The organism is Ligilactobacillus murinus DSM 20452 = NBRC 14221 (assembly GCF_001591685.1).
GTDB classification, from domain to species: Bacteria; Bacillota; Bacilli; order Lactobacillales; family Lactobacillaceae; genus Ligilactobacillus; species Ligilactobacillus murinus.
In genome coordinates this window covers 1-41,747 of sequence record NZ_BCVJ01000013.1, presented here as the reverse complement: position 1 = coordinate 41,747, position 41,747 = coordinate 1, and the positions used below count along the sequence as shown (strand labels likewise).

General features: G+C 41.4%; 42 protein-coding genes, 1 pseudogene and 1 other annotated feature. Of the genes and pseudogenes, 35 read left to right on the top strand and 8 right to left on the bottom strand.

What is annotated here, in order from left to right; translation table 11 throughout:
• Positions 1 to 59 precede the first annotated feature (59 nt).
• The 5 genes from LMU01S_RS04115 to LMU01S_RS04095 all read left to right on the top strand — a co-directional run bounded on the left by LMU01S_RS04115 (position 60) and on the right by LMU01S_RS04095 (position 5,724).
• Positions 60 to 479 carry a helix-turn-helix domain-containing protein gene (locus LMU01S_RS04115; RefSeq protein WP_056958372.1) on the top strand — a complete coding sequence of 140 codons (420 nt, stop codon included), beginning with the start codon at positions 60 to 62 and terminating at the stop codon, positions 477 to 479.
• 171 nt (positions 480 to 650) lie between these two features.
• The gene (gene add / locus LMU01S_RS04110; RefSeq protein ID WP_056958370.1) at positions 651 to 1,664 is read left to right on the top strand and encodes an adenosine deaminase; all 1,014 of its coding nucleotides are present in this window, start codon (positions 651 to 653) and stop codon (positions 1,662 to 1,664) included.
• Between the two features lie 192 nt (positions 1,665 to 1,856).
• Positions 1,857 to 3,248 (top strand): tRNA uridine-5-carboxymethylaminomethyl(34) synthesis GTPase MnmE, encoded by a 1,392-nt coding sequence (gene mnmE / locus LMU01S_RS04105; RefSeq protein ID WP_056958368.1) that lies wholly within the window; start codon positions 1,857 to 1,859, stop codon positions 3,246 to 3,248.
• A gap of 10 nt (positions 3,249 to 3,258) precedes the next feature.
• Complete coding sequence (gene mnmG, locus LMU01S_RS04100; RefSeq protein WP_056958366.1) at positions 3,259 to 5,172, top strand: tRNA uridine-5-carboxymethylaminomethyl(34) synthesis enzyme MnmG; 1,914 nt, start codon at positions 3,259 to 3,261, stop codon at positions 5,170 to 5,172.
• Positions 5,173 to 5,262: 90 nt separating this feature from the next.
• Positions 5,263 to 5,724, top strand: coding sequence for a DUF441 domain-containing protein (locus LMU01S_RS04095; protein ID WP_056958365.1), 462 nt, complete (start codon positions 5,263 to 5,265; stop codon positions 5,722 to 5,724).
• 75 nt (positions 5,725 to 5,799) lie between these two features.
• Here LMU01S_RS04095 and brnQ read toward each other — a convergent pair whose 3' ends face one another.
• Positions 5,800 to 7,173 (bottom strand): branched-chain amino acid transport system II carrier protein, encoded by a 1,374-nt coding sequence (brnQ, locus tag LMU01S_RS04090; RefSeq protein ID WP_156470379.1) that lies wholly within the window; start codon positions 7,171 to 7,173, stop codon positions 5,800 to 5,802.
• A 75-nt stretch (positions 7,174 to 7,248) separates the two neighbouring features.
• Positions 7,249 to 7,509, bottom strand: a binding site (T-box leader).
• A gap of 314 nt (positions 7,510 to 7,823) precedes the next feature.
• On the opposite strand from brnQ, the gene LMU01S_RS04085 reads away from it, so the two are divergent.
• From LMU01S_RS04085 to LMU01S_RS04045, 10 genes and pseudogenes are all read left to right on the top strand, one after another.
• On the top strand, positions 7,824 to 8,846 hold the full coding sequence (locus tag LMU01S_RS04085; protein WP_056958364.1) for an ABC transporter ATP-binding protein: 1,023 nt from the start codon (positions 7,824 to 7,826) through the stop codon (positions 8,844 to 8,846).
• A complete protein-coding gene (locus LMU01S_RS04080) occupies positions 8,839 to 9,774 on the top strand; it encodes an ATP-binding cassette domain-containing protein (RefSeq protein WP_056958362.1) in 936 nt (311 codons plus the stop codon). Before LMU01S_RS04085 ends, LMU01S_RS04080 begins: the two co-directional genes overlap by 8 nt.
• 22 nt (positions 9,775 to 9,796) lie before the next feature.
• Complete coding sequence (gene opp4B, locus LMU01S_RS04075) at positions 9,797 to 10,756, top strand: oligopeptide ABC transporter permease (RefSeq protein WP_056958360.1); 960 nt, start codon at positions 9,797 to 9,799, stop codon at positions 10,754 to 10,756.
• 13 nt (positions 10,757 to 10,769) lie between these two features.
• Positions 10,770 to 11,645 (top strand): ABC transporter permease, encoded by an 876-nt coding sequence (locus tag LMU01S_RS04070; protein WP_056958358.1) that lies wholly within the window; start codon positions 10,770 to 10,772, stop codon positions 11,643 to 11,645.
• Positions 11,646 to 11,663: 18 nt separating this feature from the next.
• The gene (locus tag LMU01S_RS04065; protein WP_225354599.1) at positions 11,664 to 13,406 is read left to right on the top strand and encodes an ABC transporter substrate-binding protein; all 1,743 of its coding nucleotides are present in this window, start codon (positions 11,664 to 11,666) and stop codon (positions 13,404 to 13,406) included.
• Positions 13,407 to 13,510: 104 nt separating this feature from the next.
• A complete protein-coding gene (gene yaaA / locus LMU01S_RS04060; RefSeq protein WP_056958356.1) occupies positions 13,511 to 14,260 on the top strand; it encodes a peroxide stress protein YaaA in 750 nt (249 codons plus the stop codon).
• A 37-nt stretch (positions 14,261 to 14,297) separates the two neighbouring features.
• Complete coding sequence (locus LMU01S_RS04055; protein WP_056958355.1) at positions 14,298 to 16,040, top strand: ABC transporter substrate-binding protein; 1,743 nt, start codon at positions 14,298 to 14,300, stop codon at positions 16,038 to 16,040.
• A gap of 78 nt (positions 16,041 to 16,118) precedes the next feature.
• Positions 16,119 to 16,463, top strand: coding sequence for a hypothetical protein (locus tag LMU01S_RS10665; RefSeq protein ID WP_225354598.1), 345 nt, complete (start codon positions 16,119 to 16,121; stop codon positions 16,461 to 16,463).
• Between the two features lie 15 nt (positions 16,464 to 16,478).
• Positions 16,479 to 17,861: pseudogene (locus LMU01S_RS04050) on the top strand (ABC transporter substrate-binding protein); the annotation flags it as partial.
• Between the two features lie 82 nt (positions 17,862 to 17,943).
• Positions 17,944 to 19,683, top strand: a complete 1,740-nt coding sequence (locus tag LMU01S_RS04045) for an ABC transporter substrate-binding protein (RefSeq protein WP_056958353.1) — start codon at positions 17,944 to 17,946, stop codon at positions 19,681 to 19,683.
• A 37-nt stretch (positions 19,684 to 19,720) separates the two neighbouring features.
• Here LMU01S_RS04045 and LMU01S_RS04040 read toward each other — a convergent pair whose 3' ends face one another.
• Positions 19,721 to 20,392, bottom strand: coding sequence for a DUF554 domain-containing protein (locus tag LMU01S_RS04040; RefSeq protein WP_056958351.1), 672 nt, complete (start codon positions 20,390 to 20,392; stop codon positions 19,721 to 19,723).
• A 64-nt stretch (positions 20,393 to 20,456) separates the two neighbouring features.
• A complete protein-coding gene (locus LMU01S_RS04035) occupies positions 20,457 to 21,242 on the bottom strand; it encodes a (S)-acetoin forming diacetyl reductase (RefSeq protein WP_056958349.1) in 786 nt (261 codons plus the stop codon).
• A gap of 157 nt (positions 21,243 to 21,399) precedes the next feature.
• Between LMU01S_RS04035 and LMU01S_RS04030 the strand changes: the two genes are divergently transcribed.
• Genes LMU01S_RS04030 through LMU01S_RS04020 form a run of 3 tightly spaced genes read left to right on the top strand, consistent with a single transcriptional unit; the run spans position 21,400 to position 24,328 of the window.
• On the top strand, positions 21,400 to 22,236 hold the full coding sequence (locus LMU01S_RS04030; protein WP_056958347.1) for a PfkB family carbohydrate kinase: 837 nt from the start codon (positions 21,400 to 21,402) through the stop codon (positions 22,234 to 22,236).
• Positions 22,226 to 22,708, top strand: a complete 483-nt coding sequence (locus LMU01S_RS04025; protein ID WP_056958346.1) for an ECF transporter S component — start codon at positions 22,226 to 22,228, stop codon at positions 22,706 to 22,708. The genes LMU01S_RS04030 and LMU01S_RS04025 overlap by 11 nt, the downstream gene beginning before the upstream one ends.
• Before the next feature lie 48 nt (positions 22,709 to 22,756).
• Positions 22,757 to 24,328 carry a cation:proton antiporter gene (locus tag LMU01S_RS04020; protein ID WP_056958344.1) on the top strand — a complete coding sequence of 524 codons (1,572 nt, stop codon included), beginning with the start codon at positions 22,757 to 22,759 and terminating at the stop codon, positions 24,326 to 24,328.
• A gap of 117 nt (positions 24,329 to 24,445) precedes the next feature.
• Here the strand turns inward: LMU01S_RS04020 and LMU01S_RS04015 are convergent, their stop codons facing one another.
• Positions 24,446 to 26,362, bottom strand: a complete 1,917-nt coding sequence (locus LMU01S_RS04015) for a M13 family metallopeptidase (RefSeq protein WP_056958342.1) — start codon at positions 26,360 to 26,362, stop codon at positions 24,446 to 24,448.
• A gap of 20 nt (positions 26,363 to 26,382) precedes the next feature.
• Positions 26,383 to 27,234, bottom strand: coding sequence for an aldo/keto reductase (locus LMU01S_RS04010; protein WP_056958340.1), 852 nt, complete (start codon positions 27,232 to 27,234; stop codon positions 26,383 to 26,385).
• 266 nt (positions 27,235 to 27,500) lie between these two features.
• Between LMU01S_RS04010 and jag the strand changes: the two genes are divergently transcribed.
• The 7 genes from jag to LMU01S_RS03980 all read left to right on the top strand — a co-directional run bounded on the left by jag (position 27,501) and on the right by LMU01S_RS03980 (position 33,410).
• Positions 27,501 to 28,208: an RNA-binding cell elongation regulator Jag/EloR gene (gene jag / locus LMU01S_RS04005; protein WP_056958338.1), complete on the top strand. Its 708-nt coding sequence runs from the start codon at positions 27,501 to 27,503 to the stop codon at positions 28,206 to 28,208.
• 15 nt (positions 28,209 to 28,223) lie between these two features.
• Positions 28,224 to 28,694, top strand: a complete 471-nt coding sequence (locus LMU01S_RS04000; protein ID WP_056958336.1) for a MarR family winged helix-turn-helix transcriptional regulator — start codon at positions 28,224 to 28,226, stop codon at positions 28,692 to 28,694.
• Positions 28,695 to 28,773: 79 nt separating this feature from the next.
• Entirely contained in the window at positions 28,774 to 28,899 is a 126-nt protein-coding gene (locus tag LMU01S_RS10750) for a hypothetical protein (protein WP_263850208.1), read from the top strand.
• 284 nt (positions 28,900 to 29,183) lie between these two features.
• A complete protein-coding gene (locus LMU01S_RS03995; RefSeq protein WP_056958334.1) occupies positions 29,184 to 30,779 on the top strand; it encodes an alpha-glucoside-specific PTS transporter subunit IIBC in 1,596 nt (531 codons plus the stop codon).
• A 14-nt stretch (positions 30,780 to 30,793) separates the two neighbouring features.
• Complete coding sequence (locus LMU01S_RS03990; RefSeq protein WP_056958332.1) at positions 30,794 to 32,134, top strand: 6-phospho-alpha-glucosidase; 1,341 nt, start codon at positions 30,794 to 30,796, stop codon at positions 32,132 to 32,134.
• A 71-nt stretch (positions 32,135 to 32,205) separates the two neighbouring features.
• The gene (locus tag LMU01S_RS03985) at positions 32,206 to 32,961 is read left to right on the top strand and encodes a MurR/RpiR family transcriptional regulator (protein ID WP_056958330.1); all 756 of its coding nucleotides are present in this window, start codon (positions 32,206 to 32,208) and stop codon (positions 32,959 to 32,961) included.
• A gap of 5 nt (positions 32,962 to 32,966) precedes the next feature.
• On the top strand, positions 32,967 to 33,410 hold the full coding sequence (locus LMU01S_RS03980) for a hypothetical protein (protein WP_056958328.1): 444 nt from the start codon (positions 32,967 to 32,969) through the stop codon (positions 33,408 to 33,410).
• 270 nt (positions 33,411 to 33,680) lie between these two features.
• On the opposite strand, the gene LMU01S_RS03975 is transcribed toward LMU01S_RS03980, so the two are convergent.
• The 3 genes from LMU01S_RS03975 to LMU01S_RS03965 form a co-directional block, all read right to left on the bottom strand.
• Positions 33,681 to 33,929 carry a hypothetical protein gene (locus tag LMU01S_RS03975; protein WP_004049845.1) on the bottom strand — a complete coding sequence of 83 codons (249 nt, stop codon included), beginning with the start codon at positions 33,927 to 33,929 and terminating at the stop codon, positions 33,681 to 33,683.
• Positions 33,930 to 34,025: 96 nt separating this feature from the next.
• Positions 34,026 to 34,739: a DUF4811 domain-containing protein gene (locus LMU01S_RS03970; RefSeq protein ID WP_056958326.1), complete on the bottom strand. Its 714-nt coding sequence runs from the start codon at positions 34,737 to 34,739 to the stop codon at positions 34,026 to 34,028.
• A complete protein-coding gene (locus LMU01S_RS03965; RefSeq protein WP_056958323.1) occupies positions 34,740 to 36,227 on the bottom strand; it encodes an MDR family MFS transporter in 1,488 nt (495 codons plus the stop codon).
• A 153-nt stretch (positions 36,228 to 36,380) separates the two neighbouring features.
• On the opposite strand from LMU01S_RS03965, the gene LMU01S_RS03960 reads away from it, so the two are divergent.
• The 10 genes from LMU01S_RS03960 (at position 36,381) to LMU01S_RS03915 (ending at position 41,738) form a co-directional block, all read left to right on the top strand.
• Entirely contained in the window at positions 36,381 to 36,815 is a 435-nt protein-coding gene (locus tag LMU01S_RS03960; protein WP_056958321.1) for a MerR family transcriptional regulator, read from the top strand.
• Positions 36,815 to 37,192, top strand: a complete 378-nt coding sequence (gene gloA2 / locus LMU01S_RS03955; protein WP_056958317.1) for an SMU1112c/YaeR family gloxylase I-like metalloprotein — start codon at positions 36,815 to 36,817, stop codon at positions 37,190 to 37,192. Before LMU01S_RS03960 ends, gloA2 begins: the two co-directional genes overlap by 1 nt.
• Before the next feature lie 11 nt (positions 37,193 to 37,203).
• A complete protein-coding gene (locus tag LMU01S_RS03950; RefSeq protein ID WP_056958316.1) occupies positions 37,204 to 37,467 on the top strand; it encodes a hypothetical protein in 264 nt (87 codons plus the stop codon).
• A 342-nt stretch (positions 37,468 to 37,809) separates the two neighbouring features.
• Positions 37,810 to 38,241 carry a LytTR family DNA-binding domain-containing protein gene (locus LMU01S_RS03945; RefSeq protein WP_056958314.1) on the top strand — a complete coding sequence of 144 codons (432 nt, stop codon included), beginning with the start codon at positions 37,810 to 37,812 and terminating at the stop codon, positions 38,239 to 38,241.
• A 1-nt stretch (position 38,242) separates the two neighbouring features.
• Complete coding sequence (locus tag LMU01S_RS03940) at positions 38,243 to 38,683, top strand: DUF3021 domain-containing protein (RefSeq protein ID WP_056958312.1); 441 nt, start codon at positions 38,243 to 38,245, stop codon at positions 38,681 to 38,683.
• Positions 38,684 to 38,838: 155 nt separating this feature from the next.
• Positions 38,839 to 39,192 carry a PadR family transcriptional regulator gene (locus LMU01S_RS03935; protein WP_056958310.1) on the top strand — a complete coding sequence of 118 codons (354 nt, stop codon included), beginning with the start codon at positions 38,839 to 38,841 and terminating at the stop codon, positions 39,190 to 39,192.
• Positions 39,185 to 39,823 (top strand): DUF1700 domain-containing protein, encoded by a 639-nt coding sequence (locus LMU01S_RS03930; protein WP_056958308.1) that lies wholly within the window; start codon positions 39,185 to 39,187, stop codon positions 39,821 to 39,823. The genes LMU01S_RS03935 and LMU01S_RS03930 overlap by 8 nt, the downstream gene beginning before the upstream one ends.
• A complete protein-coding gene (locus LMU01S_RS03925; RefSeq protein WP_056958307.1) occupies positions 39,807 to 40,856 on the top strand; it encodes a DUF4097 family beta strand repeat-containing protein in 1,050 nt (349 codons plus the stop codon). Before LMU01S_RS03930 ends, LMU01S_RS03925 begins: the two co-directional genes overlap by 17 nt.
• Before the next feature lie 29 nt (positions 40,857 to 40,885).
• Positions 40,886 to 41,155, top strand: a complete 270-nt coding sequence (locus tag LMU01S_RS03920; RefSeq protein ID WP_056958305.1) for a PspC domain-containing protein — start codon at positions 40,886 to 40,888, stop codon at positions 41,153 to 41,155.
• Between the two features lie 142 nt (positions 41,156 to 41,297).
• Entirely contained in the window at positions 41,298 to 41,738 is a 441-nt protein-coding gene (locus tag LMU01S_RS03915) for a DUF3290 domain-containing protein (protein ID WP_056958303.1), read from the top strand.
• The last annotated feature ends 9 nt before the right edge of the window (positions 41,739 to 41,747 follow it).

The window sequence follows — 41,747 nt, the reverse complement described above, 5'->3', positions numbered from 1 at the left end:
GCAATTTCCCGGGTTATTTTTGCTATAATTAAGTGAAAATAGGGAAATGAAGTGATACAGTGGGTAAACGAAAAAATGAGTTGATGGTAGGCACTTTACCGAATGTAGCTGATTTTATTCGCGAAATGGCTGCCGATAAACAGGCGATCTTAGCCAAAGCAGCGCAAAAAAAGTGCCAGTTACAAGCTTTTATGGCTAAGGAGGGTGATCACCAGACTAATTTCAATGCTAAAATGGTCGCAGTGCCCCCTGAACAAAAACAAGCTTACCGGGTTCGCAATTTACAGGTAGATTATCAATTTGCAGTACGAAAATTACGGCAAGAAATGGGGCTAGATCGACCCCATTTTGCATATAAAGCAGGCTTTAGCTTGGAACGTTTAGAAACGATCGAAGCGGGTGAAGCTTTGCCGACAACAGACGAATTATTACGGTTAGCTGAAGTCAGTGGGCGCTCAGTCCACATAAGATTTGATTAAAGCAAACAAAGCGATCAGCGCCGTATGGCTAAACCGATCTTTCTCAGACTATGCATTTTGTGTTCTGAGAGAGATTGGTTTGTTTTTATTCGGAATTTAGTTGACTTTTAGCCTGTTGATGGTATTGTATTAGAAAAAATTACCAAAAAAACGAACGATGGAGGATCTAGCATGACTGAAGTGACCCGTGATTTTACGCATAACTTACCCAAAGCTGAATTACATGTGCATATCGAAGGAACCTTAGAACCCGAACTAAAACTCAAATTAGCTCAGAAGAATAACATTGATATTGGTCAAAAAACGATCGCTGAAGTAGAGGAAACTTTAAAATATGATGATCTTGCGTCATTTTTAGCGGTCTACTATCCAGCAATGGAAGTTTTAGTGCATGAAGAAGATTTCTATGAATTGGCAATGGCTTACCTCAAAAAAGCTGCTAAAAATAATGTGCGACATACTGAGATCTTCTTTGATCCTCAAGCGCATACTAGTCGTGGTGTCAAATTTGAAACAGTCATCAACGGGTTATATCGCGCAACTGTCGATGCACGGGCGTTAAATATTGATGCTCGTTTGATCATGTGTTTCTTGCGTGACCTATCCCGAGAATCAGCGCGCAAGACTTTACTTGCAGCCTTACCTTACAAGGATAAATTTATTGGGGTCGGACTTGATTCAGATGAACATAACAACCCACCGATGAAGTTTTTAGCTCAGTTTTGTACTGCCCAAGAGCATGGATTACACGTTACAGCTCACGCCAATGTTGATCAAGTCAACTCGTTAGAGCATATTCGTGAATTGTTAGAAGTTATCGGAGTCGAACGGATCGATCACGGGACTAATATTGTTGAAGATCCAGATCTAGTTGAATTTGCGGCTAAACAAGGTGTTGGTTTTACTTCATGTCCACTTTCAAACGACTTTATTGCGTCTGATATGAAGGGAAAAGAAGTGCTCGAATTGTTAGCAAAAGACGTTAAGGTTTCGCTCCATTCTGATGATCCGGCCTATTTTGGTGGCTATATTGGTGATAACTATTATGCGTTAGCTCAAAAGTATGACTTAACTAAAGAACAAGTCGTGGCCTTGGCTAAGAACTCATTTGCTGCTTCTTGGATCAGTGAACAGCAAAAGGCTTTTTATTTAGCAGAATTAGATGAATATCTAGCAAATAACTAGACTAAAAACACCATGTTTTCTGATTGACAAATCAAAAGTTTAACATTATATTATAGATAATCATTCTTATCTTAATTGATAAAGTAGTCAAAGTGCTTTATCCACATGAGAAGCTTGTCTTGGGGACAAGTTTATTTTGTGTGGAGTAGGCGCTTTTTTTATGCTTAAAGATAAATTTTACGGAGGGAAATAATGGCAAATACAGTGACTGAATTTGATACGATCGCGGCGATCGCTACCCCACCTGGGGAAGGGGCGATCTCGATCGTGCGTTTGAGTGGCGATGATGCCGTGACGATCGCTGATCAAGTATTTAAAGGTAAGGATCTGACTAAAGTTTCTAGTCATACGATCAATTATGGTCATTTTATCGATCCTAAAACCCGGGAAATAATCGATGAAGTAATGGTCTCTGTGTTGCGAGCACCTAAGACATTTACTCGCGAAGATACAGTCGAGATCAACTGCCACGGTGGGATCGTGCCCACTAATAAGATCTTACAAGTCTTATTGACTAATGGTGCGCGGTTAGCTGAACCGGGGGAATTTACTAAGCGAGCCTTCTTGCATGGCCGAATCGACTTGGCACAAGCTGAATCAGTGATGGATCTGATCCGTGCTAAGACCGACCGCTCGATGAAAGCTGCGTTGAACCAACTCGATGGCGAGCTTTCACAGTTGATCAAGAATTTACGCCAAGAGATCTTGGATGTATTGGCTCAAGTCGAAGTCAACATTGACTATCCTGAATATGATGATGTTGAAGAGATGACTTCTAAGTTGTTGCGTGAAAAAGCGCTTGATGTTTGTGCTAAGATCGAACAGCTTTTGGTCACAGCACGTCAAGGCAAGATCTTGCGTGAAGGGCTAGCTACTGCTTTAGTGGGACGGCCTAATGTTGGCAAATCCAGCTTATTGAATCATTTGTTACACGAAGATAAAGCGATCGTGACAGATATCGCTGGGACGACGCGAGATGTGATCGAAGAATATGTCAACGTTTTAGGTGTACCATTGAAATTGGTCGATACAGCCGGGATCCGCGAAACTGATGATAGGGTCGAAAAGATCGGGGTCGAGCGTTCACGCCAAGCGCTCGATCGCTCTGATCTGGTGATATTGCTGTTAAATGCCAGTGAACCTTTGACTACCGAAGATATCGAGTTATTGCAATTGACGCAAGATAAAAAACGGATCATCGTCTTGAATAAGATGGATCTTGAACCAAAACTCGATCTTAATGAGTTATATCAATATGTTGATAAAGCTGAAGTCCTCAAGACCTCGGTGCTAAAAAATGAAGGGATCCGCGAATTAGAAGAACATATCGCTACGCTTTTCTATGGTGGGATCGAAAATTCGCAGACGACAGTTTTAGTGACCAACGCGCGCCATATTGCTTTGTTAGAACAAGCTAAGGCTGCTTTAGAAGCAGTTTTAACTGGTTTGGACCAAGAATTGCCAGTTGATCTAGTCCAGATCGACATGACACGTGCTTGGGAACTTTTAGGTGAGATCACAGGCGATAGTTACCAAGATGAGCTATTAGATCAGTTATTCAGTCAATTCTGTTTAGGAAAATAAGGGAGAATTTATGCAATTTGGAGAAAAATACAAGGCAAAAGATTATGATGTGATCGTAGTAGGGGCTGGACATGCGGGCTGTGAGGCAGCTTTAGCTTCAGCACGGATGGGTAATGAGACCCTTTTGATCACGATCAACTTAGAAATGGTGGCATTTATGCCATGTAATCCTTCGATCGGTGGTCCAGCTAAGGGGATCGTTGTGCGTGAAGTCGATGCCCTCGGGGGTGAAATGGGTAAAAATATCGATAAAACTTACGTGCAGATGCGGATGCTAAATACTGGTAAAGGCCCAGCTGTTCGAGCTTTGCGGGCTCAAGCAGATAAGAGTCGCTATTCGATCGAAATGAAGCATACGTTGGAAAATCAACCACATTTGACTTTGCGCCAAGGGATCGTGGATGATCTGATCGTTGAAGATGGTGAAGTCAAAGGGGTCGTGACTAACACAGGAGCTTGTTATGGTGCTAAGGCTGTTGTCTTAACAACCGGGACTTCAGCTCGCGGTAAGATCATCATTGGTGAATTGATGTATTCTTCCGGACCTAACAATACACAAGCTGCGATCGAATTATCTAAGAATCTAGAACGTCTAGGTTTTGAACTCAAGCGTTTCAAGACTGGTACCCCGCCACGAGTAGATGGTAACACGATCGACTATGCTAAGACCGAAGAACAACCAGGTGATGTAGAACCACATTTATTCAGTTATGAAAGTGACGATGCCAACTACCTAGATGTAAAACAACAGCTATCTTGTTGGTTGACGTATACGCAAGAGATGACCCATAAGATCATTCGTGACAATCTCGACCGAGCACCGATGTTTTCTGGTGTGATCGAAGGGGTCGGTCCGCGCTATTGTCCTTCGATCGAAGACAAGATCGTCCGTTTTGCTGATAAGCCGCGGCATCAGTTATTTATCGAACCAGAAGGCCGAGATACTGATGAATATTATATCCAAGGACTATCAACATCACTTCCAGAAGATGTGCAACAACAAATGGTTCATTCGATTCCAGGCTTAGAGCAAGCCGAGATGATGCGCCCTGGTTATGCGATCGAATACGATATCGTTTCACCATACCAGTTACGTCCAACGCTTGAGACCAAGTTGATCAAAGGCTTATACACTGCTGGACAGACTAATGGAACTTCAGGCTATGAAGAAGCAGCTGGCCAAGGTTTGATCGCTGGGATCAATGCTGGGCGTCATGCTTTAGGTAAAGAAGAGATCGTCTTGAAGCGTAGTGATGCTTATATTGGGGTCATGATCGATGATCTAGTAACTAAGGGGACAAATGAACCTTACCGTTTGTTGACGAGTCGAGCAGAATATCGCTTGATCTTGCGCCATGATAATGCTGATCTGCGTTTAACAGAACTTGGTCATGATATCGGTTTGATCTCAGATGAACGTTTGGCAGCTTTTGAAGCTAAAAAAGCAGAGATCGCAGCTGAAAAAGAGCGGTTATCAAAGATCCGCATCAAGCCGTCACCAGAAGTGGATGCATATTTAGAAGCGCATGGCGACCGTCCCTTGAAAGATGGAGTCTTAGCAAGTGATCTCTTGCGTCGTCCGTATGTGACCTATGCTGATCTGATGCAATTTATCCCCGCTACACCGCAAGCTCTCGATCGGCGGGTGATCGAGCAGATCGAGATCCAATATAAATATGAAGGTTATATCAAAAAAGCCTATGAAAAAGTTGAAAAATTGAAGCGGATGGAAGCTAAGAAGATCCCAGAAAATATTGATTATATGGCGATCGAAGGCTTAGCTACTGAAGCTAAACAAAAATTAGTCAAGATCCAACCTGAGACCTTGGCTCAAGCAAGTCGGATCAGTGGGGTCAATCCTGCCGATTTGTCGATCTTGGCTGTCTATATCGAACAAGGCAAGATCGCAAAAGTGAGCGACTAGCAAAAAGGACGAATGGCAAACATTCGTCCTTTTTAATTTAGCACTAAATTTGGTATTATTTGATTATGTTTGAAAAGAGGGGGATATTTAATGGAAACTTGGCTTTTTTTACTGCTGATCTTAGCAGTTTCATTTTTTGGTAAAAATAATTCTTTGATCATCGCAACTTTAGTCGTCATGGCGATCAAGTTGATCCCAGCATTATCTGAAAAGTGGTTCCCTGTGATCCAAGCTAAAGGGATCAATTGGGGCGTTACGATCATTTCGGTTGCGATCTTGATCCCGATCGCGACTGGGCAGATCACGTTTAAAGACTTGATCGATGCCTTCAAGATGCCAGCTGGCTGGATCGCAGTTGGTTGTGGGATCTTGGTTGCGATCTTATCACGTTATGGTGTCGACCAATTAGCAGCGACGCCCCAAGTGACAGTCGCTTTAGTCTTTGGGACGATCTTAGGCGTCGTCTTTTTACGAGGTGTAGCTGCTGGCCCTGTGATCGCTAGTGGCATGACTTTTGTGATCATCAGTTTGTTAGGCCTTAGTTTTAAATAGTAAGCTCAAAAAAATTCCCGCAAAAATTTTGCGGGAATTTTTTTATTATTCGAGGCGCTTGAAGCAAGGAGATGATCATTCTTCGACTAATTCAGGGAGATTACCGCGCCGGATGAAGTGAACTAAAAGTCCAACGACTAAGCCGACTAATGCTGGAACGACCCATGACATCCCGATCCCTGCTAGTGGTAAGTAAGCCCGTAGATCAGCAACTGTGAGTCCAAAAGCGCTTTGGCTGACAACTTTTGGAAAGGCAACGATCATATCAAAGAAAGCAGGTACGACCGTGCAAACCACAACAGCTAGATAAACGACCCCGTCACGTTTGAAGAGTGGTGAAAAGACGGAAAGCAAGATCAAGACCATGGATAATGGGTAAAGAAACATCAACATCGGATTGGACCAAGCGATGATCGTTTCAAGCCCGAAGTTAGCCGTCAAAAACGATGCAAAACAGCTCAAGAAAAGCCATACGTGGTAGCTGACCTTTGGAAAATGATTATGGAAATCTTGAGCAAAAGCAGCGACCAAACCAACAGCAGTCGTCAAACAGGTAACTGTTAAAAGTGTAGCTAAAACTGCTTGCCCGACCGAGCCAGCATAAGCCGTAACGATCTGAGAAAAGGCAGTGCCACCTTCTTCAGAAAGTTTGAAGCGTCCCAAAGACATCGCACCTAAAACGATCAAAAGTAAGTAGATCAAAGCGACCGATCCCATAGAGAAAAAGCCGGCTTTAGCGGTCACGAGCGAAACGCTTTTTGGATCGCGGTAACCCATTTGTTTGATGGCAGTTACGACGGTGACCCCAAAGGCTAGGCCAGCCAAGGCATCCATCGTGTTATAGCCTTCTAAAAAGCCGTTTGTCAATGCGCTTGAAAATGAAGTATAAACTTCAGTAACTGGTGCACTCGTTGTGTGACCTAACGGATTAGCAAAGGCAACGACAAAGACCAGCGTCAAAAGGCCTAAGAAAAGTGGGTTCAAGACTTTACCGACATTAGACAGGATGTCGTTTTCTTTATAAGAAAAGCCAAAAGCTGCAGCGAAAAATAATGCTGAAAATAAGAGCAATCCCCAGTGGTTATCAGCCCCTAAGAATGGCTGTAAGCCTACAGAATATGCAACTGTTGCTGTTCTAGGTGTACCAAAAAGTGGTCCGATCGTAGCGTGGATCAAGACCATAAAGACCAGGGCAAACCCTGTCCCTAATGGAAGACCAACATCATAGACCCCATCGGCTTTAACGATGGCGATCGCTAAGACTGAGAGCAAGGGCAACAAGACCCCAGTCACGAGAAAGCCTAAGGTAGCTGGGACCCAGTTATGACCAGCTAATTGACCCAAATGTAGTGGGAAGATCAAATTGCCAGCTCCAAAGAAGAGCCCAAATAATAATGAGCTGACGACGGCATAATCTTTAAATGACATCTTACTTTTTGTTTTTTTCATAATCCAAACTCCTTTTTTTAGTCGCAAAAAATATCAGAACTAAAAGAAAAAGGCGTCCTTAGACTGATTGTTCAGTCCAAGGACGCCTGTAGAGCGTGGTACCACCTTGCTTCATGAACGCCTCGCTACGTTCACCTTTCACATACGGCCCGTACCTAGAATAAAGGGCGATATGCTAACACTATAATGGGTGTACCCAGAGCATCTACTAGAAAAATTCGTTCGACACAACGCTCGAAAGTGATTTTTCTTCCTAAGGCTGACCTACTTCCTTTCACCGACCGAAGCTCGCTTTTAGGTGCACTTAGGACTACTTGTCTTTCTCATCGCGTTTGCTGATATTTATTGTTGAACTAAATTTACAACCAATTTTTGGTAATGTCAACCCTTTTTTTAGAAAAAATAAGTTAGCTCCAAAAATGTGTTTATAGAAATTAAATTTTTTAATAATTATTATCTAATGAAAAGCACTAGTGTTAGATAATAAAGGGAATTGGTAAATTTTAGGTTCTTATGTCTTGATTCTTGATTACATATATAAAATATAGCCTTGATATTAATGATTTTTTGAAGTGAAAAAATTTAGTAAAATTGTTATTGACAAAAGTGTAAATAATAAATAGAATTGGTAAAAAATTCACTTGCGCTAAATTGGGGGCGAGAAATTGTTACTAGAAATCAAAAATGTCAGCACAGCTTTCAAGGTCGAAGGGCAATATTATAATGCACTTGATGATGTTAGCTTAGAGGTAAATGAGAATGAAGTTTTAGCGATCGTAGGTGAATCTGGTTGTGGTAAGAGCACATTAGCTACGAGTGTCATGGGCCTCCATAACGAAAAACAGACTAAAACGGTTGGAAGCATCAAATTTCATGGAAAAGAGCTCGTGGGAGCTAAAAATGAACAACTACAGCAGATCAGAGGCAAAAAAATCGGGATGATCTTTCAAGATCCACTATCTTCGCTTAATCCGCTGTTACGGATCGAAGACCAGGTCAAAGAAAGTCTGACTTTACATACGCAGATGTCAGAAAAAGAAAAAAGTGCTCGGGTCCTTGAATTGCTACGCCAGGTCGGACTTGAAAAGCCTGAATTGGTAGCGCGGCAATATCCCCATGAATTATCAGGGGGGATGCGCCAAAGAGTCGGGATCGCCATTGCGGTCGCTTGTAAACCAGAGCTCATTATAGCTGATGAACCGACAACGGCCCTGGATGTTACGATCCAAGCACAGATCTTGGACTTATTATTAGCGATCCAAGCCGAAAACCATGCCGGGATCATTTTGATCACCCATGATCTAGGGGTCGTAGCTGAAGTAGCCGATCGGGTAGCTGTGATGTATGCGGGACAGGTCGTCGAGTTAGGTACAACGAATCAAATTTTTAACGATCCCAAACATCCTTATACACGCTCACTTTTGCGTTCAATGCCACAAGCAGACGAAAAACAAGAAGAACTCTATGTGATCAATGGGATGGTGCCTTCGTTAAAAAATCTAAAACACACTGGGTGCCGTTTTGCTTCACGGATCCCATGGATGACGGCAAGTGAGCATGAAAGTGAACCACAAATGCACCAAGTAGCAGTGGGACACCTAGTCAGATGTGTTTGTTGGCGTGATTTTAAGTTTCCAGACGAAGAAGAAAAAAAGGAGGTAGACCATGGATGAATTACTTGAAGTAAAGGATCTTCGGGTCCATTATCCCGTTCGTTCGGGATTTTTAAACCGTGTGACTGACTATGTATACGCCGTTGATGGGGTCACTTTTTCGATCAAAAAAGGCCAAAGCTACGGGGTGATCGGAGAATCAGGTTCGGGGAAATCAACGATCGGGCAAGCGCTTGTCGGACTGATCGAAGCTACTTCTGGTCAGATCGTTTATGCAGGTAAAGATGTAACGGACAAACGAGTCAGAAAAAAGATGAGTTATAACAAAGATGTTCAAATGATCTTTCAAGATTCACTTTCAAGCTTGAATCCCAAGAAAAAGATCTTGGATATCATCGGGGAACCTTTGAAAAATTTTGAAAAATTACCAGCCCAAGAATTGAAACAACGTGTTTTAGAACTACTTAAGACCGTTGGATTAGATGAGGAATCACTTTACAAATATCCATATCAATTTTCAGGCGGACAACGGCAACGGATCGGGGTCGCACGTGCGGTAGCTACCAGACCCAAATTGATCATAGCCGATGAACCTGTCTCAGCGTTAGATCTATCGGTCCAAGCTCAGGTTTTGAACTATATGAAGGCGATCCAAAAAAAGTATGGTGTAGCTTTTTTATTTATTTCACATGATCTTGGTGTCGTCCATCACATGTGCGATAATTTGGCGATCATGCATCGGGGACGTTTTGTCGAAGTCGGTACACGTAAGGATATCTATGAAGATCCTTTGCATATTTATACTAAACGGCTACTAGCTGCGATCCCGCGGACTGATGTTTCGAATCGAGAAGCTCATCGTAAACAACGACAAGCGATCGAAGAAGAATATAATGTGCACAAAGAAGAATACTATGATCAAGCTGGACGTGTCTATCCGCTAGAAAAAGTGACACGAACACATTTAGTCGCCTTAAAAAAAGAATAGGGGCTGAAAGGGGAATTTTAATATGTGGAAGACGATTTTAAGACGCGTTTTATTGATGATCCCAGAATTGATCGCTTTGAGCATCTTGATCTTTTTGCTTGCAAAATTGATGCCTGGTGATCCCTTTACTGGGATGGTCACACCTGAGACTTCGCCTCAAGCAGTCGAAGCCTTGCGGATCAAAGCTGGGGTGTATGATCCGTGGTATGTTCAGTATTGGCATTGGGTCGTTAGAATGTTTCACGGGGACCTCGGGATGAGCTATCAATTTAAGACTTCGGTCGGGAGTTTGATCTTATCTCGCATGGGCAACACGATCTGGCTGTCACTTTTGACTTTGATCTTGAGTTATTCGTTGAGTATTCCTTTAGGGTTGCTTGCAGGACGCTATGAGAATACGAAATTAGATAAGGGGATCATGATCTATACGTTTGTGGCCTATGCGATCCCGTCTTTTGTTTTTTATATGCTCGGGGTGTGGTTTTTCGGTTACAAACTCAAGCTTTTTCCAACTTCGGGGTCAGTTTCAGTTGATGCTACCGGGACGTTTGGTTATCTCTTGAGTCGCTTGGATCATATGATCTTACCCGCATGTTTGCAAGCTGTACTTAGTGTGACTGCAGTTGTGCAATATTTACGCAGTGAAGTCATCGATAATAAAAATCAAGATTATGTCAAGACGGCTCGGGCTAAAGGTGTCCCTGAAAAGACGATCTTTACGCGCCATATTTTTAGGAATTCGTTGCTTCCGATCGCAGCTTTTCTAGGTTATTCGATCACCGGCTTACTTGGGGGTTCGATCTTTATCGAGCAGATCTTCAATTATCCTGGCATGGGTCTCTTATTTATGGATTCGATCTTGAACCGTGATTATTCAGTGATCACCGCCTTAGTTCTTTTATACGGGACTTTGACTCTGATCGGCTCATTATTGTCAGATATTATTTTGAGTTTGGTCGATCCACGTGTCCGGATCGGATGATAGGGGGAAGAGTATGAAAAAGAGTAAGGATACATCTAATTTTGCGATGATCGTACGCGAATTCAAACAGGATAAAGGAGCTACTTTTTTCTTGTTTTTATTGTCAGCACTGATCTTATTCATTTATATCTATGCAGCTTTTTTAGATACTAAGAAAGTAATGCAGGTCGATATCCTAAATGGTTATAGTTCTCCCGGCAAAAATGGTCATCTCTTAGGGACAGATCAAGGGGGAAGAGATGTTTTAAAGTATCTAGTCTTAGGAGCACGCAATTCACTTAATATCGGGGTCACGATCACTTTGATCGTTGAGATGATCGGGATCGCATTTGGCTTAGTTGCTGGATATTATGGCGGTTTAGTCGATAATATCATGATGCGTTTTTTAGATTTCATGATGTTGTTGCCGATGTTGATGTTAGTCATCGTTATCGTTTCGATCATCCCGAACTATAATATGCTAGATTTTATTTTGGTCATGTCAGCCTTTTTATGGGTCGGGACAGCACGGTTGATCCGCTCTAAGGCGCTATCTGAAGCGCATAAAGAATATGTTTATGCAGCCATCACTTCTGGTAGTAGACCTTGGAAGATCATGTTATTTGATATGTTACCTAATATCAGTTCACTTATCATCGTTGATCTGATCTTGAGTTTGACGTCAAATATCGGGATCGAAGTTGGGTTGAGTTTCTTAGGGTTTGGGTTGCCAGATTCGGTCCCTAGTTTGGGGGTGATGATCGGACTAGCGCAAGATCCAGATGTTATGACTGGATCGCCTTGGGTCTGGATCCCAGCGGCCGTTTTGATCTTGGTTTTATGTGTGGGCATTAGTTATGTTGGAAATGTTGTTCGTCGTGCTTTTGACGCACAACAGCGTTTGGGATAAATGGGAAGGAAGATGAAAATGGGGAGAAGACATTTATTCATGCAGACTGTGGCCTTATTAACAGTTCTCTCGGGAACGTTGGCCACTTGTACTAGCCAAGTCCTAGCTAAAGAAAATGCCTTGAAAGAGACATACGTTAATCGTAAAAAGCCACTTAAAGGTGGGACCTTAAAAGTTGCCTATCCGTCAAATACTAGTTTTAAAGGCAATTTTATCACGGAGATCAGTACTGATGGTGAGACGGACAATTTATCTTATATTGGGCAACCGGGACTATTTAGACAAGATAGGGATGGTAAATTAAAAAAAGGTGGCTTAGCTGATGTTTCATTTGACAAAGAAAATAAAACAGTTTTAGTCACGATCAGCCCTAAAGCGCGTTGGTCTGATGGTCAACCTGTAACAGCTAAAGATCTGGCTTTTGTTTATGAAGTCATTGCTAATAAAGATAGTGGTTCAGTCTATTACAATGAAGATATTGGTTCGATCGTTGGGATGGAGCAATATCATAATGGCCAAGCAGATCAGATCTCAGGCCTACAGATCAAAGATGATAAACATCTTTTGATCCATTACAAAGAGATGACACCAGCAATGGAATATGCCGGATCAGGATATTTATGGAACGATGCTTTACCATATCACTACTTAAAAGATATCCCGATGTCTAAATTAGCCTCCAGCGAGCAAGCACGCCATCCTTTGTCTTATGGACCATATGCGATCAAAAAAGTCGTTCAAGGTGAAACGATCGAATGGGTCCCAAATAAATATTATCCTAAAAAGCCTAAATTAGACAGAGTGGTCGAAGAAGTAGTTCCTGATGCTCAGATCGCTGAAGCAATGCGGGCACATAAATACGATATGGTCCTCGATGAAGGCGAAGCGACTTATGCTAAAACCAGATCACTTGACCACTATGTAACTCTAGGCGCATTGAGACACGGTTTTAACTACATGGGCTTTAGAGTCGGTAAACAAGGTCCTGATGGTAAAAGTGTCATGGATAAAAAGTTAGTCACCAATGATCGCTCTTTGAGATTAGCCTTAGCGTATGCGATGAACACTGAAGAAGTCACTAAAAGATATGGGCACGGGCTTCGAAAATGGGCTAACTCGATGGTCTCACCAGCGTATGGGGCTTATCACGATAGTAAGGTCAAACCGTATTATCATAATTTAAAAAAGGCGAATGCTTTACTTGATAAAGCTGGTTTTAAACGTGGAAAAGACGGCTACCGTAGCAAGCCTAATGGTAAAAAATTGACTCTACATGTCTTGGCTCATGATGCAGGAAAAGGTTATGAAGCAATCATCAAAAATTACATGCAACTTTGGAAAAAAGTTGGTGTAAGAACTGAGCTAGTCAATGGCCGAATGATGGAGTTCAATAATTATAATGCGCTCCTTGAGAGTAATTCAGAAAAATATGATATCTGGTTTGGAAGTTGGTTGCTGTCTTCCGAACCGTCTGTTGCTGCCACCGCTGCCTATAGTCCGAGCTCTTCATTTAATCACGGACATTTTGTGACAAAAGAAAATACTGAGCTATTGCGTTCACTTAATTCACAAAAGGCCTTTGATACCAAATATCGGATCGCACAAATGCATAAATGGCAAGCATATATGCAAAAAGAAGCATACGTTGTACCACTTTCTTATACTTATGGGTTAACTGTCGTCGGGAAAAATGTTAAAGGTGTAACACTTGATCCAAGTAAACAGCTGACTTATTGGGAGAATGTTTGTTTGACAAAATAGAGGGAAAATAAAAAATGAAGCATTGACTAAGTAGGTGAGTGTTTCTTGTTTCACGTGAAACAAATTATGCTAAAATTTGGGTAAAAACGATTGGAATGTGAAACATGAAAGTAATTATCTCTCCCGCTAAAAAAATGCAAGATGCAACTAATGATTTTGAGGTCAGAAGTCAACCGTGCTATCTAGCTAAGACGAGTCAGTTGTTCGAATGGTTACAACAACGCTCTTATTTGCAACTAAAAACTATTTGGCAGTGTAGTGATAAATTGGCGCAACTGAATTATCAACGGTTGCAGACAGCTAAACTTGACCAAAATTTGACTCCAGCATTGTTTTCGTATGTTGGTCTGCAATATAGTTCCATGGCACCTGATCTATTAGAAGAACCGGCTTTGGACTATTTGGCCCAAAATTTACGGATCTTATCTGGTCTATACGGGATCTTAGCTCCATTTGATGGGATCATTCAGTATCGCCTAGAGATGGGAGCTAAACTCGGATGGAAAGATCATCCTGATCTATATCAATTTTGGGGCGATGATCTTTACCGCGAGCTTTACCAAGGAGCTGAACCAGTGATCAATTTGGCATCTAAAGAGTATGAAAAAGTGATCGCGCGTTATTTAACGCCAGATGATATTTTTATAACGCTTGAATTTAAAGAATTTGATAAAAAACGCCAGAAATATGTTCAAAAAGCGACACCTGCAAAACAAGCCCGGGGGCAGTTTGTACGTTACTTAGCGCAAAATCAAGTAGAAACGCTAGCCCAACTTAAAGACTTCACGGAATTGGGTTATCATTTTGCAGCTGAATTATCGACCGAAAAGAATTATGTGTTTTTGAAAGGATAGATCATTAGAGTCAAGATAAAAAGGAAGAAGGGGCAAGATGAATAAAAAAGGGGTCGTAAAAAGTATCTTAGCACTAGCAACAGTGGTAATGGTTCAAGGGACAGTTGGTCCAAGTGTTTCTGCCAATAAGTTACCACTGGAATATAGTAGCCATAAAAAGCAAGTTAAGGGTGGGACCTTACACGTTGGCTTAGCCTCTGGTGGGGGCTTTAAAGGAATATTTGCGCCACCGTTGCGTATTGATGGACCGACTTCAGAAGTTGCACAATTTGGTGAGTATAGTTTGTTTAGCATTAATGATGACTATACGTATGCCAAAGGTGGCTTAGCGGATGTAACTTTTGATCAGAAGCAAAAAACAGCCACGGTTAAAATCAAAAAAAGCACACGTTGGTCAGACGGACACCCAGTAGAAGCAAAAGATATAGCCTACACCTATGAAGTAATAGCTAATCCAGCGACGAATTCGGGTGATTACGATGATAGATCACGTGATGTTGTTGGGATGGAAGAATATCACGAAGGTAAAGCCGATAATATTTCAGGGGTGGAAGTTAAAGATGAAAAGACTTGTGTCATCCATTTCAAAGAGATGAAACCTGAAATGAAATTCCCAGGTTCAGGTTATGTTCTTGGTGAAGTGATGCCTTATCATTACTTAAAAGATGTTCCGTTTGATAAGTTAGCTTCCAGTGATAAGATACAAAAAACGCCGCTGTTTTATGGTCCATTTAAGATCAAAAACATGGTCAAAGGCGAATCGATCGAGTGGGTCCCCAATAAGTACTATGGGGGGAAGAAACCTAATTTATCTAAGATCGTCGTTGAAGTGGTCGATCCAGGGCATGCCGCCGCTGCGTTGAAGGCTAACAAATATGATGTTTTGTTGGAACAAAGTCCATCGATCTACAATAAGGTGAAAAAATTACCTCAATACGTTGTTTTAGGGAAAAAAGCGAAGTATTACTCCTATGTAGGTTTTAAGGTCGGTCATTTTAAAAATGGAGTCAATGTAATGGATCGTAAGACACCTGTGCAAGACCGCGCTTTGCGCCAAGCGATGGGGTATGCACTCAATATGGATCAGATCTCAAAGAAATTTGGCTATGGTCTAAAATATCGTGCTAATACGATCGTCCCGGATGCGTTTGGAAAATATAACGATCATAAGCTAAAAGGCTATCCATTAGACTTGAAAAAGGCCAATAGGTTACTAGATAAAGCAGGGTATAAGATGCAAAAAAATGGTTACCGCACTTTACCTAATGGCAAGCCATTTACTTTGAAGTTGCTAGCAGCGATGAGTTCAGATAATGCCGGAAATCGAAATGCGGTCGAAGTGTATCTGCAACAATGGAAAAAGATCGGTGTCAAAGTCGAATTAAAAGGTGGTCGTCTCCAAGAGTTTAATTCTTACATCGAACAATTGACTAATGATGGTGAAGGCTATGATGTTTATCTGAGTAATTGGAACGTATCAAGTGCTCCGACCTCAAGCCTTGCTGAGACGTATTTACCAAATAATCCGTATAATCTAAGCCATTTTGTTACTAAAGAAAATACAAAATTGATCAAATCATTGAGCTCAAAAGAAGCGTTCAATACTGATTATCAGATCAAGCAGTTCTACAAGTGGCAAGCGTATATGAATAAAGAAGCTTATATCATCCCAAGACAATTTCAATATGACACCTATACTTTCTCAAAGAAGTTGACCAATGTGACTTTAGATACCAAGAAGGGTGCAACATTGTGGGAAGATATTGCCTTTACCAAATAAAAGGCACTGCTTAAAGACTGTCAAGAGTCGGAAGCAGGCTTTATGCCGAACAAGAAAAAATAAAAGGGGAAAAGCGAGATGAATAAAAAATGGGTAGTAAAGAGTACCTTGGCCTTAGCGACAGCGCTAATGGTCACAGGAACAGTTGGAAATAGTGTGACAGCATCCAAAATGCCATTAGAATACAGTAACCATAAAAAAGTTAAAAAAGGTGGGACGTTACATGTGGGTTACTCATCTAGTGGAGTTTTTAAAGGGGTCTTCTCGGATGTTTTAAGAGTCGATGGACCAACTTCAGATGTTTCACAATTTGGTGACTATAATTTGTTTAGAGCAAATGCTGATCATAAGTATACAAAAGGTGGCTTAGCCGAAGTTACTTTTGATCAAGCACAAAAGACCGCGACTGTTAAGATCAAGTAAAAGGCACGTTGGTCAGATGGGCATCCAGTAGAAGCAAAAGATATGGCCTACACTTATGAAGTGGTGGCTAATCCGGCTACTAATTCTGGTTACTATGATGACAAAGTGCGTGATGTCGTTGGCGTAGAAGAGTATCACGATGGCAAAGCAGATAAGATCTCAGGGATAGAAGTCAAGGATGAAAAGACCTGTGTGCTTCATTTCAAAGAGATGCGTCCAGAAATGGAGTTTGTAAATTCTGGTTATATCATTGGTAAAGTGATGCCTTATCATTACTTAAAAGATGTTCCTTTTGATAAATTAGTCGCCAGTGACAAACTCCAAAAAGATCCATTATTCTATGGTCCATTTAAGATCAAAAACATGGTCAAAGGTGAATCGATCGAATGGGTCCCTAATAAATATTATGGGGGCAAAAAGCCAAATCTTTCTAAGATCACGATCGAAATGGTCGATCCAGGTCATGCAGCGGCGGCTATGCAGGCCAACAAGTACGATGTTTTGTTAAATGAGGGGCCATCAGTCTACAGTAAGATGAAAAAAATGTCCCAATATGTCGTTTTAGGTAAAAAGGAACAATTTTATGCATATGTTGGCTTTAAAGTCGGGCATTTCAAAAACGGGGTCAACGTAATGGATCGTAAGACACCTGTGCAAGATCGGGCATTACGCCAAGCGATGGGCTATGCGCTCAATATGGATCAAATAACAAAGAAATTTGGCCATGGCTTGGAGTATCGCGCTAATACGATCGTCCCGGATGCTTTTGGTAGATACAATGATCACAAGCAAAAAGGTTATCCCTTGGATCTAAAAAAAGCTAACAAATTATTGGATAAAGCGGGCTACAAGATGCAAAAAGACGGCTATCGGACTTTGCCAAATGGGAAACCCTTTACTTTACGTCTGTTAGCACCAGCTAGTTCGAGCAGTTCTGGTAATCGGACTTCAGTTGAAATGTATCTGCAACAATGGAAGAAGATCGGTGTCAGAGTCAAGTTAAAGAACGATCGCTTGCAAGAATTTAACTCTTATATTGAGCAGTTGACAAATGATGGCAAGGGCTATGATGTTTGGCTCAGTGCGTGGACGGTGACGAGTGCCCCGACAGCAAGTATCGCTGGGACATATCTGCCCAATAATCCATATAACCTGGGACATTTTGTTACTAAGGAAAATACAAAATTGGTCGAATCTTTGAGTTCAAAAGAGGCTTTCAATACTGATTATCAGATCAAACAGTTTTATAAGTGGCAAGCATATATGAATAAGGAAGCTTACATTGTTCCAAGATATTTTGAGTATGAGACTTATGTTTTCAACAAAAAACTGACAAATGTATCGCTTGATCCAACAAAGAGCCAAACGCTGTGGGAAGATATTGCGTTTACCAAATAAATTTAAGGGTTATTACTGAAATGAAGTGTGGATGAAAAGATAGGTCTTGCACCTGTCTAAAAAACAAGGGGGAAAGATCAAAATGAATAAAAAATGGGTAGTGAAAAGTGCTTTGGCTTTAGCGACTGCGCTGATGGTCGCAGGAACAGTCACCAATAGTGTAACTGCAGCTAAGTTGCCACTGGAATATAATAACCATAAAAAAGCAAAAAAGGGTGGTACTTTACGTGTCGCTTACGCATCGGAAGGTGTTTTTAAAGGTGTTTTTGCTGATATGCTAAGGGTAGATGGTCCAACAGCAGATGTATCTCAATTTGGAGATTACAGTTTATTTAGAGTAAATAATGATTTTACGTATGCTAAGGGGGGCTTAGCGAACGTAGCGTTTGATTATAAGCAAAAGACAGCGACGGTCAAGATCAATAAAAAAACGCGGTGGTCAGATGGGCATCCAGTTGAGGCTAAAGACATGGAGTATACTTATGAAGTAGTTTCAAATAAAGATGTCAATTCTGCGGGCTACAATAAATATCGCAATATCGTCGGGGTCGAGGAGTATCATACTGGCAAAGCAGATAAGATCTCGGGCTTAGAGGTCAAAGATGAAAAAACTTTGGTCATCCACTTTAAAGAAATGAAACCCGAGATGAAGTTTCCAGGTTCTGGTTATGTCATCGGCAAAGTAATGCCCTATCATTATTTAAAAGGGATCCCCTTTGATCAATTAGCCTCCAGTGATAAACTTCAAAAAGATCCCCTATTCTATGGACCATTCAAGATCAAAAACATGGTCAAGGGTGAATCGATCGAATGGGTCCCGAATAAGTATTATGGGGGCAAAAAGCCAAATCTAGCCAAGATCACGGTCGAAATGGTCAATCCTAGTCACGCTACCGAGGCGATGCGCGCTAATAAATATGATGTTTTATTAAATGAGAGTCCTGAGGTCTATAATAAAGTAAGAAAATTATCGCAATATGTTGTTTTAGGTAAAAAAGAGCGTTATTATTACTATCTTGGCTTTAAAGTCGGGCACTTCAAAGATGGTGTCAACGTAATGGATCGCAAGACACCCGTGCAAGATAAAGCATTACGCCAAGCCATGGGATATGCGCTTAATATGAATCAAATGACAAAGAAATTCGGTTATGGTTTGAATTATCGTGCCAATACGATCGTTCCAGATGTTTTTGGTAAATATAGTGATCATAAGTTAAAAGGGTATTATTTAAACCTAAAGAAAGCCAATAAATTATTGGATCAAGCTGGCTACAAGATGCAAAAAAATGGCTATCGGACTTTGCCAAATGGAAAACCATTTACTTTGAAATTGTTAGCCCCAGTCAGCACAGATAGTGCGAACAACCGAACGGCGATCGAATCTTATCTCCAACAGTGGAAGAAGATCGGTGTCAAAGTCAAATTAAAGGACAGCCGGCTACAAGAATTCAACTCTTACATCGAACAGTTGACCAAAGACGGTGAAGGATATGATGTGTACCTCAGTAACTGGAGCGTCACAAGCGTGCCGACAACAAGCATTGCCGGGACATATCTGCCCAATAATCCATATAATCTAAGCCATTTTGTTACTAAAGAAAACACGGAATTGCTCGAATCGTTGAGTTCAAAAGAGGCCTTCAACACTAATTATCAGATCAAGCAGTTTTACAAGTGGCAAGCGTATATGAATCAAGAAGCTTATATCGTTCCACTCCGCTTCCGGTATGAAACAAAGGTCTTCTCTAAGAAATTGACGAATGTTTCTTTAGGAACAGCCAAAAGTGACACTTTGTGGGAAGATATCGCATTTACTGAATAAAAGAAAAAGGAAAGCTTTTGTGCAAGGCTTTCCTTTTTTAATGCCAAAATAACAAGTACAGTGGTGGGATAAGTAAACTGGGTAAGAGATTTAAAACGCTGATCTTAGTCAATTTGAGAATATTTGTCCCAGAAACAAAGATCAATATTCCACCAATGATCGAGAGCTCAGTCATCAAAGATGAAGAGATGCTACCAGCTAAACTAAGGGCGATCAAGTATAAACTACCTTGCCAAAAAAAGAGGACGACACCACAAATAGCGATCGCAAAACCATAAGCAGAAGCTAGGATAAGCGAAGTGATCCCATCGAGTAGGCCGTTGGTGATCAGATAGGTATAGTCGTGATCTAACGCGGCTTTAAATGGCCCAAGGATCGAAAGCGAACCAAGACAAAAGAGTAAGATCCCAGTCGTGATCGCCCCACTAGTTTCAGCTGAGCCCAATTTTTTCGTCAGTGTTTCAAACCGTTCTTCCAAACGCAAAGCTTGTCCGAGCAAACTGCCTACTGTCAAACTGACGATAAATAAGACCGGTAATGAACTTTTTTGCAGACTAGTACTAGCAGTGCTTATCCCTAACAAAATAACACAAAGTCCCAACGCTTGCAGCAAAGTTTGATGATAGGCAGGTTTGAGCCCTTTTTTAAAGAGCAGCCCTAACCCACTGCCTAAGATGATCATTCCAGCATTAAAAATAGTGCCCCACATATTATCACCTCATAAAAAAACTAAGCAAGCTAGATCAGCTTGCTTAGTTTACTATAGCAAAATTTTAGTGGAATTGCATACCGCCATCAACGATCAAGGTTTGACCAGTGACATAGTCGGAATCTGGCCCAGCTAAAAATGAAACAGCAGCTGCTACATCTTCTGGTTCGGAGAGTTTTTCTAGGGCAATATCTTTAGCGAAGGTCTGCATGCCCCACTCATCATCTTTGCCGGCGTTTTCACCGACACGATGAGCAATATCGTACATCATTGGGGTTTTTACGATCCCAGGGGCAAAAGCAGTTACCGTGATCCCTTCTTTAGCAAGGTCACGTGCAGCTACTTGGGTGATCCCACGAACGGCAAATTTGGTTCCACTATATAATAAGAGATTAGGGTTACCTACGACACCAGCTTGAGATGTGGCATTGATGATCTTACCCACGATCTCTTTACCCACGCGTTTTTTCTTTCTAAATTGTTCAACGGCGGCTTGGATCCCCCAAATAACGCCAGCAACGTTGATGTGATAAACTTGATCAAATTGTTCAGGTGTGATCGTTTCGATCGGGGTGGTCGGGCCGACTCCAGCGTTATTAACGATCACATCAAAACCATCAAAAGCATTGTAAGTTTGTTGGACTACTTTGAAAACGCTGTCTTTATCAGCAACATCAACTTCGATCGCGATCGCATTTTTACCTGCTGTCGTCAGATCGAAGGCCGTTTGTTTGGCAGCTTCTAAATTTCGATCAGCAACGGCAACTGCAAAACCATCATCAGCTAACCGCCGTGCGATCGCTTGTCCAATACCTTGTGCGCCCCCAGTGACTAATGCTACTTTTGTCATAAAAAAACCCCCTTATTGAATTTAGCAACTAACTCCTTAGTTAAGTATACCATTTTTTATGACTTGAGAAAACGGTTACAATGGTGATAAACTTGAAATATGCCAAAAAAAAGCTATAGTTAAGTAATTAAGACTGACATTTCAGGGGGTAAAATTGATGCAGATAAAATTTGATGAAAAGATGCTTGTGGCTCAAGATCTTTCAGCGATCGGTAATCTTTCACTGGCAGTTGCGATCCCGATCTTACAAGTTCAAAAGATCCCGTTAGCTATCTTACCGACGAGCTTATTATCGACTCAAAGTGAAGGCTTTGGCACACCTGCAGTCAGTGATTGCTACTCCTTTGTCAAAGCGACTTTTGCGCATTGGCAAACACAAAATGTTAATATTACAGCAGCGTTAGTTGGTTATATCGATAATTTAGCTACCGGTAAAGCACTATACCAATATTTAAACCAGGCCAAGTTAGAATTAGTTGTGATCGATCCAGTTTTTGCTGATGAGGGGAAATTTTACCCCAATTTAGATGAACGGCATTTAGCTTTGCAAAAAAAATTGTTGCAAGTAGCTGATTTTGCGACTCCGAATTTGACTGAAGCAAAATTTTTAACAGGGCAAATGCAAAATACCCCAGATCTGACCCAATTAACCTGCGAGGTTGAACGGCTTTTACGCCCAGGAGGCAGGGCTGTCATCACTGGCGTCGAGTTGGATGGACAAAAGGGATGCATTTGGCTTGAAGAGGGACAATTAAAAACCTGTGTCTTACCTAAAGTAAAGGGGCACTTCTATGGTAGTGGTGATGTTTTTGCGGCTCTCTTAGCTTCATTTTTACGGCAAGGAGTTTCGTTTGAACAGGCGATAAAGCAAGCCACGAGTTTGACACAACAAGCCTTGATCCAGACCGCTGATCAAAATGTTGAGCGTAGTTATGGGATCTATCTGGGCGAATTATTGCCCAAATTAGCAAAGGGGATATCACATGAAGACTAGACAAATCGTGACGTTAGCTTTGATCACAGCCTTAAATGTAGCTGTGGCACGCATATTTTTGATCCCGGTAGCATTTACACATGGAAATATCAATTTATGTGATGCAGGGATCGTTTTTTCAGGGCTCGTTTTTGGAGTGCGCAGTGGTGCGTTAGTCGGGGGCTTGAGTGGCTTTTTACTCGATCTCTTCAGCGGTTATCCGCAGTACATGCTCTTTTCGTTGGTGATCCATGGGACACAAGGAGCGCTTGTCGGAACAGCGCAGACTAGATCTTTAAAAGAACAGCTCCTAGTTTGTGGAGGAGCGATCGTAGTTTTAGTTGGGGGATATTTTAGCGCCGATAGTTTGTTATATGGCTGGAGTGCCGGGATCTTAGGGATAGCGACTAATTTATTACAAGGGATAGTTGGGACTGGGCTGGGATTGGTCTTGGCCCGCAGAGCACCTAAGATAAGAGCGCAAAAGTGGTAATTTGTTCGGTTTTTCTGATATGATGAAAGAAAAACGGGAGAGATTTTTATGCATGAATTAAGTGGGTGGCTACTGTTGATCTTTGCCTCAATAGCAGCTAGTATTTTAGCGCAGTTTTTTCCAAAGATCTCGGAAAATTATGTCAGTATGGCAGTTGGCGCAATAATTGCTAGTATACCCCTTTTCAACGATATGATCCCCGAGTTTGAGCCTGAGGTCTTTATGATCACGGTCATTGCACCATTGCTCTTCTTTGAAGGGCAGGCGATGAATCTCAATCGTGTGGGGCACAAACTCAAAACTATCTTGGGAATCGTAGTTGTTTTAGTAGTTATCAGTACTGTAATAACGGGGTTTGCACTCTCATATATCACGGGGATCGGCTTGTCACTAGCATTAGTGATGGCTGCGATCAGTACCCCAACTGATGCAACAGCGACTGAATCTGTTTCTGAAGGGCTACAGTTGCCGAAGAGCGAAAAAAATATGCTAAAAATGGAAGCCTTATTCAATGATGCTTCTGGGATCATCTTATTGAATGCAACGGTGCTGTTTTTACTTCGAGGAGAGATCGATTATAGCTCAACGATCATAAACTTCTTATTTGCAGCGATCGGTGGAGCTTTATTTGGGGCTATTGTTGCTTTTATTGCGATCTTCTTTCGCCAAGCCTTGATCCGTTTGCCTTTTGATAATGCAGTCAACGCCCAGATCATGTTAGCTGTGGCCTTACCATTTATCATTTATGTTTTAGCTGAAGAGATCCATGTATCAGGGATCATTGCGGTCGTATGTGCTGGCTTATTGCATAACAGTGAAGCCCAGCGGAGTCGTTTCAGTGATATGCAGCAATTTTATTTAGGAAATAATATTTTTTCTTTAGTGCAAGAGTTATTGAATAATGCTGTCTTTTTGATCTTAGGCTTAAACTTTGTCCGGATCGTTATGGACGAAGATGTAACTTTCTCATCGTGGATCTGGATCACAGCTGGAATCGTCTTATACGCCCTGAATTTACTTGTTCGCTATCTCTACGTTTTACTGATCATGAAGCGTGGTCACCGTAGCGCCTTGATCTTTTCGTTAGGTGGTGTTCATGGAGCGGTTACTTTAGCGCTTGTCTTTATGGCAGCAAGTTTGGGGCTAAGTTCAAATCAATTCAACTTAGTCATCATGTCTGAATCAGTAATGATCATTTTGAGTATGTTAGTTCCAAGCATCGTTTTTTGGTTTATTTTGCCAAAAGAAGAGCATGATACAGGTGAAAAGAAAAAATATCGCCAAGAGATGATCAATCGCGCGATCAGTGAAGTTGAGCATATGTATCTGCCTGAAAAAGTAAAGCAAAGTGTGATCTATGATCTGCGTGACCAAAATTCAGAGACCAGTTTGCGCCAATTTTGGCAACAGTGGTTTTACGTTTCACGTCGCCCAGCTTTCAATAAGGTCGAACGCTCCTTAGAACAACAAGCTTTGTTATGGTCATTTTATATTGAACGTGAGTATTTGGCAGAATTACTGGAGGCAGGTGAAGTTGATTCGACTGATCTGTATGACTTGTATAACGAAGTCGCATTAGCTGAAGCCATGGTTTTAGATCCCAAGAATTCATTTCACTAAATAGCTCGAGCAGCGCTAGATGAATAAAAAGAGCCACCACGAGCTCTGAAGTGCCCCTAAGTTAGTAGGGGAGTTACTTCAGTTCGTGGTGGCTCTTTTATTATTGCTTAGCGGACTTTACCAGATAGCGATCCGTTTATCTGGTGCTAGGTACATGCCATCACCTGGTTTGACATCAAAGACTTGATAGAAGTCGTCTAGGTTACGGGGCTGGATATTTGCCCGTAAGACATGTGGCGCGTGAACATCGATCGCTAAGAGAAGTTTTTCTCGCTCTGGTGTTGACTTCATTCCCCAGATCCGGGCCCAGTTGATGAAGAATTCACGCAGATCTGCATCCGGTTCGCTTTTGGCAGCTTCAAGCGCACAGCTCAACCCACCTGCATCTGCAATGTTTTCGGAAACAACAAGCTTACCGTTGACTTTTCCGGCAGGCAATTCTAGGCCATCGAATTGTGTGATCATTTTTTCAGCTAATTTTTGGAAGTGGGCTAGGTCTTCTTTAGTCCACCAATTAGCTAAGTTACCATGTTCGTCAAATTGAGCTCCATTGTTATCAAACGCATGGGAGATCTCATGGGCGATAACGGCACCGATCCCGCCATAATTAGCACTTGAAGTTTGTTCAAGACTGTAAAATGGTGCTTGCAAGATCGCTGCGGGGAAGACGATGATGTTAAACGAAGGGTGGTAATAAGCATTGACCATGTGCGCCGGCATCTCCCAACGTGTGCGATCAACTTTTTCATCGATCCGTTCAAAATGACGCTTAGTTACGATCTTGGTGAATTTTGTCACGTTATCAACTAAGTTTAAGTCGTCATCAACGATGAACTTGGAGTAAAGGGGATCAAGTTCATCAGGATAGCCAACGTTGATCCCGAGCGCATCTAACTTAACGATCGCTTTTTTACGTGTTTCATCACTCAACCATTCATTTTCTTCCAGCCGTTTTTTATAGACAGCGATCATCTTTTCGACCATATGGTGCACGTCTGCTTTAGCCTGAGCCCCAAAGTATTTATGAGCATAGTAGAGTCCGACTACTTGACTGTATTGATTTGTCGCTAAGTAAAAGGCTGCTTTTTGCGGATTCATTGCCTCTTTTGAACCAGAGAGCGCCCGATTATAGGTCCCCCCTAAAACGCGGATCTCGTCGCTCAATAACCCGGTTAGACCAAGAAGAGTTTTGACAAATAACCAACTACGCATGCTCTCAAAGGTTTGTTCGTTGACTAATTCATTTAAGGCCGCATAGTACTTAGGTTCGCTGACGATCACTTGTTCAGGCGCTTTTCCAAGTAAACTTGTCACGACTTTAGCGAGATCGACATGTGCGCTCAATGATACGAAATCTTGGAAAGTGTACTTGTTGTAAGATTTTACGTAGTCTGCGCGTTCTGTGCTATCCTTTTGGAAAGGTGCTAGTTTTTTATCGTAAGCCAAAGCTTGTGTGATCGTCTTTTGGCTAAATGCTTCATCATAGCCAGCTAACTTGAAGAGCTCAGTCAGCATTTGTTCTAAGATCTGAAGCAATGTTTTAGCTTGTTCATTGCCAGGTTCATAATAGGTCTTATCGGGTAAAAACAAAGATGGAACATCAGCATGGAGTGCGTAATGCTTAGTATCTTTCATATCCGGTGAAACATAGAGTTCAAACGGAGCATCGTAATTTTCAAGGATCAGATCTGGCAAAGCAGCTTGCCAAGCTTTTAGATCTTTTAAGGCTAAGATCTTATCCAAATACTTTTTAGCTGGAGTAGCGCCAGCTTTGTTACGAGCTTCAAAATCAGACGCAAGGCGATAGAATTTGACAAATTCTGCCATTTCTTTGGTCTGTGGTCGGTCTTTTTTGGCCAACATTTTGCCAAAATCAGCCATCAACGTTTCTTCGATATTGTCAGCCAAGTCGGCAAAGCCCCCCGTAGTTGCCTTGTCGGCTGGGATCACGGCAGTTTTGAGCCATTCGCCGTTGACGGCTTGATAAAGGTCATCTTTTAGTAAAGCTTCATTGACAGTTGTATTTTCCCCCATAAAAATTCCCCCTTAGGTTTTTAAAAATCGGCCGTATCAGGGTCAGTTGCAAATCCAGCAACGCCCTTTAAGGCATCGATCTGTTGCATTTCGCTTTCGGTCAATTCAAAATCAAAGACTTCAGTATTTTCTTTGATCCGTGCCGGATGGACCGATTTTGGTAATGGTAGATAACCGTGTTGTAATGACCACCGTAAGCAAAGTTGTGCGACTGAACGCTTTTTCTTTTGGGCCAAAGCTTTTAAGGTCTCATTAGCAAAGATCTGTCCGGTACCAAATGGACTGTAAGCTTCCAATAAGATATCGTGTTGTTGACAGTAATCAATAGTCAAACGATCGACATCACCTGGGCAGATCCGGATCTGATCGACCATCGGCTGGATCTGTTGTGTTTTTTTCAAAACTTCAAAATGCTTAGGTTTAAAGTTTGAAACTCCGATCGCCTTGACTTTCCCAGCCGTGTAGGCATCTTCTAGGGAACGCCAAGTCTCTTGGAGATGTTTTTCCCAGTCATGATCGCGAAAAGCCTTTGGATTAGGCCAATGGATCAGAAATAAGTCCAAATAGTCGGTCTGAAGATCGGATAAAGAACGATCGAGGGCTTGAGTAGCCAGTTCGTAAGTATGAGCCTGATTATCCAATTTACTTGTGATAAAAAGGTCACTCCGAGCAATTCCGCTTGCTTTTACGGCTTGACCGATACTTTTTTCGTTGCCATACATTTCAGCAGTATCGATATGGGTAAAACCAGCATCAAGCGCAGCCAAGACAGCATCGGTAGCTACCTTACCTGCAGGAGTTTGCCAAGTACCAAAACCTAAAACTGGGATCTTAACGCCGTTTTCAAGTGTATATGTGTTCATCAAACTCATAAATTCCCACCTATCCTTGTATTGAATTATTGTGTACTACACGCCTTGATTATACCATAATTAAGTAAATGTCCACTTTTAGAGTGCTTATAAATTAAGGAATTTTGTTCTTTTTTGAATAAAAGCATTTTCATGTCTAATATTTGTGTGAAACACAATATAAGTATGCTATACTACTAAATGAGTTGCGGACGAGTTAGTCTGCTATTTTTGTTGATCACTTTTTTGAAAAATGTAGTTTATTGCTTTATTTAGGGGGAAACGATGTGAAATTTTGGGGCAAGACAACACAAGATGCGATCAGATCTGGCTTAGAGGAATTGCATAAGACTAAAGCACAGGTCGAAGTAAAAGTTATCAGCGAAGGAAGAAAGGGCTTTTTAGGGTTTGGTAAGAAACCAGCTGAGGTGGAACTCGTTGTTAAGGAAGAAACAACACATAAAAATGCTGGACGACCACACGCTAAAAAAGTGGCTGTTGCAAAACAAAAGGTTGAAGACTGGGAGAAATATCTGCACGAATTAGGTTACTATTTGGCAGATGTCACACAGAAGATGGGGATCAAGACAACGATCGATGTGGTGGTGGAAAAACGGGTCGTGATCTATAATTTTGAAACTAAGCAGGAAGGTAGCTTGATCGGGCGCCACGGAAAAACGCTCAATGCGTTACAGTTGTTAGCACAGGATTTCTTGGATAGGAAGAGTAAAAGGAAGGTCCAAGTTATCTTAGATGCGGCTGATTACCGGGCGCGACGCAAAGAAACGCTCCAGTTTTTGGCACGAAAAGTTGCACGGGATGCAATTCAACAAGACCAACGGCAACGGTTAGATCCAATGCCTTCGTTTGAAAGAAAGATCATCCACGCTGCTTTGGCTAGAAATACTGAGGTCAAAACCTATTCAAGCGGTAGTGAACCGCGACGCTTCGTCGTTGTTGAGCCGGCGTATGCCAAAAATACAGGGAAGAACTAAGAGAGGATTTTGACTATGTTTGAGCATAAACCCAACCATTTAGAAGATGAATTGTGCTTTTCGATCTATACAGCACAACGCTTTTATAACCGTTTCTATACTGAAGCCTTGAAGAAGTATAACTTGACCTATGCGCAATACATCACGTTATTAGTTTTATGGGAAAGTAAAGAAAAGATGATCATTCGTGATCTAGGTCTACGTTTGAAACTCGATACCGGGACGTTGACACCTTTACTAAAGCGCATGGAAAAAGAAGGCTGGGTAACTCGTACGAAGACAAAGGCTGATGGACGCAAGGTCTATATCACTTTGACTGATAAAGCCCTTGAGTTGGAAGACCAGATCAAGGACCGTGTCACTGGTTGCTTTGCTTCAGCCGATATGTCCAGTGACGAGTATAAAAATGCCGTCAAATTTATCCAAGACATCGCTAAGAAATTAGAAGATAACAACAAGTTTTTGGTGGAAAAAACTAAATTCTAATAGCGTTATATCCGCTGAGCACTTTGCTCAGCGGATTTTTTAGTTTGGATCATAATATCTGCAAAAAAGGGGAATTTTTATGAAGTATTACGAAGAGGTATTTTGTGAAAAAACAAAGCTAAATGATCTAGCTGAGTTGACTAGTGAGGAATGGACATTTTCACGTGAAGGGACAACGGGAGATTTTTTTAAGTGTTTTGGGTGATAGCTCAAGGCACTTTTTTATTGTCAACCACTGTGTAAAGAGTAAATATTTAGAGAAGCTCTGTGAGAATGGCTTAGGCTGTTTTTACAGAGCTTTGTATCTTTTCTAAGATATGTTTAGAGATAGCGCCCTTTTTTGGGAAAATTCCCATAAGTTGATACTTTATCCCACTAGAGGAAAGGAAATGCCACTTTACTAGAAAGTGATGAAAACGGATACATCCAAATGGTATGCTTAGGTTGTTAAGAAAAGCTAAAGTTTTTTAGGAAAGGTAGTGAAGTTTTATGATGGAGAAAATCCAGCGCTTTGGGGGCGCGATGTTTACGCCAGTCTTGCTTTTCTCGTTTGCCGGGATCATGGTCTCGATCGCGATCGTAGCGACTAATCCGGTCTTGGTTGGTGATCTAGCTAAAGAAGGCACGATCTGGTATAACTTTTGGAAGATCGTTGAAAATGGTTCTTGGACCGTTTTTAACAACATGGAGCTCTTGTTTGTGATCGGTCTACCGATCGGGTTAGCTAAAACAGCTAATGCGCGGGCGGTAATGGAAGCCGTAGTCACATATTTGACCTTTAATTATTTCATCAGTACAATGTTGCAATTATTTGGCTCAAGTTTTGGTGTTAATTTCAAACAAGCAGCTGGTGGCGAAAGTGGATTAAAGCTGATCGCCGGGATCAAGACCTTAGATACTGGGATCATTGGTGCGATCTTTATCTCAGCGATCGTGGTCTACTTGCATAATCGCTATTTTGAAAAGAAATTACCTGATTTCTTAGGGATCTTCCAAGGATCATCTTATGTTGTTGTTTTAGGATTCTTTGCGATGTTGCCGATCGCCTTATTGACCTGCTATATCTGGCCTAAGATCCAATTTGGGATCAGCTCATTACAAGCGGTCTTAGCTACTTCAGGCGTGGTCGGAGTCTGGATCTACACCTTCTTAGAACGGATCTTGATCCCAACAGGTTTGCATCACTTTGTTTACACCCCATTTGTCTTTGGTCCAGCGGTCGTTGAAGGGGGGATCACGCAGTACTGGTTTGCTCACTTAAATGAATTCTCACGCTCGACCCAACCACTCAAGACACTGTTCCCAGAAGGTGGTTTTGCGCTTCATGGTAACTCTAAAGTCTTTGGAGCTCCAGGGATCGCATTAGCCTTTTACTTCACAGCTCGACCAGAGAACCGTAAAAAAGTGCTCTCCATGTTGATCCCTGTAACATTGACAGCTGTATTGTCCGGGATCACTGAGCCGTTAGAATTTACGTTCTTATTCCTATCTCCACCATTATTTGCAGTTCATGCTGTTTTAGCAGCAACTTTAGCAGCAACACTATACACATTTGGTGTCGTTGGTGATATGGGTGGGGGCTTGATCGATCTGTTGACAAGAAACTGGATCCCAGTATTTTCAAATCATGCCGGTACGGTGCTCATCCATATCGTGATCGGACTATGTTTCACATTTATCTGGTTTGTTGTCTTCAAATTCTTGATCGTAAAATTCAACATTATGACGCCAGGGCGCGATATCGACAAGGAAGCTGACATCAAGCTCTATTCCAAGCAAGATTATAAAGACAAAAAAGCGGGTAAAGGTGATGAAAATAAAGCTCCCGCCAATCGTTATCGTGAACAAGCAGCAATCTATTTGGAAGCAGTCGGTGGACGTGACAATATTGAAAAAGTCAATAACTGTGCGACGCGGTTACGTTTGACCGTTAAAGATCCAGCTTTGGTCGAAGATGATGCTACATTTAGAGCAGGAGGCGCACATGGTGTCGTGCGCAATGGTAATGCTTTGCAGGTTATCGTGGGCCTAGATGTGCCCCAAGTCAGAGAACAATTTGAAGAACTAATGAATATTGGTGATTAGAGGAGGAATTTAACATGGATAAGAAGTTTTCAGTTGTAATTGCTGGTGGTGGAAGTACCTTTACTCCAGGGATCGTATTGATGTTACTGGAGAATTTAGATAAGTTTCCGATCCGTCAGATCAAGTTTTACGATAACCTTGAAGCGCGTCAAAAGGTGATCGCAGATGCCTGTGAGATCATTTTAAAAGAAAAGGCACCAGAGATCGACTTTGTTGCAACAACTGATCCAAAGACGGCTTTTAGTGATGTAGATTTTGTCATGGCTCATATTCGTGTTGGATTATATGCGATGCGTGAAAAAGATGAAAAGATCCCACTTAAATATGGTGTTATCGGGCAAGAGACCTGTGGACCAGGGGGGATCGCTTACGGGATGCGTTCGATCGGAGGCGTCTTAGAGTTGATCGACTACATGGAACAATATTCACCAGATGCATGGATGTTGAACTATTCCAATCCAGCAGCGATCGTGGCTGAAGCGACACGTAAGTTACGGCCGAACTCTAAGATCATCAATATTTGTGACATGCCAGTCGGGATCGAAGAGCGGATGGCTCATGCGATCGGGCTCAAGTCACGTAAAGAGATGGAAGTACGCTACTACGGCTTAAATCACTTTGGCTGGTGGACCGATATCAGAGATCATGCTGGTAATGACTTGATGCCACAGATCAAAGCGCACGTGGCTAAATACGGCTATTCACTCAAAGAAGAGCTAGGGGAACATGAATCACAACATACTGATCCAAGTTGGATGCATACCTTTGCTAAAGCACGTGAAGTTTATGCGGTAGATCCAGATACTTTACCAAATACGTATCTCAAATACTATCTCTATTCACAAGATGAAGTTGAGCATGCCGATCCTGAGTATACTCGAGCAAATGAAGTTATGAACGGACGCGAAAAGCATGTTTTTGGTGAATGTAAAAAGATCGTCCAAGCAAAAACAGCCAAAGATACCAGTTTAGAAGTTGACGAGCATGCCAGCTATATCGTGGATCTAGCCCGGGCGATCGCATACAATACTCACGAACGTATGCTGTTGATCGTGGAAAATAACGGCGCTTTGAGCAACTTTGAGCCAACGGCAATGGTCGAAGTCCCATGTATCGTAGGGAAAAATGGACCTGAGCCATTAGTTCAAGGCCAGATCCCGCGTTTCCAAAAAGGTTTGATGGAACAACAAGTAGCTGTCGAAAAACTCGTCGTTGAAGCTTGGGAAGAACACTCCTATCAAAAACTATGGCAAGCGCTAACGCTTTCTAAGATCATTCCAAATGCAAGAGTTGCTAAGCAGATCCTAGATGACTTGATCGAAGCTAACCGAGATTTCTGGCCAGAACTCAGATAGTGTAATCGCTTTAGTTGATTGTGCGAAATATGCTATAATTTAGTATAATTAGACAAAGCAGGGGGATGCACATGACACTAGAAGAATTGATCACAAAACATCAAAAGGCCTTAGGAGATCTTGATAAGACCATCTTGCGTTATGTGTTGGATAATAAAAAGGAAGTTCAACAGTTGGGGATCACTGAACTAGCTACAGCAACTTATACTTCTAAATCAACGGTTTTACGTTTAGTTAGAAAATTAGGTTTTGCAGGTTTCTCGGAATTTAAATACTTTTTAAAGACGAGCACTAAAGAGGCTGAACCAGCTACAGAGATGTTTGCTGATCTACAGCTCTCAGATATCATTAAAACGATCAAGGGCATGGAACATGTTGAATGGGATGATCTGACGAAACAGCTCAAAGAGGCCCAAACGATCTATTGCTACGGCACAGGTTTTTCGCAACGGCGGATCTTAGATGAATTTGCTAAAAATCTGTTACAGCTGGGAAAACGGGCGATCACGATCCCAAATAAGACTGAGCTTGATATGGCGATGGAGATGATCACCCCGCAAGATGTAGTTTTATTGGCCTCGCTTAGTGGAGAGACGGAAAATATCAAAGGAAACATCTTCATGTGGACGCTAAAGAATGTCCCCCTTGTGAGTGTGACGCAAGCAGGCGAGAACACATTTGCGAGTCATTCGGATTTTTCGTTGCATTATTATGTGACGCCATTTTCCGTTATCAAAGAAAAAAAGGTCGAGTCATTAGTTACATTATCAGTCGTTGTTGATTATCTTTTTCGAAAGTTGACCGAAAAAATGAGTAAAGATAGGTGAGAAAAATGTTGAAACAAGTGCTGGCAAGACCAGCTGTATACAAGAAGATCTTATTAGGCTACTGGATCGGTTCAAGTGCGATCTTATTTGGATATCTATCTTTAGTCGCACTTGACCTTGGCAAAAGTTTGCCAGCGACTTTACAGACGATGCCTAGTTTAGCTTTAGTAACGATCATTGCAGGTCTCAACTTATTGTTAGCAGCGGGCTTATGGAAGATCAAAGCGACAGATAGGCCACTGTTTTTAAGTCTAGCTTTGGTACAACAACTCTTGAGTTTAAACTTTGTGGGAGCGTTATTGATCTATTTTTACCAACGTTTCAGTCAACAGAAGTTTCTCCAAAAGCCAACAACAGATCAAGGTGCGTTGCTACTTTCCTTTACGCTGGTCATATTGCTGACACTTTTTGTTCTCTTGATCAGGCTCAGATTGAAGTTTATAAACTAATACAGTGCAAAAATTGCGTTTAGTTGCGTAGAAATAGCGGTGTTCTATCTTTGAGATGAAGGTAGGACACCGCTATTTCCTAAGAGTTGTAATTCGGAATATGACTACAAACATAGTGCTATTTACTGAAAGTTAAGGGAGATTTATTTTAGCAGATAAAAAATCGATCCCCAAAAATTTGAGCATAAAAATTAGAAACTAGGAAAAGCTCATACAAAAAACGGGTTGAAGATCGACGTTTTAAACGTGATTTTCAGCCCGTTTTTTATATTAAAATGAGTATTGTTCGACTGGAGTTTCAAACCAGTCGTAACGTAAAAGTTGTTTGAGTTTTTTATTTACAGGGATCCAGATCCCACTCTTTAAGATGTCTTTCATTGTTTGGATGAAGAGCATATCATGGGCTGCGCTTTTAGGGCGTGCCACTTCGATAACTTCATCTTCTTCAGTTTTTAAAGTGATCTTGTTTGATTTTACGTCTACAACTTGTGCAGAGACAATATTAGTTTGTTTATCCATATAGATGTTCCTTTCTGGACGGGTATCTTAACTTGATACAGTCTCTATTATACGCTAGTTGTTTAAATTCGTTTATAAATATGCCTTAAATTTAGTTTAAGAATCATTTACTTGAACTTGAGTGATCAATTTTTTGACTAACTGTTGGGTCGCTTGTTTTTGTAACTCTTTGACCAATTTCTCGCGTTCTGAGCTAGACATCGTTGGGTTTTGTTGCAATTTCTGAGCTAATTCTTGTTGGATGACCTGGGAAATGTTTTGCTTGAGTTCGGTATCATGTTCTTTAAGTAATTTTTTTAGCTGTTTAGCTTGTTTAGTACTCAAAACAAACCAATTATCGGTCAATTTGAACTCATAAGTTTGATGTTTGAGACGATCATTATTGCCTAAGATACCAAAGAAAAGCTCAGAAAGGCCATTTTGGTAGACATAACGCTCTTTTGTCACGACTAACTGTGGAGTTTTGCCAGTTTGCGAGTATTTGGTAGTCGTATCAGTCGTTTTTGTTTGTCGCAATTTCTTCTCATCAGAAGAATTGTGATAGAGATAAACTCTTTCTGACTTAGTTCCAAGTGGTTGATACAATAAGACATCGAGTTGATCAGGAACCGAAGAAACGAGTTTTTGTTTTTGGGTGATCGTTTGAACTTTCATCCCAAAATTATAGGAATCATTCAAAACGATCGCACCAGTACAAAGCACCATGATCGCAAATGATAGTAAAGCATATAAAACGCGGTGTTTAAGGGTAGGCAGGACTGTAAAACAAAAGAAGCTGATCGTTGCTAAAACTAAAATAATGATACTCATCTACTTAGCCCCCTTTTTACTAGTGAGTGTGACTTTAGGTGCATTATTGCCCTTCTTTAAGAAGAAAGCAAAGCACAATGCGACGACTGCAAAGAGGATCGAGATAAAGAATGCAGCATGATAACCATTCAAAACAGCTCCTGTTGCAAGATCAGCATATTTGATCGGCGTTTGGACCAAAACATTGTGAGCAGGCATTGAGTTTTTGGTAACTGAACTCAAGACGGAGATCAAGATCGCGGTCCCGATCGAGCTTAAGACTTGGCGGAAAGTGTTGTTGACCGCTGTTCCGTGAGAGATCTTGTTGAAAGGCAAGACGTTCATCCCAGAAGTCGTGACCGGCATCATCGTCGCCGAGATCCCAAACATTCGGATCGCATAAAAGACGATGATCAACATGATCGAAGTCTCTTTAGTGATAAAAAGAAAGGGGATCGAGCCTAAAGTCAACATCGTCATCCCAGCAAGTGCCATAAATTTAGCTCCGTAACGGTCAAACAAACGTCCCGTGATCGGGGACATGATCCCCATGGCCAAGGCACCAGGAAGTAAGATCAAGCCGGAATGGAAGGCGGATTCCCCGCGAATGTTTTGAATGTAAAGTGGGATCACCATTTCAGAACCAACCAAAGCTAAGTTAGCCACCCCACTTAAGATCGCAGCTAAGCTAAATTCACCATATTTAAAGACCGTGATATCTAAGAAAGGTTCGTCCATTTTTAATTGGCGTAAACAAAAGAGAGCAACAAAGACTGCCCCGACAGCTAGATAGATGAGGACATAAAGATCGCCCCAGCCATCATTACCAGCTTTAGAAAAACCGTATAATAACGCCCCAAATCCGATCGTTGAGGTGATGATCGAAATAACGTCGATTTTTTGGTGGGTGTTAGGCACAACACTTTTCATAAAGAAGAAGGCCAAGATGATAACGGCGACCACGATCGGAATGATCATGCCAAATAATTCACGCCAAGTCCAGTTATCGACGATCCACCCGGAAAGTGTTGGCCCTAAAGCTGGTGCAAGCCCGATCACTAGTCCGACTGTCCCCATAGCAGCGCCTCGTTTTTCTGGTGGAAAGATCGAGAGCATGATCGTTTGAAGTAACGGCATTGAGACGCCGACCCCGATACCTTGGATCAATCGACCTAAAAGAAGGATCCCGAAATTTTGGGCGGTAAAAGAAACGACTGTCCCTAGTAAAAAGGTCAACATAGCCCAGAGATACATCGTTTTTGAGCTGAAACGATTGATCAACCAAGCTGAGATCGGGATCATTACCCCATTGACCATCATAAAACCAGTCGTTAACCATTGAACAGTCGCTGTTGTGATCGAAAAATCTTTCATGATCGCAGGAAAAGCAGTGTTCATCAAGGTACTATTCAAAAAAGTACAAAAAGAACCGACCATTAAAACTAAGACCAATAGATTCCGATTATAACTATTGCCATTGATGTCGGTCGGACGCGTAGCATTATTCAAGCAAGTTCACTCCTTTAGTATTTTAGATATTATTTTTAATTTATGTGCGTTGCCTACTATAAACCTTATTTACCAAGTTTGTCAAGATAGTTGACAAATCGCCCAAACAATATAAAATCTAAAGTGAGAAACTATTTGCGAGGGGGAAGAACCTTGAAAGAAGCGAAGCATAAGATGCATAAACCCCACTTTATCCATGATATTCGGATCGGGATCGGTGACATGTGCAAGATCACCGGGGTCACAGGACGGCAATTGCGCTATTGGGAAGAGCGTGGTTATATCAAGTCGCTAGCCGATGAGAAGAATTCCGCGCGTAAGTATAGCTGGGAAATGCTGTATAAAGTTGGTTCGATCAAAGCTTTTATCGATGAGGGCTATACCTTAGCTAAAGCTGTTGAAAAATCTGAATTGCGCGAAAAAGAAATGGCGATCATCCGTAAATTTATGGCTGCCAATATGCATGGAGTGGAGATCACAGATGAAGAGCTACTCTACGGGCAAATTGACTTAGGAAAATGTGAAGGTAAAAAGATCTACGGTGTTGTTGATGAAAATGGCAGTCATTTGGAATTTGGTGAAGAGTAATGTTTATCCATCATATTGCGATCATTTGTAGCGATCGTGCACAAGCAGTTGATTTTTATGTCGATAAATTGGGGTTTGAGATCATATCTGAACATGTCCGCCCCCAAAAAGGCGATATTTTGTTGAATGTAGCTAAAGATGGGCTAGTCTTGGAGTTGTTCATCAAGCCCAATGCCCCAAAACGTGTCAGTGGTGCTACGGGTGAGGCACGGGGTTTACGGCATTTGGCCTTTAAATGTGACGATGTTGCAGCCAAAAGAGAGCAATTGTTGGCGTTAGGTATCAAATGTGAGCCGTTGCGACGTGATGACTTTGATGGTAAGTTGATGACCTTTTTCTTTGATCCCGACGGCTTGCCCCTTGAATTACATGAATAGAAGGAGACATAATGGTAGAAAAATTAAAGCAATATCCAGTCACAGCGCTTACTGTAGTAGCAATGGTGCTGATAGCTTTGTTGTTAGGTGAGCTGGCTTGGTTTAGGAAATTAGCGGTGGTCTTATTGACTTGGTGGGTCGGAGTTGGCTTTGAAAGGCCCGTCAATGAGATGATCGCCCAAGAAAAATTAGGGAAGCTCGTAGGCAAAGGCTTTGTTTTAGTAGCGACAGCCGTTTTTGCAGCTGTAGTGACCTATGTTCAAATAAGATTTTAAGAGTGTGAGACAATGCGGTCAGCGCCGTATGAATAACGCGGGGAGCCCCATAATGCGTATTTTGCATTGTGGGGCTCCCCGCGTTATTCACTAGGCGTTGCATTGTTGAACACGTTTCCACTATATAACTCAGATGCGTATTTTTGCATCATGGGGGATCTTCTGTTATCTGCTAGGAGTTGTGCTGTCGAACACGTTTCAGCTATATAGCTTGGATGCGTATTTTGCCCGCTTGAGCTAACTTTCAGACCGTTTGCCTATCAGCCCCGACCATTTAGGCGTCTTTAGCGAAAATCGGCCTAAGATTTGCTAGAATTTAGTTAAAGAAAGGGGGATGCCAAAATGAAAAGTAAAGTTGAGATCGATCCGAAATTACCTGAAGAATGGGCCGAATTTCATGTGCATGAATTGACACCTAAGTTACAACAAGTCATCCAACTACTTGAACACGATGAACAAATTTGGGGCTATGTCGATCAGATTGTTAAGCCGTTAGCTTTAGCTCAGATAATCTCTTTAAATAGCCAAGCTGGTAAGATCTATGCTATGACCGAGCACGGTAGCTATCAGGTAAAGAAGAAATTATATGAAGTGGCTGAACTTTTATCTCCGGATTTTGTCAAGATCAGTCGTAGTGAATTTATTAACTTGAATTATTTAGATCATTTGGAATTGTCCGTTCAAGGAACGATCGCTTTAAAACTAAAAAACGGTACTACGACCTTTGTGGCTAGACGTTGTGTCAAAAATCTCAAAGAAAGGCTAGGGATCTAAAATGAAAATATTTAAAAAAATGATCAATGCTAGTTGCTCGGGGATCGCGATCGGAGTGATCCTGTCTGTCATTTTTTCTAGTATTTTTGGGCAAGGAGATTATATGCCCTCAACACCAACGTTTATGGAGTTATTTACGACTCCAGTTAGAGCGATGTTAAGCTCGATCATTTTATGGGCTTTAATGGGAAATGTTTTTTATTTTTCTGAATTGATATTTACACAAGAACGGTGGAGCTTGCTCAAGATGTCATTACTCCATTATCTAGTGACATTGATCTGTTTTTTCCCATTAGCTTATCTGGCGGGCTGGTTTCCGCATAATATTTTGTGGATCGCTGGCTTTTTACTGATATATACGGGGATCTATCTTATTATCTATCTTGGAAATTATCTTTCTACGTGGTTAGAAATAAGAAAGATCAATCGAAAAATCAAATAATAGCCTAGTCCTAAGTGGTTTTATGACCGACTTAGGACTTTTTTAGATCAAATTTGATTTATTTTACAATATTAGTTGACTCTGTATATTATACGTCATATAATATTGGTGAAGTTAAGATATAACAGAGAAAATAGAAAGGTGGGAAAAACTGCATGGAAATCAAAGTAACAGCTGATCTATTAGATGGCTTGGTCTTAGCCTTGCTAGAAAGCCAAGATTACTATGGATATGCGCTGACACAAGATATGCAGCAAGCGATCTCGATCTCAGAATCAACGATGTATCCGGTCTTACGTCGCTTACAAAAGGCAGAATATGTGACCACATACGATGCACCTTATCAAGGTCGCAATCGGCGCTATTACAAGATCACTGAGAGCGGGGAAGACCATTTACAACGGATCAAAAAAATGTGGAATGATTATAAGGAAAGTTTAGATGCTGTCTTTATCGCAGCAGATAAGCGCAAGCAAAATGTATACGATGAGGAGGGGCAACATGAATAGGGAAAAATATCTGGCTGAATTAGAAGAATACTTACAACCTTTAACGCCAGAAGAACGTGCTGATGCCATCATGTTTTATTCAGAATTTATTGAGGATGCAGGTTTAGAGAACAGAAGTCAGATCGAGCAACGTTTGGGCACCCCCAAGCAGTTGAGTCGCAAAGTTTTAGCTGATCATTCGATCAAAATGACTGATGAAGAAGTTAAGTATCAACGAACAGCTACTCCAAAATCAAACGTCAAGATGATCTGGCTGATCTTGTTAGCCTTGTTAGCCTCACCATTCTTATTGGGCGCTAGTGGAGTCATGATCTTTGTTTTGATCGGGATCTTGGCTTTAGTTGCAGGTCTGATCTTTGGGGCCGTTGTTGCTTTATGTGCATTGGTAGTGGTCATGGGGCTTTTGTTTTATGTCGGGATCGGGCTCTTATTTACCAATTGGGCAGTCGGGCTGTTTTATTTGGGATTAGGAGCTTTAGCCCTGGGAGCGTTGCTAGTCGTATTACCGATAGCTTACTGGTTGGTTCGCTTGGTGTTGCAAGGGATCGCTAACTTCTCCAAATACCTTTATGATAAGTTGAGTAAGAAACGCAAAGCAAAAGGAGGCAGTGACCATGAAGAAGATATTTAAAGCTGGTTGGGTGATCTTAGCCCTTGGAGCAGTCCTTGCGATCGTGGGCGCTGCTTTTAACGGCGTCAAAGCAGTTGAATTCAATGGTTTTAAAGTCCAAACAGTCAAAAAAGATACGGCGATCACGAAGACTTATGCTAAAAAAGAATTTGAGCGTATCGAATTTGTCAACGGCTCAGGCTATTTTGTCCCAATGGAACTAGAGATCAGACAAGGCCAAGATTACAGTGTATCTTATAGTGGAAGTTCACGCTTTGAACCAAAGATCGACTATCAAAATGGAACTTTGAAGGTCGCTCGTGGCCAAGAAATGCATGGCTTTAGCTTTGATTTTAACGATTATCGCTCAAAGATCGACAGTAAATTGATCATCACAGTTCCAGAAAATGTTAAATTAAGTTTTGTAAAAGTAAATGGTAACTACGATAACATCAAGTTAGAGAAGCTAAATATCGCTACTTTAGAGCTTGAAGCAGATAGCAGTGAAAAGCTCAGCCTAAATGAAGTAACGACTGAACGGACAGATATCGATATGAATACCGATGAAGTTACGATCACAAATTCTAAGCTAAACAATGGTGAATTATCCCTTGACAGGGTAGCTGATCTCGTTGTCTCTGGTGGCGAATTGACCAATATCAACGTCAAAGTAGATAGTGAGGGCCGGGTCTACTACAAAGATGGTCTAGTCTTAAACGGTGGTGGCACACAATTGGCTGATGAAGTATATGGTTATGCGAGCGATGATGATAACGACGCAGATAATGACAGCGACTATGTTGATAATTCAGAGCCAAGTGCTGATCTTGATGCTGATACGATCACGATCAAAGGCAAGTATGAGATCAAAAATAATGATGGTGCAACGCGGATAATGAATGCAACAGTGCAAGGTTACCGTTTGACTAATAAACATGGGAAAAACAATTTACACGATCAACAACAAACTAATGGTGGGACATTAGAGGAAAATGCTGATCAAGCAGATGTTTTGACTTTGAGCAGTCAAACTGGTGAAAATACAGTAAAGTAAACTAAAATAATTGAAAGGGTGGAATTGCAATGGCAAAAACAAAAAAAGAATTAACTAAATCAAATGATAAAGTAGTTTCAGGTGTCTTTGGTGGGGTTGCTGAATATTTCGGGTGGGATAAAGCGATCACCCGGATCATCGGGGCGATCTTGATCATTTTCCCGGGAAATGTTATTTTAGGTCTTTTGATCTATTTCATTGCTGCTTTGGTCATGCCAGATCAAAGCAAAAATACAAGTGCTACACGGCGCTCTGGCGATGATGATAGTGTGATCGAAGGCGAATTTAAAGAAAAATAAAAATAAGTAACAAAGCTTCGCTGGTCGGCTAGATCGGCGAAGTTTTTTTCTATTTTTGATTTTTTATTCAAAAAAATAGGTATAGTATTTTAGATGATTACTCGGTATCATAAAAAATAAAAAAATGACCGAGGTAATGAAAATGACATTTTATACCTTACAATATCTTCAAAATCAACGTGAAGTAAATCAATTGGTGATCTACAGCTTAGGTGCGCTCGGCTTATTGATCTTACTCTTTGCGGTTTTGATGTATTCACGTAATCGTTTTGATACTAAATATCGTGATATAAGTATTATTATGTTGCTGATGATGTTTTTTCTATTTGGCTTGAGTTACAGTAATTATGAACAACACCGTACCCAAACATTATCGACTTCGCAAGTTCAACCATTTTTACGTTCAGTTGCGCGCGATGAAGGTGTTAGTACAAAAGATGTGGCAGTCAATAGTCGCAGCCTTGTAGATGGGATCATCGTGAAAATCAAAGATAAGTACTATCGGGTCGAATTAAGTGTCGATCGTAATAGTTATAAGTTGGCCCGGACACATTTGATCAATAAAGATATTACGATCCAATAGGGGGATTTT

Bases quoted from the DNA above. Each gene is read 5' to 3' on its own strand.
- LMU01S_RS03930 (WP_056958308.1), top strand. From the start codon at position 39,185: ATGAATAGGGAAAAATATCTGGCTGAATTAGAAGAATACTTACAACCT.
- LMU01S_RS04015 (WP_056958342.1), bottom strand. From the start codon at position 26,362: ATGGGGGAAAATACAACTGTCAATGAAGCTTTACTAAAAGATGACCTT.
- LMU01S_RS10750 (WP_263850208.1), top strand. From the start codon at position 28,774: ATGAAGTATTACGAAGAGGTATTTTGTGAAAAAACAAAGCTAAATGAT.
- LMU01S_RS04070 (WP_056958358.1), top strand. From the start codon at position 10,770: ATGAAAAAGAGTAAGGATACATCTAATTTTGCGATGATCGTACGCGAA.
- opp4B (WP_056958360.1), top strand. From the start codon at position 9,797: ATGTGGAAGACGATTTTAAGACGCGTTTTATTGATGATCCCAGAATTG.
- LMU01S_RS04080 (WP_056958362.1), top strand. From the start codon at position 8,839: ATGGATGAATTACTTGAAGTAAAGGATCTTCGGGTCCATTATCCCGTT.
- LMU01S_RS03945 (WP_056958314.1), top strand. From the start codon at position 37,810: ATGAAAAGTAAAGTTGAGATCGATCCGAAATTACCTGAAGAATGGGCC.
- LMU01S_RS03925 (WP_056958307.1), top strand. From the start codon at position 39,807: ATGAAGAAGATATTTAAAGCTGGTTGGGTGATCTTAGCCCTTGGAGCA.
- brnQ (WP_156470379.1), bottom strand. From the start codon at position 7,173: ATGAAAAAAACAAAAAGTAAGATGTCATTTAAAGATTATGCCGTCGTC.
- LMU01S_RS03990 (WP_056958332.1), top strand. From the start codon at position 30,794: ATGGATAAGAAGTTTTCAGTTGTAATTGCTGGTGGTGGAAGTACCTTT.
- LMU01S_RS04065 (WP_225354599.1), top strand. From the start codon at position 11,664: ATGGGGAGAAGACATTTATTCATGCAGACTGTGGCCTTATTAACAGTT.
- LMU01S_RS03975 (WP_004049845.1), bottom strand. From the start codon at position 33,929: ATGGATAAACAAACTAATATTGTCTCTGCACAAGTTGTAGACGTAAAA.
- LMU01S_RS03915 (WP_056958303.1), top strand. From the start codon at position 41,298: ATGACATTTTATACCTTACAATATCTTCAAAATCAACGTGAAGTAAAT.
- LMU01S_RS03920 (WP_056958305.1), top strand. From the start codon at position 40,886: ATGGCAAAAACAAAAAAAGAATTAACTAAATCAAATGATAAAGTAGTT.
- LMU01S_RS03970 (WP_056958326.1), bottom strand. From the start codon at position 34,739: ATGAGTATCATTATTTTAGTTTTAGCAACGATCAGCTTCTTTTGTTTT.
- LMU01S_RS04010 (WP_056958340.1), bottom strand. From the start codon at position 27,234: ATGAGTTTGATGAACACATATACACTTGAAAACGGCGTTAAGATCCCA.
- LMU01S_RS04020 (WP_056958344.1), top strand. From the start codon at position 22,757: ATGCATGAATTAAGTGGGTGGCTACTGTTGATCTTTGCCTCAATAGCA.
- LMU01S_RS03995 (WP_056958334.1), top strand. From the start codon at position 29,184: ATGATGGAGAAAATCCAGCGCTTTGGGGGCGCGATGTTTACGCCAGTC.
- LMU01S_RS04000 (WP_056958336.1), top strand. From the start codon at position 28,224: ATGTTTGAGCATAAACCCAACCATTTAGAAGATGAATTGTGCTTTTCG.
- LMU01S_RS04025 (WP_056958346.1), top strand. From the start codon at position 22,226: ATGAAGACTAGACAAATCGTGACGTTAGCTTTGATCACAGCCTTAAAT.
- LMU01S_RS03940 (WP_056958312.1), top strand. From the start codon at position 38,243: ATGAAAATATTTAAAAAAATGATCAATGCTAGTTGCTCGGGGATCGCG.
- LMU01S_RS10665 (WP_225354598.1), top strand. From the start codon at position 16,119: ATGAATAAAAAATGGGTAGTAAAGAGTACCTTGGCCTTAGCGACAGCG.
- mnmG (WP_056958366.1), top strand. From the start codon at position 3,259: ATGCAATTTGGAGAAAAATACAAGGCAAAAGATTATGATGTGATCGTA.
- LMU01S_RS04045 (WP_056958353.1), top strand. From the start codon at position 17,944: ATGAATAAAAAATGGGTAGTGAAAAGTGCTTTGGCTTTAGCGACTGCG.
- LMU01S_RS04030 (WP_056958347.1), top strand. From the start codon at position 21,400: ATGCAGATAAAATTTGATGAAAAGATGCTTGTGGCTCAAGATCTTTCA.
- LMU01S_RS04095 (WP_056958365.1), top strand. From the start codon at position 5,263: ATGGAAACTTGGCTTTTTTTACTGCTGATCTTAGCAGTTTCATTTTTT.
- LMU01S_RS04040 (WP_056958351.1), bottom strand. From the start codon at position 20,392: ATGTGGGGCACTATTTTTAATGCTGGAATGATCATCTTAGGCAGTGGG.
- gloA2 (WP_056958317.1), top strand. From the start codon at position 36,815: ATGTTTATCCATCATATTGCGATCATTTGTAGCGATCGTGCACAAGCA.
- LMU01S_RS03950 (WP_056958316.1), top strand. From the start codon at position 37,204: ATGGTAGAAAAATTAAAGCAATATCCAGTCACAGCGCTTACTGTAGTA.
- LMU01S_RS03935 (WP_056958310.1), top strand. From the start codon at position 38,839: ATGGAAATCAAAGTAACAGCTGATCTATTAGATGGCTTGGTCTTAGCC.
- mnmE (WP_056958368.1), top strand. From the start codon at position 1,857: ATGGCAAATACAGTGACTGAATTTGATACGATCGCGGCGATCGCTACC.
- LMU01S_RS04055 (WP_056958355.1), top strand. From the start codon at position 14,298: ATGAATAAAAAAGGGGTCGTAAAAAGTATCTTAGCACTAGCAACAGTG.
- LMU01S_RS03980 (WP_056958328.1), top strand. From the start codon at position 32,967: ATGTTGAAACAAGTGCTGGCAAGACCAGCTGTATACAAGAAGATCTTA.
- LMU01S_RS03985 (WP_056958330.1), top strand. From the start codon at position 32,206: ATGACACTAGAAGAATTGATCACAAAACATCAAAAGGCCTTAGGAGAT.
- add (WP_056958370.1), top strand. From the start codon at position 651: ATGACTGAAGTGACCCGTGATTTTACGCATAACTTACCCAAAGCTGAA.
- LMU01S_RS04035 (WP_056958349.1), bottom strand. From the start codon at position 21,242: ATGACAAAAGTAGCATTAGTCACTGGGGGCGCACAAGGTATTGGACAA.
- yaaA (WP_056958356.1), top strand. From the start codon at position 13,511: ATGAAAGTAATTATCTCTCCCGCTAAAAAAATGCAAGATGCAACTAAT.